Raw genomic sequence first — 55,033 nt, forward strand, 5'->3', positions numbered from 1 at the left:
TCCTAAAAGTTATGCCGCGAGTCCTGCCTTTCCATGCGGCGCTTCGCCGCTGGCGCACCTTGTCGCCGCAATCGCGTCCGGCGTCGAGGCGCTACGCGCCTCGTGCCGCCGGGCCGATTGCGGCGACAAACGTCCGAGCTCCCGCTCGCCAACCCCGCCTCCACCCGCCATCCCAAGCCGGGGACGGGGGGTCCGGGGGGCGCGCTCGCCCCCCGGCGGGGGCTGGGGGGCAGAGCCCCCGCTTCTGCCGGGCCTGGGGCGGCGCCCCAGCCTATCCCCGCCTCACGCCATCGATCACTGCCCGCATCCTTCCCACAAACACGCCCTCGCCAAACGCCCTGGCCCGGGCCTGGCAGGCCGGACGCATGGCCAGGCACCGGGCCGCGTCCAGGGCCGCAATGCCTTGCACCACATCGCTCGGGCCGGGGTCCGGGGGGAGCAGGATGCCGGTCTCGCCGTCGAGAACGGTTTCGGTCAGCCCGCCCTCGCGCACGCCGAGCACGGGTTTGCCGGCGGCCATGGATTCCACCGGGGAAATGCCGAAGTCCTCGTCGCGCGGGATGTAGATCGTGGCCAGACAGGAGCCGACAAGACGTTTCAGGTCGTCGTCGGGCGTCCAGCCGAGGACGTCGATGTTGGGATGGCCGGCGGCCAGGGCGCGCACGCGGGAAAGTTCCGAGCCGCCCGAGACCACCACCAGTCGCTTGTCGGGCATATGGCGAAAGGCTTCGACGATGACGTCCACGCGTTTGAGCACATCCACCCGGGCCGTGGACAGGTAGAAGGGTTCCTGGGCGAGGAACCGGAAGGCGGAGACGTCCACGGGCGGATGCACGACCGTGGCCGGCAGCTTGAGAAAGCGCTCGATGCGGCGGCGCACGGTCTCGGAATTGGCCACGATGGCGTCCATGGCCCGGGCCGCGCGTTCGTAGGCGCGGCGGTAGCGGGCCAGAAGCAGGGCATAAAGCGGCCGGCGCAAGGCGGATTGGCGGGACAGGTAAAATTCGCGGTGGTCGTAGAGAATGCGCGGCGGCGTGTGGCAGTAGAGCACCTGCGGGGCGCGGATGCGGGCGTGGGCCAGCGGGGCCAGGGAACCGCTGTGGACGGCGAAGGGCGCTTGGGTGCGGTGAAAATTCTCGAAGGCCAGGCACATGGCCAGGGTTTTGGAAATGCGCGCGGCCAGGGGATGGCGGCGGTCCGCGTCGAGGTTATGCGGCGCGGCCGGGCCGAAATAGCCGTCGGGGAAGGCGGAGGGGGAATAGGTCCCCGTAAAAAGGCGCGCTTTAAAGGCCCGGGCCAGGGACACAGCCACTTTCTCGCCGCCGCCGGGAAAGGCGAAGGCGTCGTGGAGGACAAGGGGGCTGGCGTCGACGAAATCGGGCATGGGCTTCCTTGATGCGCGTGGCGCGGTCGGGTGGGGATAGCGTGGCCGGCGGCGTCTGGCAATGGGAGAAAATCTCCGGGGCGGCTTGCCAGGGCCGCAAGCGGTGTTACAAGAGACAAAAAGCGCCCTGTGCGCCAAGGAGTTCCGCCATGGCTTACAGTGAAACGGTGATTTTGAGCGGCGTGGAATGCGACTACGATCCCGAGACCCATATCGCCCTGGTCTACTGCTCCAATTGTTCCGAGCGCAATGAAGTGGAAGTCTTTCTCGACGAGAACGGTGAGCCCGAATATGCCGGGTTTGTCTGCGCCAAGTGCGGGACGTTCAACAGTCCGGAAGGCTGAAGCGATATTGCCGCCCGTGCCCGCCTCGGCTACACCTCTCCCCATGGGCGCATGACAACACGCCCGGGAGTTTTACCACCATGGGGAACCTTGCCCATTACCTGGGAATGGTCAATAAAGCCCAAATTTATCAAGACCTTGTTTTTCTGCGCAACCGGATTTTCGACGCTATGGAAGCGGAGTTGACCGAGGACGAAGTGGAGACGGTCAAGCGGACCTGGACCGACCGGGCCAAGGATGAAAGCGTGCCCGTGGTGCCCGCTGGCCAGGTTCGGGAAAGGTGAAGTCCGTGCGAGAGGGGAACCCCTTTTGAAAAAGGGGTTCCCCTCTCGCGCTCTCCCCTCCCTCAAACTTTCAACGGTTACGGGTGATGTAACGGTAGCGCCCCGTAACTATCGAAAGTCTTTGGAAAGGGGGCCCGGGGGGAGAACCTTTCCGCAAGAAAGGTTTCCCCCCGGTTCTTTTCTCCCACCCTCACGAACCCGGGCGGCGCTTCAAGACGAGGTTCAGGGCGGGGCCGGATTTGGGCGTGAAGACGGCGTGGGCCTCGTTGGGCCCGACAACGGTTCCCTTGAGCAGATGGCCGCTGCCGTGCTGGGCGGCGAAATCGTCGCCGAGGACCACCCCGGCCACGTGGTAGGTATTGCTCCCGCCGCTGACGATGTCCGGAATCACGATAACGCCCGAAATCATGTCGCCCTGCCGGGTAAAACTGGCCGTGACTTCCTGGCCCAGCACCGTGGCCGTCCATTGGCCGGCGATTTCCTTCCCCAGGCCGGGGATGTCCTTGCCCGCCCGGGCCGTCCCGGCGGACAGCATCAAGAGGGCCAGCAGGCTCCCCGTCGCCAGGACGGAAACATATCGGAGGGAACCTTTCACAGCAGTCCCTCCCGCCGCATATAGCTGAGGAATTTCGTCCGAATGTTCTTCAATTCCGCCACCGCCGTCTCCAACAGAATGTAATGGCTCGAAAATTTGACCGCCTGTTCCAGCTCGCTCTGGCGCTTGGCCAGGCGCTGGTTGAGGTAATCCAAAAATGCCTGGACCCCGTGAGGCCCCTGATCCATATTTTCCAAAGAGTGCTCCTGATCGCCTCGCAACACGACTGTCATCCGTTTCGCACATTTGCGGCCTGGGGCCGCTGGCCGGCTTTATAAGCCTATAATCAGGAATGGGCCGCTGTTCAAGGATCGCGGGGGGACCTGGCCGGAAAAAAGCGGAAGCCGCCCAGGCCCAGGGAGTGGCCCAGACGGCTTCCTAAAAAGGCCGTGGTGGCGTGTTGGGGGAGGAGGCTAGGGGGTGGCCGCCACGGCCAGGTGATTTGGCGCGGTGTGGTTTCGGCTTTCGCCCACCGCTCTCGAATGACTCGATAGCAAATCCGGGGCCAACATCTTCCAGGGCTGTAATTTCTTTTTATCCACTGAAAAATCGGCCAATTATAAAAAAGCGCCAAAACGCATCGCCCCGGGCGGGCAAAAGAAACCTCGCGCCCCCCTTTTCTTTCGATTAGCTTTATTACAATCTTAACCGCGAAAGGCCGAGGCGGCCACGCCAGGCCGAAACGTCGGGAGGCGCGGAGTTGGTGGATACGGTCAGCATCGATGACATAAAGGACGGCATGGTCACCGCGGAAGACGTGCACGGCCAGCAGGGAGTCCTTATCATCCCCCGGGGGACCGTCCTTGGCGAAGAGCAAATCCGGGCCATGCGGGCCTACGGCGTGCGCGACGTGGCCATGGTCTCCGACGCGGTCCAGCCCGACGACACGGCGGCGCGCATCGCGGCGTCCGAGGCGCGTTGCCGGGAGTTGCTGCGGCCGCGCTTTTCCGGCCTCGACCTCGACGCGCCCTTTGGCCGGGCGGTTTTCGACCTGGCCGCCGAGCGCGCCGCATCCCGGGCCCTCGAGGCCGGCATCGACTGGGACGCCCCCCTTTCCGAGCCCTGCCTGCTCGCGCCGCCGCCGGAAGAGCAGCTTTTTTCCGCCACGGCCGTCGATCCGGCCGGCCTCGTCTCGGACGAGGTGGAGCTGGCCACCCTGCCCGAGGTGCACCTCCGCCTGCTCGACGCCCTGCAATCCGAGACCAGCTCGAGCCAGGAGCTGGCCGCCTGCATCGGCCACGACCCGGGACTCACGACCAAGCTGCTGGGCCTCGTCAACAGCCCCCACTACGGTTCGCGCGCGCCCGTCGACTCCATAAGCTGGGCCGTATCCATGGTCGGGCGCAAGGAGCTGACCACCCTGGCCATGGGCCTGGCGGCGGTCAGCGCCTTCGACGACATCGCCCCCGAACTCTGGGACATGCGGGCCTTCTGGGGGCACGCCGCCGCCTGCGGGGTCTACGCCTCGCTTTTGGCCGAGGATTGTCCCGGCACCGCGCCGCACCGGGTTTTCGTCGGCGGCCTTCTGGCCGACATCGGCCAGCTCGTGATCCTGCGCAAGCTGCCGGCCGCCGCCTGCCGGGCGCTTTTGCTGTCCCGGACGGAGGGATTGCCCATCGCCGTCGCGGAGACGGCCGTGCTCGGGTTCGACCATACGGCCGTGGGCCGGACGCTTCTTGCGCACTGGCATTTCCCGCAGGCGCTCACGGCCATGGTCGCCGACCACCTGCGGCCCGACGGACGGCCCGAAACACGCGAGACCGCCCTTGTCCACGTCGCCGACATCCTGGCCACGGCCTGGGCCTGGCCGGCTTTTTCCAGCGCCCCCGTCCCCGCCCTGTCCGAGGCGGCCTGGGATTCCCTGGGTATCGCCCCGGAAACGCTGGCCCAGGTCGCCGAGGCGGGCGATGTCCGCATTCGGGACATCGAATCCGTCTTTTTCGCGGCCAATCCTTTGCCACGCCATTAACCGCAACGGAGGTTCCGGGATATGAAACCCGACGCCCGTCAATCCGTCTCCCGCCGCAACCTCGTCCGCGCCCTGCTCGGCCGGGACACCCCTCCCGCGCCCCAGGCCGCCGAAGCGGCCGCCGCTCCCGACCGCCATGCCGCCGGGGACGCGGCCTACGCCGCCGGGGACTACCCGGCCGCCGTGGCCGCCTATCGCGCCTCGATCCGGGGCGATCTGTCCAACGCGCCGGTGCGGCTGCGCCTGGGTTACGCCCTGTACGTCCTGGGACAATACATCCAGGCCAGGGTTGAATTCGAACACGTGCTGCGCATCACCGGCGGCGAACCGATGGCCCGGCTGTGCCTGGGGCTGACGCTGCTCGCGCTGGACAAGCAGGAGCGGGCGGCCACCACGCTGGCCGCCTTCACCGCCCCCGAGCAGCCCGATCTGGAAAAAAGAACCGGGGAAGCGGCGCGCCTGCTCGCCACCGGAGAAGCGGCCGATCCGGAAGCGTTGCGGCGCGATATCGAAAGCGCGGCCCGGGCCACGGCCTTTTTACCCGAAATCGGGTTGGCATGACGAAAGAAGGCGCCGAAACGTTGCCATGCTTCCCTGTGCACTGTATGGTGCACAAATCATGGAGTCCCATCCTTTCGGCGAGCGCATCCGCCGCAAGCGACTGGCCTTGCTGGCCGACGACCCTCGCTATTCCCTGCGTCGCCTGGCCGCGCGCCTCGGCATCCAACCGTCGTACCTGAGCCGGTTGGAACGCGGCGCGGTTTCAGGGCTGTCCGAAAAAAACATCCTGGCCCTGGCCGAAGAGCTGGGCGAAAACCCCGACGCGCTGCTCGCCCTGGCCGGCAAGATCGCCCCGGACGTGCGGGAAGTCTTGCTCGCCCGGCCCGAGGCCTTTGCCTCCCTGATCCGGCGTCTGGCCGTGCTCCCGGATGCGGAAAGGGACGTCTGCGGCGACACGGACGCTCTTTTGACGTCGTTTCGCGAAACCCAGCGGCTGGGGCGGGTGGGCAGTTTCAGTCGGAATCTTGTCACCGGCGAGGCCTTTTGGTCCGAGGAATGTCTGCGCATTTTCGGCCTGCCCCCAAACGGCCCCTCTCCGAGCTACGCCGACTTCCTGGCCCTGGTCCATCCCGAAGACCGGGGCAAGGTGGAGGCGGCGCGCAAACAGCTCCAGGCCAAGGGGTGCCAGCTTCACTACAATTACCGCTTCCGGCGCGCCGACGGCCTGTGGCGCCATGCCAAAAGCGTGGCCCGCTCCGAGGCCGACGCGACGGGTCGGGTGGTGCGCTACCACGGGACCGTCCAGGACGTGACCAGCGAACGCCAGGCCCAGGAACATCTGCGTTCCATGGCCCGCTTCCCCGAAAGCAATCCCTTTCCCGTGATGCGCGTGGGCCGCGGCGGGCACCTTTCCTACGCCAACGCCGCCAGCGCGCCGCTTCTCGACAGCCTGGGCATGGCCGTGGGCCGGCCCGTGACGGCGGAACTCGCCGCCAGCGTGGCCAAGGCCCGGGAAACGGGGGTGCGCCAGGACCTCGACGTGTCCGTCGGCGAACGTATTTTCGCCATCGCCATGTCTCCGTCCTCGGTTTGGGGCGAAGTCAACTGCTACGGCCGCGACGTCACGGAGGAACGGCGGGTCGCGGCCGGGGCGGGCAACGACGAGCGCTGTTGCCGGCAACTGTTCGACGCCGCGCCCATCGGCATTTTCCGGGCCACGACCTCGGGCCGGCTGCTCGCCGCCAATCCGGCCATGGCCGCGATGTTCGGCTATGCCTCGCCCGAGGACATGTACGCCCACCTCGGGCACAACGCCGGCCTGGGCTACCGCGACCCGAAACGGCGCGACGAGATCGTGCGCCGGCTGTCCCGTGACGGCACCATAGGCAGTTTCGAAAACCCGTATCTGCGCAAGGACGGGACGGAGTTCATCGGCAACCTGCACGCCCGGCTGGCCGTTTCCGAAGAGGGCGAACCCGTTGTCGAAGGGTTCGTGGAGGACGCCACCGCCCGCAAGCAGGCCCAGAGAGAACTGGCCGCGCGCGAGGAGCGGCTGCAAAACCACCTGCGCAATTTTCCCTTGCCCACCCTGACCTTCCGGCTGCGCGACCGGGAGTTGGTGCTCTTAAGCGCCAACAAGGCGGCCGAGGCGCTTTTCAAGGGACGCATCGGCTCCTGTCTGGAAGCCCCGGCCGGAGCCATTTTCGACGAGGCCCCGGAGGTCTACCTGGCCCTTTGGAGCGCCCTGGAATCGCGCACGACCGAAAGCCGGCAACTCCTTTTCCGGCCGCCGGGCGCGACCGAACCGGGGCTTTTCGCCATGACCTTCGTCGCCGCCGGGCCGGACACGGTCATGCTCCACGCCGAGGAGATCACCGCCCTGGCCCGCACCCGCGAGGCCCTGCGCCGCGTCAACGACCAGTTGCGCGGCCTTTTGGACCATGTGCCGTGCGCCGTTTATTTCAAGGACCCCCAGGGCCGCTGCATCATGGTCAACCGGGCGGTGGAGGAGCTTTTCGGCCGGCCGGCCGAGGACATCGTCGGGCACCCTCCCGGACGCGTGCACGACAGCGAGGTGGCGGCGCGCATCAGCGAGGACGACAGGCAGGTCATGGAAACGGGACAGGCCATCACCGTTGAAGAGGAAATCATCGCCCAGGGCCGGACCAGGACGTTCCTCACCACCAAGGCCCCGCTCCGCGACGCCTCGGGCCAGCCCTGCGGCCTGTGCGGCATGTCCCTCGACATCACCGCGGTCAAGACGCTCGAGCACGACCTCAAGGCCGAGCGCGACACCCTGGCCTCGGTGCTGGCCTACGTGCCCTATGCCGCGAGGCTGGTCGGCGCCGACGGGCGCACGCTTTTTCTCAACCAGCGCTTCATCGACCTGCTGGGCTATGATTTGCAGGATATTCCGGACGCCGACGCCTGGATGCGCAAGGCCTACCCCGATCCGGAGCTGCGGGCAAAAGTGAGGGCCGACTGGCAGCAGTCGCTCGGCACGAACTGCCGGCGGGTCTACCCGGTCCGCTGCGCCGACGGCACCACGCTCTCCCTCGACTTCGATGTCGTGGCCCTGCCGGACGGACGGATGCTTTTGACCATGAGCCAGATCGAGGACGGGGATGATCGGAAAGAGAAACCGGCCTAGGCGATGCGGTTGAGCACATCCGTGGCCGAGGCGAAGGCCGCCCCGGCTTCGCGCATGGCGGCCATGGCCCGGTCGCAATCCCCGGGCTCGCGGTCGACGCCGGCAATGGCGTCGGTGATCACGGTCACGGCGAACCCCCTCTCCAGCGCGCCGAGCACGGCTTCCTTGACGCAGTATTCCGTGGCCACCCCGGCCACGTACAGGCGGCCGCCGTCGGCGACCAGGCCGCGCAGCAACACCTCGGCATGGGTATGCACGAAAAGCGACAGGGAATCCTTGTTGAAGACGATGTCTCCCGGGCCGGGGGTCAGGGCGTCGACCACGCGGGCCCCGGGCGTGCCCATCACGCAATGCGGCGGCCAGGCGGCGAATTCCTCGGAATCCTCGGGATGGGCGTCGTTGTCGTAGACCACGGCCGCGCCGTCGGCCCGAAACGCGTCGCGCAAGGCCACGATGGGCGCGACCACCGTTTTTCCCTTCGGGAAAAAAAGTTTTCCCTCCGGCGAAATGAAATCATTGAGCATGTCGACGATCAGCAGCACGTTGTCCATGACGGCTCCTCCCACCAGAGCGGAATCCAGGGGGAAAAAACGAACTAGTCCGCGCCGGACGCCGCTGGCGCGGGCGCGAGAATGGCCTTTTCCAAAAGCCCGGCCATCTCGGCATTGAGCTTCACGTTGGCGTGGGTGTCCACGCTGTTGACCACCATGTCCCCAGGATCGCGGCCGGCGAGAACCGGCGTCAGGTCCACGGTCTCCACACCCTTGCCCTTGAAATAGGCGGCCACGCGGGCGGTCATGGGCGCGGTGCCGGCCACGTCGGCAAGGCTCGGGATGATCAGCGCGATGAGCCGGACATGGCGCTTTCGGCACCAGTCCACGATGGAATCGAGTTCGCGCGCATGCTCGCCCCAGACCGCCGGGTCGATGTAGGCCGCGCGCAGGCGGTCCCAGAACGTCTTGGCCGCGTCCTCCAGGTTGCCCATGCGCGCCAGACGCCAGTAGACGAAATTGGCCAGGGCGAAATGGTCGACCAGATAGCCGGTGACCGCCCCCTTGGGAAATCGCACGGCAAACGGCAGCGGAAACTTGGCTTTTTCCGCCGCCCGGTAGATGTCGTTGACGAAGTAGGCCAGCACCACCACATCCGGCGTCTGGGGATAGCTCTCCAGGGCCTTGTCCTCGTCCACGGTGTCCCAGCCGATCTTGGAGGCGTTGGCCACGCGCCAGCCCGCGCCGAGCTTGCGCCCCAGCACGTCGCCGAAGCGGTCGGCGACGTTGTCGATGCCGTGCCCGGCGGCAAAGGAATCCCCCACCACCAGCACCAGCTTTTCGCCGGGAGCCTTGGGACGCGGTTCGGCGTCACGATAACCGAGGCTGTTGACCGGATGCCAGTGGCGCGCGAACCAGTTGCGACTGGACATGGTGATGTTGAAGCCGTCGGACTGGGCGAAAAAAAGGGCCATGGCCACTTCGAGGACAAGCAGGACCGCCAGCACGGCGTCCACGGCCACAAGCGCGCCCATGCCGCCGGTGCGGGCCCGGCCGCGCCGCAGGCGCGACAGCCCCCACATGGCGACCAGATTCAGCGCGACAAGCGCGAGTACGACATAAAGAATATGGATCATGGGCGTCCGGCGAGGCTAGCGTCCCTTGCGCCAGGACTTTTCCTGCCCGGCCACGAGGCGGGAGATGTTCTCGCGATGCTTGGCGATGACCAGCACCGCCACGATCAGGGCGGCATAGGTCAAGGCGCAGGGGCCAAGCCAAAAAAGGAGCACGGGCAGGCACACGGCCAACATCAGCGAACCGGCGGAGACGAACCCCGTGGCCCAGATGACCAGCACGCAGGCGGCCACGGACAGCAGCGCCGCAACCGGTGCCGCGCCCAGAAACACGCCGATGGTGGTGGCCACGCCCTTGCCGCCCTTGCCGTACAAAAAGACCGAATACATGTGGCCGACCACGGCCGCGACAACGACAAAGGTCAAAAAGACCGCGCCGCCACCCATGGCCCGAGCCACCAGCACCGGCAGCAAGCCCTTGAGCAGGTCCAGGGCCAGGGTCAGCACGCCGTAGCGCGTGCCGCAAAGCCGCGCCACATTGGTGGCTCCGGTGTTGCGGCTGCCGGCAAGCCTGGGGTCCACGCCGCAGGAGGCCTTGGCCACGGCCAGACCGAAGGGAAAGGCCGCGACAAGGTAGGTCAGCAAGACGAACGCAACAGAGGCAATGCCCATTTTCTACTCCGCATTTCCCCGGGAACGGGGGTTCGGGGGAGTTCCTCACCGGGAGAGTGGTGATGACGCCTTGAAATCCCTTTAAAAGTTCTTGAAGGGGGTCCAGGGGGAAACTTTTTTCAAAAAGTTTCCCCCTGGCCGCCGGAGGCATTTCTTTTTCCCTACCCTTCGGCACCCATGAAAAACGCCTCGGCGCCTTCGGGCAGCCGGGCCGGAATCTCCTCCGCGCCGAACACGCGCAGCTCGTTCGTCAACGGATCGATCCTGCCCAGGCGTAGCGCATAGCGCTGGCCGATGTAAATCGTGTCGCCCAGGGTGTCCTTCGTGGCCCGGACATACATCTGCATATCGGGCAGGGCCAGGGACACGAATCCGCCGCCGCCGAGATCCACCACGATGCCCTCGAAGGTGCGTTCGCGGCAGTGGCGTTGCAGAAACAGCAGTTTCCAGTAGCGGGGCCGAAACCGCTGCACCCGGCCCACGGCCTCGAGGCGCGACGTCAGCTCGGGCAGCCGGGCCTCCAGCTCGCCCCGGCTCCAGCGCGGCGCGCCGGTGCGCAAGAGGCTTTCGAGCTGAGCCAGGTTGACGAGGTCGCCGTACCGCCGCAACGGCGAAGTGACCGGGGCATAGGCCGGCGCGGCCAGGGTGGCGTGGGGCCTGGGATCGGGTTCGGTCAGGGTCGGGGGCAACTCGCGCACCACCCGTTGGATCGACGGCGGATCGCCGTGCACGCCGCGAATCTCCGGGGAAAGGGCCGCGTCCTGGGTGCGAAAAAGCATGGCCGCGCCGCGCGACACCGCATATTCGGCGGCGGCGGTGTTGCCGAGGATCATGAACTCGCTGACCATGAGCTGGGATTTGGGATAGCTCGGACACAGCCCCATCTCCACGGTCGTGTTGTCGGGATAGCCCGAGAGCACGACGTCCGGCTCGGGCCGCTCGATGATGACCGCCCCGCGCTCGAGGCGCTTTTGCCGCAGCATGACCGCCAGGGCGTGCCCCAACGTATAGGACCGCGGCGCATCGCCGGCATCGAGGGCCGCCTCCACGGCGGCGTAGGTGGTGTTTTCGGCCAGACGCACGAAGGTCTTGCGCATGGCGAAGCCGAGGATGTCGCCTTCCCCGGAAAATTCCCACTCCATGACCAGGGACGGCCGCACCTCGCCGGCAAGCAGGCTGTACAGCCCGGTGCCGAGTTCCTCGGGCAGCATGTGGCTGACCCCCTCGGGCAGATAGAGACTCGAGGCCCGATAGGCCACGGCCTTATCGAGGGGGCCGTCGAATTCCCAGTCCAGGGCCGGATCGGCCAGGGCCAGGACCAGCCGCATGCCGCCGTCCGGGCGGGGCTCGGCGTAAAAGGCGTCGTCGATGTCGCGGGTGGTCGGGGAATCGACGCTGACGAAGGGGATGGACTCGGGCTCCTGGCACAGCGCGGCCAGTCCCGCCTTGCGCGCCTCCACCTCGGCGGCCAGCGGCCGCCACCAGTCGTCCCCGGCGGCGTAATCGGCCTGATCGAGCAGATAATTGTAGTGCGGCGGTACGATGCCCCACTGGGTGGCCAGGATGTAGGCCTGGAACGGATGGTCGGGCAGGCCCTTTCGCAGCATGGCCCACAAGGTGGCGGACTCGGGGTCGTCGGCGTCGGCCATGAGCCTGCGCAACAGGTTCTTGAGCTTCTCCGCCGCCTCGGGATCGAGCTTGGCGGCCAAGTTCGCGCCCTTCTTGCGGTCGCCGGAAAGCCAGCCCTGCCAGAGCTCCTTGAAAAACGCCTGGCCGGCGACCACGACCTTCTCCCGCTCCTCGGCGAGCTTGGCCTCGGCCATGCGCCGCTCCACCAGCTCGGCCGGGAACACCTCGAACTTGGGCGGATGAAATTTGAAATGCGTCTTGCAGCTCAAAAGCGCCCGGCCCATGGCCGCCACTGCGTCCACGTCCGGCTCCTCGCCCACAAGCCCGGCAAACCACTCGGCCGATTCCTCGCGCACCTCGCCCTGGGCCAGCTCCCACAACTCCAGCGGGGCAATGGCCTTGGCCGCGGCCTCGCGCCTTACCTGGTGCGCGGCCAGAATCTCCAGCATCTCGCTGCGGTCCCGGGTCCCGTCATAGCGCGGCCCCATCCAGGGCAGCACCCGGGAGGCGGCCAGCTTCTCCTCACGCTTGGTCAACGTGTAAAGCCGCAAACGGCCCGAAGATTCCTCCAACACCCAGGCGACCTGAGGCTGGTTGCCCTGCATGAACTCCACCAGGCACCCCGGCCCGGCATACCGTTCCAACGCCATGTTGTGTGTATATCCTTTTAGAGAAGAGATGCGGAACCGGGGGAGGGAACCCTTTTTTGCAAAAAAGGGTTCCCTCCCCCGGACCCCCACCCTCCCCAAAAACTCTTAATAAACGATGAGACCCTCTCCGCGCGTTTCTTCCATGCGGCGCTTCGCCGCCGGCGTGGTTGTCGCCGCAATCGCGTCCGGCGTCGAGGGGCTTTAGCCCCTCGTGCCGCCGGGCCGATTGCGGCGACAAACGTTCGAGCCTCCGCCAACCTGCCACACGCCCGCTTCGCCAAAGCCGAATCGGGGGGTCCGGGGGGCCCGTGGCCTCCCGGCGGTGGGGTCCAGGGGAGGCAGAGCCTCCCCTGGCCGCCGGAGGCATTCCCCGCCTAGTGCCGAAACGACCGCTGGCCGGTAAAGACCATGGCCACTTGCGGCGTGGCCTCGTTGCAGGCGGCGACGACTTCGGTGTCGCGGATGGAGCCGCCGGGCTGGGCGATGGCGGTCACGCCCGCGCCGATGCACAGGTCCACGCCGTCGCGGAAGGGGAAAAAGCCGTCGGACACCAGCACCGAGCCGATGAGTCCGCCGCCCGCCGCCTCGGTGCGCTTTTCGATATCCTCGAGAAGTTTGGCCGCCTCGGGATCGGTCTTGGCCTTGAGCTTCAGTTCGTAAAGCGACATTTGGCAGGCGGCGAAGGCCAGTCCGTCGGCGTACTTGGTCTTGGCCTTGTGGATGGTGAGCTCCACCACGCCGACGCGGTCCTGCTCGCCGGTGCCGATGCCCACCGTCGCGCCGTTTTTGACGAAGATGACGGAATTGGAGGTCACGCCGGATTCCACGGCCCAGGCGAAGAGCAGGTCCTCGGCCTCGGCCGGGGTCGGAGTCCGGGCGGTGACGGTGGTGCCGGCCTTGTCGGTCGCCGTGGCCGGCAGAAAATCCTCGGCGGAAAGAATGCGGTTGCGGAAGGAGAACTGGAGCACCATGCCGCCGTCGGCCAGGCATTTGACGTCGAGGAACGGCTGGCCCGCGAGCTTTTCCAGCTGGGCCAGGCCGGGCAGCTTGAAGATGCGCAGGTTCTTTTTGGACTTGAGAATTTCCAGGGCCTTGGGCTCATAGTCCGGGGCGGCCACCACCTCGAAATAGACGGCGTTGATCTTTTCCGCCGTGGCCACGTCGAGGGTGCGGTTGACCACGATGGCCCCGCCGAAGGCGGCGATGCGGTCCGCGTGGAAGGCGGCCTCGAAGGCCGGGCAGAGTCCGTCGTCGGACCAGGCCGCGCCGCAGGGATTGTTATGCTTCAAGATGACGGCGGCGGGCTTTCGGGTCAGGTACTGGAGGATGTTGACCCCGTTGTCCACGTCGGTCAGGTTGGTCTTGCCGGGATGCTTGCCCGATTGCAGCAGGTGCTCCTCGGTGGCGGCGCAGACAAGGCCGTCGCCCGGGCCCCGGAAGGTCACGCCGCCAAGGGTCAGCCGCCCCTCGGCCGGGGCGTAGAGAGCGGCCGGCTGGTCGGGATTTTCCCCGTAACGCAAGCCTTTTTCCTGCCCGTCGATGGTCCAGGTCCTTTTGGCGAAAGTCAGTTCGGCATCGCCCAGGCGAATGACCAGTTCGGCCGGAAAGGGGTCTTCCACCATGGTGGTGTACATTTTCTTCAAGTCGCTCATAATCGTGGCGCTCCTTGCGCGTTGTCCGCGAGCGCATGCCTAGCACAGCCGGGAAGCGGCGGCAAATTGCATTTGGAAGGCCCGGCCAATTCTGCTACGAAGGCCTGTCCGCCCGGAAAGGCGGCCGGATTTCGGGGTTAGAGGTACGATCGTGGAACAGGTTCTGTTGAAATTGGCCCGGCAGCTTCGCGCCTTTGACGAGGCGTCGCTGATGGCCCTTTGGGACAAATACGCCGAGGCGGTGAGCCACTTCGAACCGTCGCAGCGCTGGGAAGAGTCGGTCCTTGTCCTGGCCATGATCCAGGGGATGCGTTTCAAAAACCAGCTATTCAACCATCATTGGGCCGAAGGCCGCCAGCCCGGGCACCAGCCCGCGCCGGCCACGGCCGAGACCGCGCCCTCCGTTGCCGCGCCCGGCGCTCCCGCCGCGACGCCGCAGGCGGAAACGACGCCCGCCGCCAAGCCGCGCCGGGGCAAGGTTCTGGAATTTCGACCCAAGGATGCAGGGGAGTCTTAAGGATATGGCCGAGCAGCGCAACCAGCAGGCATCCGGCACCGGCCGGGGCATCGTCATTCACGGCGCGCAGTGGGGCGACGAAGGCAAGGGCAAGATCGTCGACCTGCTCACCGAATCCGCCAAGGCCGTAGTCCGCTTCCAGGGCGGCAACAACGCCGGCCACACTTTGGTCGTGGGCGGCGAAAAAACCATCGTCCACCTCATGCCCTCGGGCATCCTGCACTCCGGCACCGTCTGCCTCATCGGCAACGGCGTGGTGCTCGACCCCGAAGTGCTGTGCCGCGAAATGGACACCCTGGGCGAAAAGGGCGTGAAGGTCACCCCGGAGCGCCTCGTCATCTCCAAAAAGACCCAGATCATCATGCCCTACCACCGGCTGATCGACGGCGCGCGCGAAACGCTTCGCGCCGGCGGCAAGATCGGTACCACCGGGCGCGGCATCGGCCCCTGCTACGAGGACAAGATGGCCCGCATCGGCATCCGCGCCGGCGACTTCGCCGACCCGGAACTGCTGCTCAAAAAGATCACCCACGCCCTGATCGAAAAAAATACGCTTTTCACCAAGCTCTACGACATGCCCGCCCTGGACCCCGGCGTGGTGGCCGAAGGATTGGCTCCGGTGGCCAAGCGCCTGCTCCCCTACCTCGGCGACGTGTCCTCGGTCATCCAGAAGACCCTGGCCGGAGGCGGCGACGTGCTCTTCGAAGGCGCGCAAGGCACCCACCTGGACATCGACCACGGCACCTACCCCTTCGTCACCTCGTCCAATACCGTGGCCGGACAGGCCGCCGCCGGCAGCGGCTGCTCCACCGCCGTCCTCGGCCGTGTCGTGGCCGTGGTCAAAGCCTACACCACCCGCGTGGGCTCCGGGCCCTTCCCCACCGAACTGTTCGGCACCATCGGCGACTACCTCCAGGAAAAAGGCGGCGAATACGGCGCGACCACCGGCCGCAAGCGCCGCTGCGGCTGGCTGGACCTCGTGCTTTTGCGCGAGTCCGCCCGCCTGTCCGGCCCCACCGAGATCGCGCTGACCAAGCTCGACGTCTTAAGCGGCCTCTACGAAGTCAAGCTCTGCATCGGCTACCGCTACAAAGGGCAAATCCACGAGTACCCGCCCCAGGAAGAAGGCGCCCTCGAACATGTGGAGCCGATCTACGAAACCATGCCCGGCTGGGAGGAAGACATCTCCGGCATCACCGCCTATGAGGACCTGCCCCTGGCCGCCCGCGAATACGTGTCGCGCATCGAGCAATCGCTCAAAACCACCTGCTCCATCATCTCCGTCGGCCCCGACCGCCGGCAGACCATGATTCGGGGGTAGCCGGAGCGCTGCCCCGGCGGGCGGGGACGTTGTCACCGCCCGCCATGACGATCATTTCACCATGTCCATTCCCACATCCGCATCCGCCTTCGGGGTCACCGAGCGCCAGACGCACGTGCTGGCCGGAGTGGACGCCTTGGCGCGGGCGGTGCCGCAGGCGCTGATCCTGGAAGGCGGCTCGGCCGGGGAACGCGCGGCCGTGGCGCTCTTTCTGGCGGCGCGGCTCAATTGCGAAGCCGAAACGCCGCCCTGCGGCGTATGCGGCACCTGCCGGCAGATCCTGGACAACGTGTTCTTGGATTTGCAGTATTTCGACGGCGCGGCGGAGACGATCAAGGTGGACGCCATGCGCGAGGTGCGCCGGCTGGTGGGCGAGCCGCCGCGCGGGCCGGGCAAGCGGGTGATCATCCTGGCCGAGGCGCAGGCCCTCACGGAAGAGGCGGCCAATGCGCTTTTAAAGGCCATGGAGGAGCCGCGTCCGGGCAACGTGTTCGTGCTTCTCGCGCCCCAGCGCGAACGGCTTTTTCCGACCCTGGTATCGCGGTCGTTCACGTTGACCCTGGCCTGGCCGGACACGGACGTGCCGCTGCCGGCCGGCGGCGACGATGATCCGTGGCCGCTTCTGGACGCGCTGCACGGCTTCTGGCGCACGGGGCGGGGCTGGTTTCCGGCGAACAAGGGACGGCCGTCGCGGCTTTGCGCCGAGCGGGTGGTGACGGAGCTTTCGCGGGAGCTGGCGGCGTTTCTTGCCGGACGCGGGGGCACGGATCTGGCCGATCTGCTTTCCGGCTGCCGGGACCCGGACATTCCCCGCCGGCTGGACCTGCTGCTCTCGGAGTGCCAGGAAGCGCTGGTGCTCTCCCCCACTCCCGTCAATCCGGCCCTGGTGCTCGATCGGCTGGCGACGCGCGCCTATCTGTGGCTGCGCGGCTGACCGTCTCCGAAGAAGAATCGGCCGGATAGCAGACGACCTCGAAGCGCCGCCACGGGGGATCGAGGGACTCTTTGAATATCCGCGCTTCGTTGCGCAGTTCCAATTTCAGAAACACCACGCGCGCGGGTTTTTCCCGCAAATCGATTTCAGCCAATCGGCTCGTCTCAAAAGATTCAGGCGCGGCCACGTCCTTTTCCGAAGCGAATTGCAGCGTGGTGTAGTCGCTGCCGCCGCGCGACCAGGAAAGCTGGGCGTACCCGTTTACGGGCGGCGCGAATTTTCGGAAAAACGTCACGGAAACCTGGGCCATGGGCTTTTCCGATTCCACCCGCAGTGTCAGCGTGCCAAGCGGGCCGCGCGTGACGTCGGGTCGCAAGCCGCTTATCCGGTTGCGCCCATGTCTGATATCAACGGTCCAGGGCACGAGGTTGTCGCAACGCACGGCGCGAATGCGCACAGGGCCGTTTTGGGCCGGCGCGACGCACCGGGGACCGAATTTCAGGTTCAAACGAACCGGATCGGCATAATCGAACGCCCGCCGCGCCGGAGCGATCGACACGACAGGCCCGCGAACGGATCGCCGCACGTGGATGGCTTCGGCCACGGCAGTGGCCATGACGGTATTGCCCTCGGCGCTCAGGTGCCCGTTTCGCGGCAACAGGTAATAACGATCGACCGCCTCTCCGGACATGGCGCGCAGTTGCCGAGCCAGATCAATGACCGGAATGCCGTTTTCCCGGCAAAACGGCACCAGGGCCAATGCCGGCTGGTTGAAATCCTCCCGGACCTGGGCCGCATCCGGGGCCAGGACGAAAAGAAACCGGGCGCCCGTGGACACGACCGCATCGCGCAGGGCCAGGAGCGCCCGGCGATAGTTGGACCACAGCCGTGAACGGGCAACACCGGGATCGGCCGTAAGCAGGCGTTGGCGATTGCCGAGCAAGGCATGTTCCGCGTCGGTCGGACGCACGTGGTAACCGGCGAGCGGTCCCGTCTCGGCGCGCGAGGGACCGGAGGGAGGAAGCCCGCTTTTGACGAACCGCGTCAATCGCGGGAAGCGCTTTTCGAGCCATTGGTTGAGACGGCGGTCCACGGCCTCGCGGCCGGTGGCCCGCTCCAACGGATTATACCGGCCGCCCTGGCGAGCAAGCAGGTCTTCGCGGAAAAACGTTCCACCCATCGCCTCGAGATCGTTGATGAAAAATTGGACTACCACCACGTCAGGCTTGAGCTTCGCCCCTTTTTCACGGAAATAGGACAGCTCGTCAAAGATATCGTAGAATGGCACTCCGGCGTTTATGACCTGGACGTCGCGGTCGGGCAGGCGTCGCCGCAACAATGTTTCGAGAAGGGCGGGATACGTCGCGTCGTCGTCGACGCCGACGCCGTAGGTAAACGAATCCCCCAGACACAACACGCGCAGGCCGTCGGCCGTCTTCTCGGCCGAGACAGGTTCCTCGCCGCGAAATCCCTGATTGTTTGTGGTCACCGTGTAGGGCAGTCCGTCGATTTCACGCGCCGTCACCCGAAGACGCGGCTCCATGTCGCCAAGGACATTGGCATAGCCGCGCGGCTCGACCCGCACGGCAGGACGGGAACCGGTGAAGGCCCAGTAGAGGCTGATCGCAAGATGGACGCCGAGGCACAGGCAAAAGACGAGAAAGCCGGCCAGGAAGATCAAACGCCTCGCCCCTCTCGGAGCGCTGTCGTTCATCATGCCGCCGCATAGCGGGCTTTCGGCGAAAAGACAAACGCCCGCCGTCGGGAAACCGACGGCGGGCGTTTACGCTCACGATCAGGCTCGCCGCTATTCGGCGGCGGCTTCCTTTTTCTTCTTTTTGGGCACGCCCTGGAGGGAAATCGTCTCGTGCTCGGTGCTCACGGGACGGTGTTCCTTGGTCATGGACAGGCAGTTCGTGGGGCACACGTCCACGCAGATGCCGCAGTAGACGCAGGCCATGGCGTCACAGGTCCAGGTGCCGACCTTGTTGTCCACGGTGATACACTGGGACGGGCATTTGATCATGCAGGACCGGCAGAAGATGCACTCGTCGATGTTGTTGACGAGGGTGCCGCGAAACCCTTCGAAGTGGCCCCGCACGGCGAACGGATACAGTCGCGTGGAGCTTTTGGTCAGCAGGTTGGCGACAACGTTTTTGGTCATGTTGAACATGGAACGCGCTCCTTTTTTACCGTTCGGTGCAGCTGATGCAGGGGTCGATGGACAGCACGAGGACCGGCACGTCGGCCAGCTCGCACCCCGGCAGCATGGCCAGAAGCGGCGGGATGTTGGCGAACGTCGGGGTGCGGATGCGCACGCGGTCCATGTATTTGGAGCCATTGGCCTTGAGATAGTAGAGCAGTTCGCCGCGCGGCTGTTCCACGCGGGTGACGGCCTCGCCGTCGGGCTTACCCTTGACTTTGACGGACACGTGCCCGCTGGGGAGGTCGAGGTTGGGCGGCGGCGCGGCCACGGTGCGGCGGCGTTTGTCGTGCTTGTAGGCCTGCATGATGTCGCCGCGCTCCCCGGTGATGGGCCGCGGCGTATCGTCGCCCAGGGCGCCTTCGATGTTGGTCGCGGTCTCGCCGGCGGGCATGCGGGCGATAGCCAGGCGCACCAGGTCGATGGACTGGAGCGTCTCCCGAAAGCGCACGGCCGAGCGGGCGTAGGAATCGCCGTCGTATTCGACGATGGGATCGAAGCCGAGTTCGCCGAAGGCCGCATAGCCGGTCTGCCGGGCGTCCTGGGCCCAGCCCGAGCCGCGAAGCGTGGGGCCAGCCGCGCCGAGCTGGTAGGCCTGCTCCTTGGTCAGCACGCCCTTGCCCACGGTGCGCTTTTTCACGGTGTAGTCGTTTAAGATGGTGCTCGAAAGCTGCTTGAGCTCCTTTTCGGAGATCGCCAGCTGCTGTTCGATCCACTGGCACTGTTCGGGGGAGAGGTCACGGCGCGTGCCGCCGATGACGTTGACGGAAACGACCACGCGGTTGCCGCAGGTGGCTTCCATGATGTCCATGATGCGCTCGCGAATCCGCCAGAACTGCATGAACAGGCTCTCGAAGCCGAAGGCGTCGGCGAAAAGCCCCAGCCACAGCAGGTGGGAGTGCATGCGGTGCAGCTCGCCCCAGATGGTGCGCAGGTACTTGGCGCGCGGCGGCACTTCGACGCCCATGATCTGCTCGAGGCCCTCGCAGTAGCAAAGCGCGTGCAGACAGGAGCAGATGCCGCAAACACGTTCGACGATCTGGATCATTTGGTTGAAGTCACGGATCTCGCACAGCTTTTCCAGTCCACGGTGAACGTAGCCCAAGGTCGGCAAGGCTTCGATGACAGTCTCGTCCTCGACGGTGAGCTTGAGGTGCAGGGGTTCCGGCAAGACCGGATGCTGCGGTCCGAAAGGCAATATGGTACGGGCCATAGGGTTCCCTCTTTAGCTCTGTTTTTGGGCCACGCTGACCTTGCAGAAAGGCATGGCGCGGACTTCTTCTTCCAGATAGAGCGCTCCACCGAAATCGAGCACGATGTCGCTGAAGCAGATGCCGAACTGGTCTCTGATCTCGTTTTCCACGAGCAAAGCGGCGAAATAGACCGGCGAGATGCTCGGGACCACGGTATCCTTGGGGATGGACAGCCGGTAATGCTTCATTACCAGGTCCTTGTCGTAGTGATAGATGACGTCGAAGGTGTCGTCGCCGGTCTGCACGGCGGACATGGTGATGAGCCGCCAGCCGTCGTCGAAGCATTCCTTGGCGACGGCCCGCACGGCGTCACAGGTAACGGGTATGGTTTCCAGCACGTTCGTATCCTCGGTACGGGGCGATAGGCGCGCCCCGGTTGCATCGTTCGGACAGCGCCCTAGGCGGTCATGCCGAGCAGGGTCTTGACCTTTTCCAACGCGGCCACGACGCCGTCGATGATGGCCTCGGGGCGGGCCGGGCAGCCCGGGACGTAGACGTCCACCGGGATGACCTTGTCCACGCCGCCGACCACGTTGTAGGCCTCGCGGAACACGCCGCCCGTGCAGCCGCAGGCGCCGATGGCGATGACGGCCTTGGGTCCGGGCATCTGGTCGTAGATGTTTTTGAGCACGTGCTTGTTGCGTTGGTTGACGGTGCCGGTCACCAGCAGCACATCGGCGTGCTTGGGATTGCCGACGTTGACGATGCCGAAGCGTTCGATGTCGTACAGGGGCGTGAGGCAGGCCAGGACTTCGATGTCGCAGCCGTTGCAGCTGCCGCAGTCGAAGTGGACCACCCACGGGGACTTGATCCGTCCTTTATTGATCATGTTGGATAACATGTATGCGCTCTCTTTGATGAGGGGTCGTGTTTATTGGGCGTACAGCCACAGCATGTTGATCACGGTCAGGACCACGCCCATGCCCACGGCGGACTTGAGCATGAAGCGCCAAGTCAAGCGGGCCGTGACGTTGTCCACGATGATCTCGGCCAGGTAGGTCAGAACCACCAGGACGATCATGCCGACGACGCTCGTCGACCAGAAGAGCGCGCACAGCCCGAGGATCAGGATCACCTCGTACCAGTGGGCGATTTCGACCATGGCCAGATAGGGGCCGGAGTACTCGGTGTAGACGCCGCGCACCAGTTCCTGGTGGGCGTGCTGGCTGGCCGAGATGTCGAAGGGGGATTTGCGCAGCTTGATGGTGAGCGCGTAGCCCAACACGATGAACATCAACGGGATGTCGTAGAGCAGCGGACGCTCGAGGCCGAAGACGGCGCTGACCTTGAAGCTGCCGGTGACCATGGCGATGGCCGCGAAGACGAGAATCAGCAGCGGCTCGTAGGCCAGCATCTGGAGCAGCTCGCGCTGGCCGCCCACCTGGCTGTAGGGCGAGGGGGAAGCGAGCGCGCCCATGACCAGGAAGACCGCGCCCACGGTCAGGACGAAGAAGATCAGGAGCAGGTCGGAACCCATGAAGAGCAGCATCACGGACAGGGCCGCGCCGGTCACGTAGACATAGGCGCAAATGGCCTGCCAGGTGTTGGTGAGCATGGGCTCCTTGCCGAGCAGCTTGAACACGTCATAGAGCGGCTGGAGGATCGGGGGCCCGTAGCGGGACTGCAGCCAGGCGGTGACGCGGCGGTCCACGCCGGTAATCAACGCTCCGGCTATGGGAGCCAGGACAAGGGCCGCAATAGCGATGATGATTTTGATGATCACAGGGCGCCTCCGAAAAGCATGATCACGAGCACGGCCAGCGCGATCACGTTGATCCACTTGGACAGCACGGCTTCGCCGAAGAACTGGTCGAGGTAGTAGTTGCTGGCGGTGGCGGCCACGGGCAGGCCCAGGGGGCCGAGGAAGCCGGGCTTGCCGTCGACCTTGAGCTGTTCGCCACACATGTAGGGTTCGGCGACCTCGGCAGCGGTCACCTTACGCGCATGCTTGACGGCGAAATAGAGGCCAAGGCCAAGAAGGATGAACAGCGGATAGATGATGAACACACCCGTCGGCGAATCCAGGTTGCCCAGGCGCACAACGTAGGCCGTGCCATGGTAGTACATGGCCACGACCGGGGCCACCAGGCTGGTGTAGATCAGGGGGGAGAAAAAGCTCGCGCCGACGGCCATGGCGGCCAGGATGACGAGCGGCAGACGCACCGAGGGCAGCTGGACCTCGGGCGCGGGCCGTCCGAAAGGCGCGGACAGCATGGTGCCGGCCCAGCGGGCCCAGAAGAGCACGGTGAGCGCCGAGCCCAGGCCCAGCATGATCATGATCAGGAACTGGCCGGTGGCGGACTCGATGGCCATCCACTTGGCCATGAGCATGCCGAAAGGCGGCAGCATCAGGGTGGCGATGGCCAGGATCATGATCAGCGCCGTGCGGGGCATGACGCCGTAAAGCCCGCGCATGTCCTCGATGTCGCGCGACCCGATCTTCTGTTCCACCGTGCCCACGCACAAAAAGAGCAGGGCCTTGGAGATGGCGTGGAAGATGATGAGCAGGATCGCCGCGGTGATGGCCGCCGGAGTGTTGATGCCGGCGCAGGCGATGATCAGCCCCAGGTTGGAGATGGTCGAGTAGGCCAGGATCTTCTTGCCGTTGGACTGCCCGACGGCCAGGGCGGCCGTGCCCAGGAAGACCACCGCGCCGAAAAGCGCGATGAAGTTGCTCAAGTAGGTTCCGACGTAGATCGGGGCCAGGCGCACGATGAGGTACACGCCGGCCTTGACCATGGTGGAGGAGTGGAGCAACGCCGAAACCGGGGTCGGCGCGACCATGGCGCCGGTCAGCCAGCTCTGGAACGGGGCCTGGGCGGCCTTGGTCATGCCGGCGAAGACCAGCAGGAACATGGGCACCAGGATGGCGCCGCCGGCCACGGCCAGTTCCGGCCCGCGGGCCAGGAGGTCCTGGAGCGAGAGCGTGCCGGCGGTATGCTGCAGCACGATGAGCGCGAAGAGGAAGGCCGCGCCGCCGAGCACGTTCATCCACAGGGCGCGCTCGGAATTCTTGCGAGCGATTTCGGTGTCGTCATGGCCGATGAGCATGAACGAACACAGCGTGGTGCATTCCCAGAAGAAATACATCCACAGCAGATTGTTGGCCAGAACCAAGCCGTTCATCGCGCCGAGGAACAGCACGATGAAAAAGAAAAAGCGCGGTTGCCTGGACTTGGCCAGGTGCAGATGCTCCTCGTGCTCCTTCATGTAGCCGATGCCGTAGATGGCGATCAGCGAGCCGATGATGGAGACGATGCACACCATGACCAGGCTCAGGTCGTCGGCGAAAAAGGCCGGCGTTTTTCCATGGCCGTGGACCATGAAGAAGTCGAGCCAGAAAAGGCCGACGATCTGGGCGGAGGTAAGCCAGATGATGATCTGGTTTTTGCGTTTGAAACCCACAAACAGCACCACGAACAGTATGACGAAGTCGCCAAGAGTGACGAGCGAGTCATACAGCGGGGCTGGCGACAGAATGAACGCTCCGCCGCGCAGCATGGCCACGGAAGCGAGGATGAGCACCCCCGCCATGGCCACCAGGATGACCTTGCGCACGTTTTGCTCACGCAAAACGAGCAACACGGCTGCGACCAAAAATGGCAGCAGCACCGTCGCGAACACCAACGTGTCGAGCATAGGCACCTCGGAAAAAAGTTTAGGGACCGCCATGGACTTAACGCTCCGCCCCCGCCGCGAGGCTGAGCTATCCAAAAGCATTTCGGCCGCCTGCTTTGGAAAAGCTCTAGGCCCCATGGGGGAGAGCGTCAAGTTTATGCGTCTTATAAGAAATCACCAGCCGGCGCAATCGCGTGATTCCTTTCACAAGAGGTTCTCCGCAAAAGAAACCGCCCTTTCGCACCGTCAGGCCGGCTTCATTGCAACCGAACGGGCGGCGCGTTCATGCTCCCTGAAATTCTTATAGAATCGCGCGGATGAAAAAGCCCGGGCAACGCATGCCCGGGCCTTTCCATGACAATCCTCCCGCCCCTTGCCCCTTTGGGCCCGGGGGGAGGGCGGCTCACTTCATGTATTTATCCAGAAAATCCAGCACCCGCGCCGTATTCTCCGGGGTCGTAAAGCGTTCGTCCAAATGATCCGCGCCCTTGAGGATGTCGATGACGACGCTGCCCTCCCCGGCTCCTTTGCGCAGCGCATCGGCGAAGTGGATGGATTGGGACACCGAGATGACCCGGTCCGCGTCGCCGTGCTGGATGAGGATGGGCGGAATCCCCGGATGGATATGACTCTCGGGAGACGCTTCCCGGTACAGTTGCGGGGCCTCGAGGGTCGTTTTGCCGATGAGCTTGTTGCCTTTTTCCGCCAGACGCTGCGGATCGCCCATGGTCAAAAAGTCAATGGGGCCGTACCAGTCGACCACGGCGGCGACCTTGCTGGATTGCCCTCCGTTTCCGAGGCTCTTGTCCTCCAGTTCTCCGGTCCCGCCGGTGACGCCGGCCAGGGCCGCGAGATTGCCGCCCGCCGAGTCGCCCCACAAGGCGATCCTGTCCGGGCGCAGGGAATATTTGGCCGCGTTGGCGCGCACCCAGCGGATGGCGGCCTTGACGTCACCTATCTGGGCCGGGAAAAGCGCCTCCCCGGTCAACCTGTAGTTGATCGGCACCACGGCGTAGCCGCGATCCAGGGCCGCCAGCATGGGGGCGACCTGGAAATCCCGCTTGTCGCCGGCGGTGAACGATCCGCCGTGGATGGCGATGACCACGGGGAAGGGGCCGTCGCCCGTTTCCGGCAGGTAGATGTCCAGTTTTTGCGCCGGGGAAAGGGAGGCATAGGGGATATCCAGCCATTTGCGCCGGATACGGTCCGTATCCACCCCTTTGCGCGTCTTGAAGATCTGTTGCAGGTAGGCGTCGACCTCTTTTCCCCTGCCGCTCATCGCCCCCTCCTGCGCCCGGGCCGGACCGGCCGTGACCAGGAGAAACAGCAGCCCCGCAGGCAGTAGGAAAAAAGCCAACCATAATGCTTGCGCCATGCCGGCTCTAAGATGCGCATCCATCCGAAACACCTCTGGATTACAGGTTCAGAGTCTTAAACATTAAGATGCTACTTACATCTAGATGTTTGAGACAGTAATGAGCGGATACCGGGCTGTCAAGAGGCACGCGGGCGCGGCGGGGGAAGGCGTTCGAGGGGAGGGACGGCGAAACGGCCGCGCCGGGTCAGGGTCGGGAGAGTCCGGCGTAGGCCGCGAGGAAATCGCCCAGGATCGCCCGGCGGTTTTCGATCTCGCTTTTCCAGGAATCGAGCCGGTCCCAGCCCTTGGCGGTCATATGGTAGATCTTGCGCGCCGGGCCGGGGGTGGACGCGTCCCAGACGGAGGAAAGCTCGCCGTCGGCTTCCAGGGTCTTGAGCGCGCGGTAGATCGCGCCCGTGTCGATCTTGAGGCCGGGGAGGCGCTTGACCAGGGCATCGTGGATGGCCCCGCCGTGTCGCGGTTCCTGCGCGAGGACGAGCAGGATGAACGCGGGCAGGTGGCGGGTTTGGCGGCGTTTTTTTTCCAACATGGTGCCTTTCGTCGTGTCGAATCGCGGACAGGGAGGATCGAATCCGCCCGCGCTTTGCCAGTCTAATGGGAAAAAGCCCTTTCGGAAAGGGGGGGTACGCTGCGCCTCGCAGGCGGGACGGGCCGCTCGGCGAACGGATGGGGCATCCTCATTTTTTTGCCCCGCATTCCATTTTTTTTCACTTCCGCCCCTTGCCTTTCGCCGTGATGTGGTTAGATAGGTTTCCGCCCGCCGCTAGCACTCGCCTCTCGTGAGTGCCAGCGGCGGTCCAACTTGCCAAATACCACTGGAGGTCACTGTATGAAGCTCAAACCCTTAGGCGATCGCGTGCTTGTCAAACGGCTGGAACAGGAGGAAGTCACCAAGGGGGGCATCATCATCCCCGACTCCGCCAAGGAAAAGCCCATGAAGGGCGAAGTCGTCGCCGTCGGCCCGGGCAAGCTCGACGACAAGGGCGATCACATGAAGATGCACGTCGAAAAGGGCGATCTGGTCCTTTTCAACAAGTACGCCGGCACCGAGATCAAGCTCGACGACGAAGAGCTGCTCGTGATGCGCGAGGACGACATCCTGGCCGTCATCGAGGCCTAAGGCCACCGGTTTCCCCATTCCGAATTTCCACTCTTTATTGAAGGAGAGCATACATGGCTGCCAAAGAGATTCTGTTCGACGCCAAAGCGCGCGAGAAGCTGAAACACGGTGTTGACAAGCTGGCCAACGCCGTCAAGGTCACCCTTGGACCCAAGGGCCGCAACGTGGTCATCGAGAAGTCCTTCGGCTCCCCGATCATCACCAAGGACGGCGTGACCGTGGCCAAGGAAGTCGAGCTCGAGGACAAGTTCGAGAACATGGGCGCCCAGATGGTCAAGGAAGTCGCTTCCAAGACCTCCGACATCGCCGGCGACGGCACCACCACCGCCACCATCCTGGCCCAGGCCATTTTCACCGAGGGCGTCAAGCTCGTGGCCGCCGGCCGCAATCCCATGGCCATCAAGCGCGGCATCGACAAGGCCGTCGAGTCCGTCGTCGCCGAGCTCGAAGCCCTGGCCAAGCCCACCCGCGACCAGAAGGAAATCGCCCAGGTCGGCACGATTTCCGCCAACTCCGACGCCACCATCGGCAACATCATCGCCGAGGCCATGAACAAGGTCGGCAAGGAAGGCGTCATCACCGTCGAGGAAGCCAAGGGCATGGAAACCACCCTTGACGTCGTCGAAGGCATGCAGTTCGACCGCGGCTACCTGTCCCCCTACTTCGTCACCGATCCCGAGCGCATGGTCTGCGAGCTCGACGAGCCGCTGATTCTCATCAACGAGAAGAAGATCTCCTCCATGAAGGACCTGCTGCCGGTCCTCGAGCAGGTCGCCAAGATGTCCCGTCCGCTTTTGATCGTGGCCGAGGACATCGAGGGCGAGGCCCTGGCCACCCTGGTCGTCAACAAGCTGCGCGGCACCCTGCAGGTTTGCGCCGTCAAGGCCCCGGGCTTCGGCGACCGCCGCAAGGCCATGCTGGAAGACATCGCCATCCTGACCGGCGGCCAGGCCGTGTCCGAAGACCTCGGCATCAAGCTGGAAAACATCACCCTGGTCGACCTCGGCAAAGCCAAGCGCGTCCTCGTCGACAAGGAGAACACCACCATCGTCGACGGCTCCGGCGACGCCGACAAGATCAAGGCCCGGGTCAAGCAGATCCGCGCCCAGATCGAGGAGACCACCTCCAGCTACGACAAGGAGAAGCTCCAGGAGCGCCTGGCCAAGATCGTCGGCGGCGTTGCCGTCATCAACGTCGGCGCGGCCACCGAGACCGAGATGAAGGAGAAGAAGGCCCGCGTCGAGGACGCCCTGAACGCCACCCGCGCGGCCGTCGAGGAAGGCATCGTTCCTGGCGGCGGCGTCGCCCTGGTGCGTTGCGTCAAGAACCTGCCCGACCTCAAGCCGGCCGACGACGACGAGCATGCCGGCATCGAGATCGTGCTGCGCGCCATCGAGGAGCCGCTGCGCCAGATTTCCGGCAATGCCGGCTTCGAAGGCTCCATCGTCGTGGCCAAGGTGCGCGACGGCAAGGAAGGCTTCGGCTTCAACGCCGCGACCGGCGAGTACGAGGACCTGATCAAGGCCGGTGTCATCGACCCGAAGAAGGTCACCCGCATCGCCCTGCAGAACTCCTCTTCCGTGGCCGGCCTGCTCCTGACCACCGAGGCGGCCATCTGCGAAAAGCCCGAGCCCAAGAAGGATATGCCCCCGATGCCCGGCGGCGGCATGGGCGGCATGGGCGGCATGTACTAGCCGACCGCTTCCACATCGTTACCGCCAAGGGGGCCGGACATCCGTCCGGCCCCCTTTTTCGTCCGCCCCGGGCCGATCCCCGCGTTGACCGGCCGCCCCGGCCGCGCTATCTGATGGCAGCCTCAAACCAAGGAGACTTCATGCCGGAATCCGCGCCCAAGGCCGACACGGTCCACGACGCCCCGCCCTACGACCTCACCAATCCCCAGGTGCTTCTCGCCTGGCAGCGCAACCACCTGGCCAACGAACGCACCTTCCTGGCCTGGTGCCGCACGGGGCTGGCCCTTTTCGGCTTCAGCTTCGTCATCGAGCGCTTCGACTTCTTCATCCGGCAGATCCAAAACGTGCCCATGTTCGCCGGCATGGCCCAAAAACACTTCCACACCGAGGCCATAACGCTTTCCACCTTCGCCGTGGGCGTGCTGGTCATGGTCGTGGCCACCTGGCGTTTCTGGTACATCCGGCGTTGCATCAACAAGGGAGCCAGGACCTTTTCCGTCACCCCGGACATCATTTTCACCGCCGCCGTGGTCGGCATCATCATCGGCCTTTTTTCCGTGTTCTGGCATCTGATCGTCCAGAAATGACGCGCCCCAAACCGGAGGCCTCGCCATGCGTCCAGCCATGGGTCTTTTCACCGTCTGCGTCCTTGCCGTCCTGCTCGTCGCCCCGCCCGCCCGGGCGGCCGAGACCAACCCCCTGGCCAGGGCCGTGATCCTGGAGGCCGCCGGCCGGCTCGACAGCCAGCTCGCGGCCGTTTCCGGCAGCGCCAGGGCCCTTGGCGCTGCCTATGCCGCCGTATGGCGCGACACCCCGGCCCCGCCCCCGGAAGTGCGGGCCAAATACCTGCAGAGCTACGCCGTCAAGGACGGCGTGGTGGCCTTCCGCGACGCCTCCGGGCCGTGCGGGACCGATCCGCAGGCCATGGCCCCCTGCCAGGCGCTTTTTTTCTACAACGGCGAGAACTTCACCGACGAGACTTTCCGCGCCCTGGCGGCCATGACCAGGCTGGCCCCGGCCATGGCCGCCGCCTACGACGCCATGCCCTTTTCCTGGGTCTACCTGACCACGCCCGGCCAGGAGTTCGCCATCTACCCCTACCTGCCCCTCTCCCGCGCCCTGGACAATTACCAACCCACCCAGAAAGGCTTCTACACGGCGGCCGATTTCGAGAAGAAGGCCTGCGGCTGGGAATCGCCCTACCTCGATCTGGCCGGAGCCGGCATGATGGTCACGGCCTCGTGCCCGGTCTACGACGGGGACAGGCTTCTCGGCGTGGCCTCGCGCGACGTGACCCTGGCCCAGTTGTCCAAGGACGTCATGGCCGATCTGGCCGCCATTCCCGGCGCCCAGGCCATCCTCATGAACCGGCGCGGCAAGGCCATCGCGGCAAGCGACCCGAAGGTGGCGGATTGCATCGTCGCCGAAAACGCCAAGGCCGGCGACGCGGTGGTCTATTTCCGGGCCGACCGGGGACTTGCCGCTCTCGGCCAGGAAAAAAACGTGGACAGTCCCGACGACAGCCTCAACGATGCGGCCGAGACGGTCATCGAACGGTCCGAAACCGAACGGAAATGGCCCATTGTATTTTCCAGGGCCAAGGACACGGTGCTGGCCGCGCGACTCAACACCACAGGCTGGTACCTGGTGCTGGTGTTGCCCCACAAGGTGGCCAGATGAGCGAGTCCTTTCCCCACGGCGGCAATCTCCGCGCCCTGGCGGCAACGGCCGGGCGCGATCCGGCCGACATCCTCGACGCCTCGGCCAGCATCAATCCGCTGGGGCCGCCGCCCTGGCTGCGCCAGGTCTTAAGCGCCGCCACGGGCGAGCTTGTCCATTACCCGGACCCGGACGCGACCGCGCTCATCGCCGCCGCCGCCGAGCGTTACGGCGCGCCGGCCTCCCATTTCGTGGCCGGCGGCGGCACGAGCGAGATCCTCTACGCCCTGCCCCGCGCGACCGGCCTGGCCCGGGCCGTGATCCCCACGCCCTGCTACGCCGACTACGCCACGGCCGCCCACAAGTCCGGCATGGACATCCGCCGGGTGCCGGCCGTGGAGTTCGACGACTTCGCCGTCCACCTCGACCGGATCGAAGGCGTGCTGCGCTCGCCCTCCCTGGTCATGCTCGGCAGCCCCGGCAACCCCACCGGAAAGGTCCTCCCCGCTGACGCCATCGTGGACATGGCCTCGCGCCATCCCCAATGCCTGTTCCTGGTGGACGAGGCCTTCGCCGACTTCGTGCCGGGCTTTGCCTCGCTTGCCGGCGCGGACCGGCCGCACAACGTGGCCGTGCTCCTCTCGCTCACCAAATCCTTCGCCATCCCCGGACTGCGCCTGGGGCTCCTCGCCGCCAGCCCCGACCTGGCCGGTTGGGTGCGCAGCAAGCTCCCGCCCTGGTCGGTCAACACCCTGGCCCAGGCCGTGGGCGCGCGGGGCCTAGCCGACAAAAACTACCTGGAAGCGATCCGGCAAGCCCTGCCCGGATTGCGCCAGCGCCTTGCCGACGGACTCACGCGGCTCGGCTTTACGGTCCTGCCCGGCGCGGCCAATTTCCTTTTGGCCCGGCTTCCGGCCGAAGCCCCCTCTTCGGGCGAGGTCTGCCGCCGGGCGCTCACCGGGCACGGCGTGGCCCTTCGCGACTGCGCCAACTTTCATGCCCTGTCCGACCGCTTCCTCCGGGTGGCCGTGCGAAAAGAGGACGAGACCGACCGCATCCTGGCCGCCCTGGCCGGGGTGCTCGATTCCCCCCTGGCCCCGTCCTTCGCCCCAAAGCGCGGGACGCCGGCGCTCATGGTCCAGGGCACGGCCTCCAATGCCGGCAAATCCGTGCTCTGCGCCGGGCTGTGCCGGGCGCTTGCCCGCCGGGGGCTTCGGGTCGCGCCGTTTAAATCCCAGAACATGTCGCTCAATTCCGGGGTCACGGCCGATGGGCTGGAGATGGGCCGGGCGCAGATCGTCCAGGCCAGGGCCTGCCGCCTCGCCCCGGACGCGCGCATGAACCCGGTGCTTTTAAAACCCACCTCCGACGTCGGCTCCCAGGTCATTGTCCTTGGCAAGCCCGTCGGCGTCATGCGGGTGGGCGAATACATCAAGTATAAGCCCCAGGCCTTCGCCGCGGCCAGGGACGCCTACGACGCGCTTGCCGCGGATGTGGACGTGATGGTGCTGGAGGGAGCCGGCAGCCCGGCCGAGGTCAATTTGCAGGCCCATGACATGGTCAACATGGCCATGGCCGCCCATGCCGGGGCGAAGGTGCTGCTCGCGGCGGACATCGACCGGGGCGGGGCCTACGCGGCGCTGCTCGGCACCATGGAGTGCCTGGCCGAAGCCGACCGAGCCCGGGTGGCCGGCTACCTGCTCAACCGCTTCCGGGGCGACCCGTCGCTGCTCGACCCGGCCAACGCCTTTTTGCGCCGGGCCACGGGCAGGGATGTCGTCGGCGTCGTGCCCTGGATCGACAACCTCGGCCTGCCGGAAGAGGATTCCGTCACCTTCAAGGACGGAGGAACCCTCCCGACCGCGCCCCCGGACGATCCCGACCGCCTCGACATCGCGGTCGTGGATTTGCCGCGCGTGTCCAACTTCACCGACCTGGACGCCCTGGCCGTGGAACCGGACGTCCATCTCCGCAGGGTGCGCGGGGTAAGCGAACTGGGACGGCCGGACGCCGTGATCCTGCCCGGCAGCAAGAACACCCTGGCCGATCTGGCCTGGCTTGGCGAAACCGGGCTGGGCGCGGCGATCACCGCCCTGGCCGGAGAAGGGACAACGGAAGTCGTGGGCATCTGCGCCGGCCTGCAAATGCTCGGCACGGCCGTGGCCGATCCGCTGGGACTTGAATCGGGCCGGAAGCGGGAGGAAGGGCTGGGACTCCTTGGGATCAGCACGGAACTGGCCGCCGCCAAGACCCTGGCCGCCACCCGGGCCGTGCACGCGGATTCAAAGCTGGCGCTTCGCGGTTACGAGATCCACCACGGCCTGACCGTGCCCGACAACGCCACGCCGCCCCACCTCGCCGTGACCCGCGAAGACGGCTCGCCCCTGGGCTATGCCCGGCCGGACGGGCGCGTCTGGGGGGCGTATCTGCACGGCATCTTCGACGCCGACGCCTTCCGACGCCATTTCCTCAACACCCTGCGCAGGCGACGAAACCTTGCCCCCATCGCCCACCGCACGCCCTACGACCTGGAACCGGCCCTCGACCGGCTGGCCGACGTGTTGGAGGCCCACCTCGACCTCCCCGCGTTGCTGCGCAGGGTTGGTCTGTAAGGATCGATGAAAATGGAACCGGGGGGAAACTTTTCTGAAGAAAAGTTTCCCCCCGGACCCCCTTTCCAAAGACTTTCAATAGTTACAGGGTGCTGTCGTTACAACACACATAACCGTTGAAAGTTTTGGGGAGGGGAGAGCGCGAGAGGGGAACCCTTTTTTCAAAAAGGGTTCCCCTCTCGCACCTTCCTCTCATCTCCCCGAAATCGCGCCGCGTCAGGACGCGGCGCTGGCGCTCGAAGAAGTCGAGGAGCAGGAAGAACAGCCGCCGGAAGGCGCTTTGGAACAGGAGGAAGAGGAATCGGACGCGGTGGTCGTGGAAGAGGCGGAAGAATCCTCGGACTTGGCGGCGTGGGCCTTGCCGTTGGCGGCATCGCCGGCGGCGCTGCACCCGCCGTTGCCCTTGTAATCGGTCACATACCAGCCCGTGCCCTTGAGCACGAACGAGGTGTTGGACATGATGCGATGGGCCGGCGCGCCGCACGCCTCGCAGGGCGCTTCGTCCACGTCGAAATGTTTCTGCAAGATTTCGGAAATCTTGCCGCACTTGTCGCATTTGTATTCATAGATGGGCATCGTACACTCCCCTTGAGGCCGCTTTCGGCCCCGTGATCGGCCGCAACAAGTCATCTTTCGGCCCCCGTTTGTCAAGGGCCGTCCGGTTGGCCGCCGCACGGCTCGGCAGCACTCGACCATGTCGAGCGCCAAAAAAATAAACGGTTACGAGAGGCAGTCAAGGGGGGATACGCGAGGAAAATCCGCCGCAGGTCCGTCACGGAGATTCCCGCGACGGTCCAAGGCGAAGCGGAGCATCATGCGGCGACCTCTCCCAGACAAGATCCGGCTTTTCGAGAGAACCCTGCGAAAAGCGTATGCATGGAGACCAAGGACGCGACATTACTCGGTCGGCCGCCGTGTCCATAACTGCATTTCCCGCATCTTCTTGCGCCGTTCCCGTTGCAAGGCCTTGCACACGAGCGGCATCCCTTTTGGATAGCCCCATTTCGCCCGGTATTCTTCCGGTGTAAGCCCGAATTTCGCCAGATGCCGCTTGGTAAGGATCTTGTACGGCTTGCCGGATTCCATACAGGTGATGGTGCGCTCCTTGACAGCCTTCTTCGGATCGAGCGCCGTGTCGCCGGACGCCAGCTCACGAGCCCCGCCACTCGCAAGATCAATGGATTTGATGCTCCCGGCCAGCTTCGACATCATGGCCGTTATTTCCTCTTCCGTCATATTGCGAACCCTGGCCTGGGCCTTCACGATATCCAAAGCAAGAGACAGATACGTATCCATGGGTCACTATCCTCCAATCAGGGATTTCATAACTGTTGCCACAAAATAGACAACACGTCAGGTTGTCAAGTCGTTCTTCACCCGAAAAAGGTTGCACCCCGCGGCAAGAGAAAATATCCCTTGATGAAATCCACCCACAAAGGAATACCCATGACGGGAAAATCTCCCCTGCCCGCCCTGTCCCGACTGCTTGCCGTCGCCGCAATGATTCTGGCCGGTTGCAGCCACGCCTACGTCAATCCCAATATCGCCGATCCGGCCGACGCCAAAAAACAATTCGCCGCCGACTCCGCCATCTGCACCCAGGAAGCCAACCAGGACGTGCCGCCCACCTACGGCATGGACCGCTTCTACTTCGACCCCACGCCGATCGCCGAAACCGAAAAATGGATGGGAAACGTGGTCGAAGACGACGACAACCTCGACGCCTACAGCGCCTGCATGCACCGCCGTGGCTGGCGCTTCAAAAAAAAGAAGTAGACGGCGACTTGGCAGGAGGGGGGCTCTGCCCCCCAGCCCCCGCCGGGAGGCCACGGGCCCCCCGGACCCCCCATCCGGTGCGCTTTGGCCGCGCGGGAGCGGGGTTGGCTGGCGGTCAGGCGGAAGCGGAGAAGATGCAGGCGGAATTTGCCGGGACGCTGCATGTCGCTTCGCGACAAGCTCGTCCCGACAAATTCCGCCTGCACCACGCCGTCGCCCCTTCGGGGCGAAAAAAGAAGAAATTTACGTCAACAGGTTGAAAGAGACGTCGCCCCCCTCCCCCGGGAAAACAACATCCTTCCTAATGCACCGTACCGCTGGTGGGATCGGACGGGTTGCCGGTCGAGGCGAGAGTGGCGCTGAAGCGGAGCACGGCCGGGTCCTTGCGCCATTCGGAGAAGAGGTTGTCCCAGTCCGAGAAGGACATGTTTTCCTGGTCGAGCTGGGCCTCGTGGCCGGACATCCAGACCGAGAAGAGCTGCATGAGCATGGCCAGCGGCTTGCTGTCGAAGGCCTTGGCCACGGTGCCGGGAGGGTAATTGCCGCCCTCCATGGACTTGAACACGAATTCCCCCACCGAGCGGCGGGAGGTTTCCATATCGATGGGCTGGCCGTTGACGCCGGAGATGAAGCTGGCCAGATCCGGGGTTTCGGCCCGCAGAACCGCCAGTTCGTCTTCCGGCACGTCCAGGTGCACCACCCCGTCCTGTTCCACGGCGAAGTAGAAACGGGCCCAGTGTTCGACCATGAAAACGCGGAATATTTCCTCGGCGGCCTTTTCCATAATGTCCATGCGGTATGCTCCTTATGGCGCGACGCGGGGGCAGCGCACGAAATGCCCCGGCACAACCTGGGTCAGTTCGGGTTCGTCGGCGGCGCACTCGGGCACGGCCAGCGCGCAACGGGGATGAAAACGGCAGCCGTGGGGCATCGCGGCCGGGTCCGGCGTATCGCCGCTCAAAGGGGCAGGCAGCCGTCGCGCCGGATCGATGCTTGGAGCCGCCGCCAGAAGCGCCCTTGTATACGGATGCAGCGGCGCGTCGTAAAGCGCCTCGGCCGGGGCCAATTCCACCACGCGGCCGAGGTACATGACAGCCACCCGGTCGCTTAAGTGCCCCACCACGGCCAGGTCGTGGGAAATAAAGAGGTAGGCCAGACCCAGCCGTTCCTTGAGATCAGCCAGCAGGTTTATGACCTGGGCCTGGACCGAGACGTCGAGGGCCGAAACCGGCTCGTCGCACACGAGCAGCCGGGGCGAGAGGGCCAGCCCGCGGGCCACGGCCACCCGCTGGCGCTGGCCGCCGGAAAACTGGTGGGGAAAGCGCTTCGCGTGTTCGGGCAAGAGTCCGACCAGGGAAAGCAACTCCAGCACACGCTCACGGCGCTTGGCCCGGTCCATGCCCGCCGCCCGCAGTCCTTCGGCCACGGACCAGCCGATGGGGAGCCGGGGATTGAGCGAGGCGAACGGGTCCTGGAAGATCATCTGCACCAGTCCCGGGAGTTTTCGGCGCATCTCGCGACCGCCTTCCCAGGGATCGTGCCCGTCCAGGCGCACGCTGCCCGTGTTTGGCGACTCGAGCCCCACAGCCAGCCGGGCCAGGGTCGACTTGCCGCAGCCCGACTCGCCCACAAGCCCCAGCGTCTCGCCCGGGGCCACGGTCAAATCCACCCCGTCCACTGCCCGCACGGTCCGGGTCGCGGCCGAAAAAAAGCCCTGGCGCGACACATAGTGCCGCCGCACGCCGACCATATCCAGTACGGGCGTGCCGTTTTCCGGCTTCGTTTCTTCCCTTCCCAGTGTACCCATAGCGGCTTCTACGGACTCTCTGCCTTATTCACGTTAAAAAGTTGAGGAAGGGGAGAGCACGAGAGGGGCTACTGCCCTTTTCAAAGGGTTTCCCCTCTCGCACCCTCTTCTCCCCTCCCCTATCCATACAACCAGCACCGCGCGCGGCGGCCGTTGTCCAGGGTGAAAAAGGGCGGCGCCTCGTGGGCGCAGGGCGCGAAGGCCCGGGGGCAGCGGGGATGAAAATGGCAACCCGTCGGCAGGGCGGACAGGCTCGGCACGGTGCCGGCGATGGGCGTCAGCCGGCCCCGGTCGGACAGACGCGGCAGCGAAGCCAAAAGCCCCTGGCTGTAGGGATGGGCCGGGCCGTCGAAAAAGGCCCGCACCCCGGCGTATTCCACCACCCGGCCGGAATACATCACGGCCACGGCATCGGCGGTCTGGGCCACCACGCCGAGGTTGTGGGTGATAAGCGCGATGGCCGTGCCCGAATCCCTGGTCAGGCCCAGCATGAGGTCGAGAATCTGGCGCTGCACCGTGACGTCCAGGGCCGTGGTCGGCTCGTCGGCGATGAGCAGCTCCGGGGACAGGATGAGCGCCATGGCGATCATGACCCGCTGGCGCTGGCCGCCGGAAAGTTCGTGGGGATAGGCGGAAAGCCGCTTCGAGACGTCCGGCAGGCCCACCCGGGAAGCCATGGCGGCGGCGGCGTCCATGGCTTCCCGGCGGGAGGCTTTGCGGTGGATGCGCACGGGCTCGGCCACCTGGTCGCCGATGGTGAGCACGGGATTGAGCGAGGTCATGGGCTCCTGAAAGATCATGGAGGCCCGGCTGCCGCGAATGGCCCGGCGTTCCCGCTCGGGCAGGGCCAGGATATCCCGGCCGTCAAAGACCGCCTTTCCAGAGACCACCCGCCCCGGCGGCGGCACGAGCCCCAGTACCGACAGGGACAGCACCGTTTTGCCGCAGCCCGACTCCCCGACAACAGCCACGACTTCTCCGCGCCCGATGGCGAGGTCCACACCGTCGACGGCCGTAAGCGCGCCTCTGGGGGCGTCAAAGACCGTGGTCAGATTTTCCACGGAGAGAAGGGCTTGTTGCATGGTCGCGGCGTTCCTGTCCCTTTCTACCGGCTTTGGAAGCCTCCAGCAAGGCCGGCCTGACGCCGTCGCGTATTTGTTTCTTGGCAATAAAGGACAAAACCGTTAGACACGCGCCATGCCTTCCCCTTCAGCTTTGCCGCATCCCCTTTTCCCCGCCGCTGCCGGTTCCCGTTGCCGTACTGGGACATGGATTCGAACGCCTTGCGCGCGCGGCCTCCTCTACCTGGCCGTGGCGGCCATGCTGGCGATGACAAACTGTATCGAGACGGCTTGCGCCGCCACGCCACAAGCGACTGCGGACAGCGTCACCTACGATGCGCCTATTGTGTCCCTTTGGCGCGATCCAAATGCCTTCTTCGCCATCCAAACCCCATATGGAGAATTCCATTATATAGGCAGCGCCACAGTTTCCTCCGACGACGGCCGACAACTTCTGCGGCTACATGATCCTGACACGGCACTGCTGAAAGCCATCTTTCTCGCCGCCGACGGCAATCCTGTCCGGATTCGCGTCAGCACTGTGGCCAAAGGCGTGCTCGTGGGCATCGACGACGTCTCCGCCACCCTGGAACCACTTTCCCCGGCCGCGCCGGCAAAATCCGCCCCGTGAAAACATCCTCCACTCGCTCCCAAAATACCTTTGCCGACTGGCCGTTATGGCTCGTACTGCTGCTTGCCGCGGCAATCCGCCTGTCGTTTCTCAACGCCATGGAACTGTGGTGGGACGAATTCGTGACGCTCGGCCGGTCGCTGCCCGCCATCCCCGCCCTGCTGTCGGGGCTTATGTACCAAAGCCCCTCGGCGGTCAGCACGGATTGCAGCCCTCCGCTGCATCACCTGCTCGTGCACGCGGCGTTGCAGTTCGGCCGGGAAGGGGCGATCATCCGGCTGCCGAGCGTAATTTTCGGCTGCCTGTCCATCGCGTGTCTGATGGGACTGTGCAAGCGCATGTACGGCCGACGCTGTGCCTTTGCCGGCGGTCTTTTTTGCGCGCTTTCCCTCTTTCACGTCTATTACTCACGGGACATTCGCTGGTACGGCGTCTATTACGGCTGCGCGCTGACCGCGCTTTACGCCCTGTACCGGGCGGTCACCGAAGACAAGACCTGGCAGTGGTGGCTCTTCTCCCTGGCCGGCGCCGCCAGTCTCTACGCTTCCTATGTCGCCGCCCCGTCGCTGGCCGGTGTAGGACTCTTCGTCGCCGGCATCGTGGTCGGGCGATTCGCCCGAGGGGAACGTCGCGAGGCCAAACGCCTCTTGCTGCGGGCCATCGTTGCTTTCGGCCTGATCATCCTGCTGTATGCGCCCTGGCTGCCGGCCCAGTATTACGCCTACCTTTCCTTTCACGGCAACGGCCGGACCAATGCCTTCGTGCTGACGGAATTCATGCGCAATGTGCGCTTTTTCCTGGAATACTTCTATCCGGGACGCTTCAACCGGCTGTACCTCGCCCTGCCCCTGGCGGCCGTGGGCTATCTTTTCGCCTTGCGCCGGGAAGGCAAACCCGGCGCCTGGATGATCCTGGCCTGGGGACTGCCGCCCATTGCCGCGGCCTATGTGGTCAAAACGGATTTCTCCGTCTCGCCCAAATACGTCATGAGCGGATTTTATCTGCTCGCCTTCGGTCTGGCCTTCGGGGCCGAGGCGGTCGCCCGCCTGCTGGACAAGGCCCTGGTCTTCGCGAAGCCGCGCCTCCGGGCCACGGCCTGCTGGGGCGGCGTCCTGGCCCTCATTTTGACGGCCGCCGCTTCCAATTTCCGGTACACCACGTTTTACCAGGGAAAAATGACGACGGACAAAGGGCCGTTACGCCAGGTCGCCTTGGCCCGGAACGACATCAACGCCGTGCTCTACGATAACGAGCACAATTTCGCCTTTGTCGGAAACTGGTATCTGGGAGACGTCTTTCCCCAGGCCAGCGGGCGCTTCGGCCGCGCCTACAAACGGTATTACCTGTTGAGCGTCGGGCATCTTTCGCCCGCCTGGGCCCGGACGCTTTTCAAGACCCAATCCTTCGACGTCCTGGTCGGCGGACTGGTCAACCGCGCCCCCATCCCCGTCATCCCCGACAAGGCCGGCCAATTCCGCTATGCCGACGATTTTCGCGATTTCAAGCTCTTTCACGACGCCTTCGCCACGGACAACGTCACGGCCACTCTCGGCGGCGGCGGACTGGTGCCGGCGGACATGACCCGGCCGGGGACGATCCTGTACGCCTTTTCCCTGGCCGACGCCCCCAACCCCACGGGAGCGAGGGTCGGGCTCACGGCCCAGTGCATGAAGCGCAACGCGTTTTTCCCCGATGCCTCGGCCACGGTCCTGGCCGGAAGCGATCCCGATCACCTGACGCCCATCGGCCGGCTGGACGCCCTGTCCCCGCCCGGGCCGCCGAAAAAAAGCGCCGGCTGGCACGGCACCTACACGCGGACGGCATCCTACGAGATTCCGGCGCGTGTCCTTGACGGCCCCATCGTCTACGTGGCCGTGACCGTTTCCGACGGCACCCGGGAGGGGCAGGTCAAGACCACCGAAGTGGCCATTGAAATCGACTGTCCCGGCCCACCGCCCGACCCGACGACGGTCCCGCGCCGCCAGTGGCGCACGATCCTGGCCAACCTCGCTCCGGGTCAGCGACCAGCGGGCGGCGCGGCCGTGAGCCCGGGTCGGCTCGCCGCCTTTTCCCGCGATCCGGACGTATTCCCCCCGGATACCGCTTCGGGCCTGGGGGGGCCTGACGACCGACAGGCCTTTCTTGCCGCCCATCCCGGGATTTCACCGGTCCATGTCATCCGCGATGCCGCCGGCGCGCCTCTCTTGGAGCTTTACGATCCCTGGCTCGCCGATCCGAACCTGCACCTGGCCGGCGACGCCCGCATGCGCGTTTCCCTGGGAGAACCGCCCCTCGGCTACGCGGCCCCGGGCAACATGCGGCCGACCCTGGCCACGTTTGCCGGCACCCCCTTGCCCCTGTCCTGCGGCCTGCCGTCGCAGGCCACGGCCGTCTACGCACGACAGGGACGAAGCTCCATCATCGCCCGGGAACTTTTCGATGCCGGCCACTTCGCTCCCGGCGACTTTTACGCCATGCGCGACGTGCGGATTCTGCCCGACGCGGCGGCGCTGACCTGCATGGGCAAGAAAGACTGTCAGGCCACCTACCGCCTCACCGCTCCCTACCCCATGAAGCGGCTGGTGGTGACGAGTTACCCTTCCGTGTTCGGCGACGCCGCGCGGCGTAATCGTTGCAGCCTCTCCGTATCGGCAAACGGCCGCCCCTTCGAGACGGTCTTTACCCTGCGCAGCCAAGGCAGCGGCACCTGGGAAAACTCGGGGAACCATCCTTTTGTGGATGCCGTGCCCCTGCCGCAGGGAACGACCGACGTGCGCGTCAGGCTGGGCATGGTCACCGACGGCAGCCAGTGGTACTCCGGCCCGAGGCTGCCCATGACCTTTGAAATCACCCTGGACACCTCCGGCATGCCGCCCATGCCGCGGGCGACCGGGGAACTCGTCAACGCCACCCCGGGCGGGCTTCCCGTCGCCCTCCGCTTTCCCGACACGCCGCCCTCGACGTTCGACCGCCTGCGGCCCGGGCTGACCGTCACGCCCTGGATGCGTCCCTTTTTCAGGTGAACCGACAGCCCTTGCCTCCGGCATTTCCACGCGTTATAAGCCCATAAAGGACCGTTCGTCTTTCCCAAGGAGGAAACCTCATGAGCTATCCGTATCGCTCGATGCAGACGACCCAGTCCCGGGTCGAAGTTTTAAACGCCTTCATGCGCGGCGTATATGGCTGGATGTGCATGGGCCTTCTCGTCACGGCCGCCGCTTCCGCCTTTGTCGTCTCGAGTCCGTCCATCCTGCAGGCCGTCTTCGGCAACCAGCTGATCTACATCGGCCTGATCATCGCCGAGCTGGCCATGGTCGTGGGGCTTGCCGCCGCCATCAATCGCCTGTCCGCCACCGCCGCCACGAGCATGTTCCTGCTCTACAGCGCCCTAAACGGCGTCACGCTCTCGGTCATCTTCGTCATTTACGCCAAGGCGGTCATCATCAACGCCTTTCTGGTCTCGGCCGGCATGTTCGGCGCCATGAGCCTTTACGGCCTGCTCACCAAGCGCGACCTGACCTCGCTCGGCAGCTTCATGTTCATGGGCCTTATCGGCATCATCATCGCGTCCATCGTCAACATCTTCACCAAGAGCGCCATGATGGACTTCATCATCTCGTGCGTGGGCGTGCTGGTGTTTATTGGCCTTACCGCCTACGACACCCAGAAGCTCAAGGTGATGGGCGACATGGCTCCGGCCGACGACGCCACGGCCGTACGCCGGGGAACGATTCTCGGCGCGCTGACCCTCTACCTCGACTTCATCAACCTCTTCCTCATGATGCTGCGTCTTTTCAGCGGCTCCAACCGCAACTAACAGGGGATTCTCCCCGATAGAAACGCCCGCCCCGGCCACCGGCGCCTTTCCTGCGTCGACGGCCGGGGCGGACACGCTTTTTCCCTGTTTCCCGCCAGGCCCGCCATGATCCTTTTCCCCATGCCCGCACCCCACCCCAGCCGTTTTCGCCACGCCCCAAGGGGGGGCCGTCGTGCGCAACGTCCGTAAACGTCCTCAAGGGCACCGGCCCAACACCGCCCTCTCCCGGTTGCCCGGGAAGACCGCTCTGGCCGGCGCGGCCCTGTCCGCCCTGCTCGTGCCGCCCTCGAGACTTTGGGCCCTTGGCCGGCGCGTCAAGGCGAAGCTTCACGCCATGGGCCTGTGCCGGACCTGCCGGCCCAAGGCGCTTTCGGTGGGCGTCGGCGGCATGGCGGCCGAAAGCCGGGGCCGGGTGCTTCTCACGTCGTGGCTCCTCGGCTGGGCCAAGGCCAGGGGGGTGGCCGCGGCCGTGGCCGCCTCTCCAAGCGACGGCCGGCCGCCGGTCGTACCCTATCAGCTCACGCCCGGCGACGCCTGCGACGTCACCGGCATCGAGGCGGCGCTTATTGCCGGCTACGCGCCGGACGCGCGCCTGATTCTCGACACCGATCCCATCCGGGCGGCCAAGACCGCCGAGCGCGCGTTTGCCCCGGAAATGCTGGTGCACCAGGACGCCCTGGCCGATCCGCGCCTGAAAAAGGACATCGAGCTGGCCATCCTCACCGCCGACGACCTGGATTCCGGCTGGGACCGGGTGTTTCCGGCCGGACATTGGCGGCGCGACGCCTCGGCCCTGGCCAAAGCCGACGCCTTTTGCGTCTTTGCCGGCCCCCTGGCCCAGCATGCCGCTCTGGAGGCGGCGGGAGAACGGCTGGCCTCTTTCGACAAGCCCGTCTTCGGCCTGTCCTTCGACATCTGGCGTTGGCACGGTCCGGAAAAAGCCGTGGCCGGGGAGGAACTGGCCGGCGCGCCCTACGTCGCGGTATTGGCCGAATCCGACCGCGAACTGCTGCCTGAGATGCTGCGCCGCCAGATCGGGGTCGCGCCCCGGATCATCTTTTTCGTCCACGACCGGCACCGCTTCACCCGCCAGGATTTCGAGAACCTGCGCGTCGACGCCGCCCGGTTCAAGGCCAGAAACATCCTGACCGCGCCGCGTCTGGCCCTGAAACTGGCCCAGCACGGCGGCATCCTGGACGGATACGCCATCTGGACCTATGATCCGGAGGTCGTCTTCGGGCCGTCCCTGACGGACGGCACCCCGTTTCTCACCTGGTGGGAGGCGGCGTTCGAGCAGGCCGCCCGCAAACGAAAAACGCCGTAGAATCTCAAGCGGGAGGGATATTCCTGTGACGCCCGCACGAGTAAAAAGTTTAGGAAAGGGAGAGCGCGAGAGGGGAGAACCCTTTGCAAAGGGTTTCCCCTCTCGCATCGCCTTCCTCCCCTTTCTCCTCCTCCTACCCCTTCTCCTCACCATTGCCTGCGGCCGGGAAAAAGGGCCCGAGGTACGCCTGGGCTTTATCGCCAGCTTCAGCGGCGACGATTTCCGCACCGGCCGCGACACCCTGGAGGCGGCCCGCTTCGCGGTGGAACAGGCCAACAAGGGCGGCTTCCCGACCATCGACGGCAAGCCCTGCCGCGTGACCCTGTTCGTGGCCGACGACAAGGCCGCGCCCGGACAGGCGGCGCGGGCCGTGCGCGATCTGGTCGAGAAAGACCACGTCATGGCCATCATCGGCCCCTACGCCAGCGAAACGGCCAATGCCGCCGCCCTGGCCGCCGACGCCGCCGGCGTGCCCCTGATCGCGCCCTCGGCCACGGCCGCCGTGGTCACGGCCGGCCGGCCCCACATCTTTCGCATCGCCTTCACCGACGCCTTCCAGGGACAGGTCCTCGGCCGGCTGGCCCGCAACAGCCTTGGCCTCGCCAGCGTCTCGGTCATCGCCAACCACAACAACCTGTCGAGCATGTCCCTGACCGGCGCGTTCCTGAAAGCCTTTGCCGCCTGCGGCGGCACGGCGCGCGTCTTTTACTACGAGGACCGCACCCGGGACTTCGGCGGCATCGTGAAACAGGCCCTGGCCGACGCGCCCCAAGGAGTATTCCTGCCCAATTCCAGCAAGGACGCGGTGCTGACCGCCCTGGCCCTGCGCCGTGCCGGCTTTACCGGCACCCTTTTCGGCGGCGACGCCTGGAACGGGCCGGAGGTGTCGGGCCTCGCCGCCTTCGACGGCTCCTTTTTCGTGGACCACTGGCGCGAAGACTGCCCGCGCCCGGCCTCCAAAACCTACGCCGAGGCCTTTCGCCGCGAACGCCGCCACCCGCCCACGGAGATGGGAGCCCTGACCCAGGACGCCGTGGATGTCGTGCTGGCCGCCGTGGGAAAGGCCCGCTCCGTGGCCCCCGAAGCCGTGACCAAGGCCCTCATGGCCCTGCCGCCCCACAAGGGCGTCACCGGCACTTTCGACTTCGTGGACGACGGCAATCCGTCCAAATCCCTGCTCATCACCAAAGTCATCGGCAACGGCCAGACCAAAACCCAGGATCTCCCGCCGCCCGGACCATGCCCCAGGCAGTAAGACAGGACAGGAAAGACGCCGCCGGCGGCCAGGGGGAAACTTTTTGAAAAAAGTTTCCCCCTGGACCCCCTTCAAAAACTTTCAACGGTGCGGGAGGACGGCCGGGTCGTCCGGACCGTGGTCCAGCTCGATATCCCCCGCCTCGCCCATGGCCAAAAGCAGGGCCATGCCTCCGCATTGGCGGCTGACCGCCGTCGGCGACCAGACATGGTCGGCCACGTACTTCCCGGAGGTGTAGGCCGTGGTGAAGCTCCACAGGTAGGGGCTCGGCACGCTTGGCCGCCGCAGCCGGTAGCCGAAGCCGTTGTAGCGTTCAAGAACGTAGGCCGTGCCCGGTACGGACCAATCGTCCCAGGCATCGAGATGCTGCAGGCAAAGCGCATCAATGGCGCTTTCCTCCCAGGTGAAAGGCGGTTCCCCGTCCACTGGGCGTCCACGCGGCACGCGCGCCGTGCGCGCGGTCAGCGGATCGCCGTTGTGCAGATGGCGGGTGAAGTCCTGGCCGGATTCCAGGCTGTGCAGGATGCCGACCACGTGGGCGGGCACGCCGGTCGCCGTCGACACGGCCCGGTAGCGGGCCATGGGGGCCTCGGCCCAGATGCGCGCCGCCAGCCGGGAAACCAGGGCCGCCCGTTCGGGACGGATGGCGGCCTTTGTGAAGATTGCCCGATATTCCCGAGACAATTGGTCGGTGAGAGCCAGACGCGACATGGAAACCTCTCCGGTTGCGGGTTGCATGCTGCCGCAACCTTATGAGTCCATGCGGGGGACGCGGCGTCAAGAGGGGACAAGGGGAACGGGTCCGCAAAACGGGCGGTCAAAAGCGGACAAACGGCAAAAGAGGCGCGGGAGCGCGCGAAGAGCTACACCGCCCAGGCGGTGCTGGCCCGGCGGCCGGCGGAAAAGCGCATGGCCATCTCGTAGGCCACGTTGACGTCTTTCATGGCCTCCTCGTCGCCGCCGAGATCGGGATGGTAGAGGCGGGCCATGTGGCGGTAAGCCACTTTGATCTCGTCCACGGAGCAGGGGTAATCCAGGCACAGGATGTCGTAGGCGCACTTGAGGTTCATGCCGCCCCGGCGGGCCAGCGCCCTGGCCCGGGACTGCCTGTCCTCGTCCAGGCGAAACCCCTGCTGGTTCGCCCGCCGCGACGTGGTGGCGCGGTCGGCCCGCGCCCGGCTCGAGCCGGCCTGGGCGGACGCGCCCGAGGCCCCGAAGCGGGTTTCGCGCCGTTCGCCGCCGCCCGAGGAGGTGGTCCGGGAGGTGTTCTCGGTCCGGGAGCGTTCCCGGGAGGATGCCCCGGCCGCGCCCTGGGACCGCGAGGAGGCGGAACCGTTGCGCGAGGACCAGCGGTTCTCGCCGGCCCGCTCCTTGTCGCCCGAAGCGGCGGAAGCGCGAAAACGGGAGTTGGACGCCCCGGCCTCGTTGCCGGCGCTCGAACGGAAGGAGCGCCCCTGGCCGGCCTCGGCCCGCGTGTCGCCGGCCCCGGCGCGGGACCAGGAGTGGAACCGCTCGGAACCGGCCGATGTCGCGCCGGCATGGGAACTCCCCGATGCGCCCGAGGGCCTGGACGCCCCGGCCTGCCCGGAACCGCCCGTCGCGCCCGAGGCATGGGTGCGGCCGGCTCCGGTCGCGGTCTTGTGGAAGCCGCCGGAAGCCCCGTGCGCGGCGCGACCGGCGGAAGCGCCGGCCGATGCGCCCTGGCCGCGAAAGGTCTGCTGCTGCCCCGACGCGGATTGCGCCCTGGACCGAAAATCGTGGCGCCCGTCAGCGCCGGTCGCGCCGCTGTGGGATCGGCCGCCGTTACGGGCCATTTTCAGGTTACGCAGGACTTCCTGGAGATGGACGAGAATTTCCTGAAGGATGGTGCGGGTGCGGTTGAGCTGGAGTTCCAGGGCCTGCCAATCCGTGCCGCCCGATGCGGGCCCGGCCCCGTAACTTGTCCGACCTTGCGCCTGTCTGTACATGATTGCCGCCCGCGCCCCTTCGCAAATACCGCCAACGCGCTCCGAACACCCGCAAAAGGAACACGCAACGACTTGGTATCTCAGACATTCTTGAATAAAAACAACAAGGTTCCCTAGTATTTCTACGCAATAGCCGCTTGCAGCGCAAGGCGTATTTCCCGGGCCGATCGGCCGCCCTGACCGCTAGTGACAGGCGACTTGGTTTTGATGTAAGCCTATGCGCGATACGACATAAGCCTTCTCGCCGGCCCCAGGCCTCGCGAGCAATTCGAGGAAGCCCATGAAACCGACCGATGCCGAAGTCGCCAAGCCCTTCGTCGACGCCACCAAGCACGTCCTCACCATGATGGCCCAGCTCGATCCCAAGGCCGGCAAACCCTATGTCAAGAAAGTCGATGCGGCGACCGGCGACGTCTCCGCCGTGGTCGGCCTGACAGGCGACCGTAACGGCAGCATTTCCATCAGCTTTTCTAAAAAATGCGCCATCGCCGTGGTCAAGAACATGCTTGGCGACGACATCGCCGACATCATCCAGGACGCCAAGGACGCCGTGGGCGAAATCACCAATATGATCTCGGGACAGGCCCGGGCGGGCTTAAGCCAGCTCGGCCTCAACCTGTCCTCGTCCACGCCGACCGTCATTTTCGGCGACAACCACACCATCAGCCACATCACCTCCGGAACGGTGGTGGCCATTCCGTTCACGACGGAACACGGGGATTTCACCCTGGAGTTCTGTTTCGAGTGATCAAGCCCGGCCGCCGCGCCCGTCCGCCCGCCCGGCCGCCTCGCGCGTCCCGGCAGGCCTGGCGGCGGCCGAAAGTCGACGCCATGGTCGTCCCCGCAGCCGTATCGCCCAGGACGCGGACCACGCGTCCCCACTTCCCCACCATCATGCGTGCAACCAAAATTCAGACCCTTTTCCTCGTACTTCTTCTGCTCTCCTGGCTGCCGATCACGGCGGCGACAAGCCGGGCCGCTCTGCCGGAAGCGGCCAAGCCCACGGAGGAGCTGCTCCCGGCCAGCCTTGAAACCGCATTGTACCGCCTTCCCGAAGGCGATCCTTCCGGCAAGGTGCTGGCTGTCCTGACCCTTGTTTCCGCTCCGGGCTGGCATGCCTACGCCGTGGGCCCGGCGGCCTCCGGCCAGTCGGCCCAGGCTTCGCTCCGGGCCGGGGACGCCACGGCCGTGGCGCTTTTTCCGCCCGGCACGCCTCAGCCCGATACCTTGCAGCCGGATAAGAACGTGTTGGTCTACGAGGGCAAGACCACCATTTTCGTGCCGATTTCCGAGACCATGTTCCATGCCCCGGCCTTAACCGGCACCATGCGGGTCTTTTCCTGTTCGGCCACGAGCTGCTGGCCGTCCACGCTGCCGGTTTCCATCCCGCTTTCCGGCCGTGACGCGCAATCCCTGCCCCCGGCCGAATCCGCGCCCTGGTGGCCGCTTTTCTCGGCGCTTCGCAGCGCCGCCCTGGCCATGCCCTCGGCCGCCTGCCCCGAACCGACCCATCCGGGCGTTCCCCGGCACGACGCCCGCCAGGACGCCGCCGGAAAGGCCGCCCCATCGTCGGACATCCCGGACTTGACGCCGCGCTTTTTCACCCCGGCCCTGGAAGTGTCGGGATTGCTCAAGGCCGCTCTGCTCGCCTTTTTGGCCGGGCTCATTCTCAATTTCATGCCCTGCGTGCTGCCCGTGGTCAGCCTCAAGCTCTCGGGGCTGCTGGCCATAAGCGGCGAGGAAGGCAAGGCCGAGCGCCGCCGCATCCTGCGCGAGCACAATTTCTTTTTCGCGCTCGGCATCGTGCTCTACTTCCTGCTTTTAAGTCTGGTGCTCGGCGCGTTCGGCCTGGCCTGGGGCGAGATGTTCCAGTCCTCGGCCCTGGCCGTGGTGGTTGCGACGGTGCTGTTCGCCTTGTCCCTAAGCCTGTTCGGGGTGTTCCACCTGCCGGTGGTGGATTTGAAGATTTCCTCGGGCGGCCGGGGCCATACCCGTCGCGGCGCGTTTCTCACCGGCATGCTGACCACGCTTTTGGCCACGCCGTGCAGCGGTCCCTTTCTGGGCGGCGTTTTGGCCTGGACCCTGCTCCAGCCGCTGCCCGTGGTCATGACCGTCTTTGCCGCCATCGGGCTCGGCATGGCCTCCCCGTACGGCGTGCTGGCGATGTGGCCCCGGCTGGTGCGCTTCCTGCCCCGGCCCGGGGCCTGGATGCAGGGGCTGGAAAAGGCCATGGCCTTCCTCCTGGCCGCGACCTGCCTCTATTTCCTGGCCCTGCTGCCCTCGCACCGCGTTCTGCCGGCCCTGCTCGCGCTTTGGGCCACGGGCCTTGGCGCGTTCATCTTCGGCAAAAGCGGCCATCTGGCCCGGGGACGCCTGCAACGGCTCGGCATGATCGCCGCCGCCCTGGTCATCACCGGCGGCGGGCTGGCCTTCGCCCTGACCTACGCCCCGGCCGCACAAGCCCAGTGGGTGGAATACACGCCCGAGGCCTTTGCCGAACGCCTGGGCAAGGACAACCTGGTTCTGGATTTCACCGCCGACTGGTGCCCGACCTGCAAGCTCCTGGAGCGCACGGTGCTGACCCCGGACCGGCTCACCTCATGGTCGGGCCAGGGCAAGGTGGTGTTCATGAAGGTGGACCTCACCCGCCAGACCCCGCCGGCCATGGCCCTGCTGCGGGCGCTCGGCAGCCAGTCCATCCCGGTGGCCGCCTTTTTCCCGGCCGGCAGCGAGGCCAAATCGCCGCTGGTCCTGCGCGACCTCTACACCGCCCGGCAGTTCGAGCAGGCGCTTGACGAGGCCTTCGGCAAGCTGACGGGCAAGCGACTCGAAGCGAAAAATCCCTGACGCCGACGCGCCCCGGCGCATTTCGTCCTGGGAAAAAACCTTTCCCTAGCCTCCTCCCCCCCCCTCGTTCCCCGAACCACCCTACAGGCGTTTTTTGAAGCCGGCGGATTTGAAATATCCCTGGGCCGTGTAAAACGCCTGGGCATCCTCCCGGCCGGGGCCGGACACGAGCATGAGGTAGAAGCAATCCCGAGCCCTGGCCCGGCGCTCGATTTCCGCCAGCAACCGCCGCCCCACGCCCCGCCGCCTGTGCCGCGCGGCCACGATCACGTTTTCCACCACCATGAACGGCCGGCACGGGCCGACCACGTCCAGGCAGACCACGCCCATGAGCGCGCCCACCAGTTCGCCCTCCCCGGAGACGGCTCCGAGCAGATGGTAGTCGGGGCTCGCGTCCATGCGGGAAAAAACGGCGGCCATATGCGCCGTATCCTGCGGCAGCCGCGACAGGGTTTCATAAAGCCCGGCCAAAGCCGGCAGTTGCTCGACCGTGATGTCCGCCACGCGCATGACAGGCCTCCGCAAGGTTTGCCCAAGCAAACCACAGAGCCGGCCGAAAAAAAAGGGAACGCCCGAAGCGTTCCCCAAAATCATCCGACACGTAACCGAAATGCCTACGGCAGCGCCGGCGTGACGGGAGGCGGCGGGGGGGTGGCGGCCAGCACCTTGTTGTCCTTGGCGGATTTCTGGGCGGCCACGATCTTGAAGCCTTTGTCCAGGAGCTTGGACGTCTCGCGCAGGCGCACGCCGGCGCTGCGCGAACCGAGGACCACCCCGATCAACCGGGTATCGCCGCGCTTGGCCGTGGCGATGATGTTGTAGCCCGAGGCGCAGACGAAGCCGGTCTTGAGGCCGTCCGCGCCCTCGTAGCGGCCGAGCAGCGCGTTGGCGTTGTGGCGCTGGCGGTTGTTGTGGGTGAAAAACTGCATGGAGTGGATGGTCAGCGCCTTGGGGAACTGCTCCAGATAGGCGCTGGCCAGGCGCAGCATGTCCCGGGCCGTGGTGACCTGCCCGTCGGCCGGCAGGCCGTTGGGGTTCATGAACCGGGAACGGGTCATGCCCAGGCGCTGGGCCGTATCGTTCATGACGTTGACGAAGGCGTCGGGATTGCCGTTTTCCAGGTACTCGGCCATGGCCATGCAGGCGTCATTGGCCGAGGCCACGGCGATGCCCTTGATCAGTTCCGTGACCTTGACGGATTCGCCGGCGCGCAGGCGCATGTTCGAACCGCCCTGGCTGGCGGCGCGCTGCGACACCTCGACCACGTCCCAGGGGTGCAGCTTTCCCTGACGGATGGCGTCGAAAATGATATAGAGGGTGAGGATCTTGGTCAGGGACGCCGGGGGGATCTGGACGTCGGGGTTCTGCTCGTAGAGCAGTCCGCCGGTGTTCATGTCCCACAGCATGGCCGATTTGACGGTCAGCCGCGGCACCGTGCACACGCCGATATCGCCTTCCTCGTTCTCGGACTCGCGCAGGGCGGGAGCGGCGGCCTTTTTGGCCCGGCGGGGCTTCTTGGATTTCTTGCGGGACGTCTTGGACGATTTGGCGGACTTGGCCGCCTTGCCGTCCTTGTCGTGCGCGGCATGGGAGGACCGCTTGGCCAGGGCCAGGCCCTCGCCGCAAAGCGGCGCGGCCACCAGCGAAAAAACGGCCGCGAGGATTACCAGGAAGACGCGAAAGGAATGCTGCATGCGACGCAAGTCCCCTTGATACGCCTCGGCCCGGCCGACCCGCCCGGGCGCTGGGCGACGCGGCAAAAGCGGCGAACATGGCGTTCGCGCCTTCTACCCGCGCCGGTTTGGAATGTCAAAAGCCCGGAGCGCGGCCGTTGCGCCCAGGGCGACCTTGCCGTAGTATCAATGGATGGCGGGAGCGAGGTCCTGGCCGCGATCCGCAACCACCTGGAGCCCCGACATGGTTCGTTCGACAATTCTCCTGATCCTTTGCGCCCTTTGCCTCCTCGCCTCGTGCAGCGGGACGCGGACGGCCTCCAACCTGGAAGTGCGCACCACAGGCGATGCCCGCGTCTATGGAGTCTACACGAGTGGTTCTTACGGCGGCGGCCGGCGCTAAGCGCGAAAACATGACCGATCATTTCGACTTTCCCGATATCCAGGAACGCCTGCAAAAGCTCGAAGAGGCTTTTGCCGACCACAATTCCTACCAGTTCCGCAAGACCGTGGCCGAATTGCGCCGGGCGATCAAGATGCGGGCCAATGCCGAGGCGCTGTCCCGGGCCGAACTGCTCGACGCCCGCAAGGAAAACGAGCGCAACCGCAAGCAAAGCCTGGATCTGCAAACCAAGCTCAAGACCGTGGTCGACCGCTTCGAAGGCAGCTTCACCGCCTTCGAGAAGTTCCGCAAGGCCATCCGCGTGGTGGAACTCATGCGCGGCCACGAGGACCTGCCCGCCATCCTGGACCGCATCCAGGACCTCTTCGGCCTGCGCACGGTCAGCCTCATCCTCGACGCGGCCGAGTTCGCCTCCTTCGACCCGCCCGGAGCCCGGCTGGCCGACCTGGACGCCATGCGCAAGGCCCTGTCCGAACTCATGCCCGGGGTCGCCACGCCCGGCTCCTTCATGTGCCCCATACGCGACGTGCCGGACCCGGAATTCTTCTTCGGCCGGGGCTTTTGCGCCGAGCGCAAGGTGCTTCTGCTCGGGTCCTGCTTCATCTCGCCCCTGCGCGACAAGTTCGGCCCCCAGCGCCTGATCGGCATCCTGAGCTTCTTCGATTCCAACCCCGACCGCTACACCCGCGAGAAGGGCTCGGAATTCGCCTCCCATTTCGCCGACATCCTCGGCTACACCATCGTCGACATCACGGACCGCAAAAAGGCCGAACGCCTGCGCGAGGACGTGGAGCGCATGACCCGCCACGACCTCAAGTCGCCGCTGACCGCCGTGCTCACCCTGCCCCAGCTTCTGCGCCGCGACGGCAACCTGACCGAGCGCCAGACCGACATGCTGAGCCTCATGCAGCACGCCGGCTACCGCATGCTCAACATGATCAACCAGTCCCTGGACCTCTACCGCATGGAGCGCGGCGTCTACGAACTGACGCCGCAAAAGGTGGACCTGCTCCCCATCCTCGACAACATCGCCGGGGAACTCCACAGCGTCATCGAGGAGCACGGCCTGACCCTGGACATCCTGGTGCGCGGCGAGGCGCGCGCCGCCGGGGACACGTTCGTCGTGCGCGGCGAGGAAATGCTCCTTTACACCATGCTCTCGAACCTGGTGAAAAACGCCTTGGAAGCCTCCCCGCCCGGGGAACGCGTGACCGTGGAGCTGGCCGAAGGCAAGACCCTCGCCATGGCGATCAAGAACGCCGGCGCGGTGCCGCAGCAGATCCGGGCCACCTTTTTCGAAAAATACGCCACGGCCGGGAAAAAGGACGGCACCGGGCTCGGCACCTACGGCGCGAAGCTCATCGCCGAAACCCACGGCGGCAAAATCGCCATGCACACCTCCGAGGCCGCCGGCACCGCCGTCACCGTCTTCTTCCCCAAACCCCGCGCCGCCAAGGCCCAGGCCGCGCCGGAACCCCGCACCGCCGTCAACGCCGGCGATTAGGGGAGTATTTTGTAAGATGGAACCGGGGGGAAACCTTTCTTGCGGAAAGGTTCTCCCCCCGGGCCCCCTTTCCAAAGACTTTCAATAGTTACAGGATGCTGGCGTCACATCACCCCTAGCCGTTAAAAGTTTTGGGGAGGGGAGAGCGCGAGAGGGGAACCCTTTTTTCAAAAAGGGTTACCCTCTCGCGCTTTTCGCGCTTTCCCTTCCCCAAGAGCCTCACGCCTGGGCGGTGAGCATGGGGGCGGAGCGGGAGGCGGTTGCTTCGCCGTTTCGGGCGTAGGCGCGCAGGCCGCGATTGCGGGCGGCGTCGGATGTCGTCTGGCCGGAGGCGGACGTTGTGGTGGCGGTGGAGCCCGTTTCGGAAGCGGTGACGCTCACGGCCACAGCCGCCTGGCGGGCCAGGGCCTGTCCCTGGCCGGCGAAATCGCGTCCGGGGGTGGACGCGCCGTCCCGCGAGGATTCGCCGGCCGGCACCGGTTCGCTGCCCACGGCGGCGGCTTCCTGGACGGGAGGCACGGCCGCGACGGCCTGCGGAGTGTTCATGCCTGTAGCGGCGGAGGCCGCCCGAACCGGCGGATCGGGCACGACCGGAGCCTGGGCCGCGTAGAGCCCCAACACCCCGTAACCGCCGCTGTCCACCGCATCGATCATGGCTGTCTCCGCAAGAGGTCCACATTACGGACGGACCATTCCTTATCCAAGAGCCTTATCGGCCGCCCCCGCAATCTTCTTTAGCCCCGCCGCAAAAAAGCGTATGAGCCTCCCATGCCGCAATCACGACCGGCCGTGTACGCCGTCACCCGCAAAGGAGCCGACCTCGGCCGCCGGCTGGCCGAAACGCTGGAAGCCGACCTTTTCGTTCCCGACCGTCTGGCCACGGAAACCGGAGCCAGGGGCTATGCCGCCCTGGGCGAACTTGTCGCCGCGACGTTTCAGGCGCGCCCGGCCCATGTGTTCGTGTGCGCCTGCGGCATCGCCGTGCGGGCCATCGCCCCGCATCTTCAGGACAAATACAGCGATCCGGCGGTGATCTGCCTGGACGACGCCGGCACTTTCGCCATAAGCCTGCTGTCCGGGCATTGCGGCGGAGCCAACGCCCTGGCCCGGGAGGCCGCCGCCTGCGTCGGCGCCGTGCCGGTGGTCACCACGGCCACGGACGCCGCCGGCGCGCCGGCCGTGGAGCTGCTGGCCCGGGAACGCGGCCTTGCGCTGGACAATCCGCAGGCCACCCGCCGCATAAACGCCGTGCTGGCGGCCGGGGGGCCGGTGGCCGTGTTCGATCCGCTGGGGCTTTTCCCTGTGGACGATCCGGCGAAGGCCCGGTTTTTCGTCTGGGTGGCCGCGCCCGAACCGCCCGAGCCGGATATGCCGCTGGTGGTGGTGGACTGGCGGCAGGGCCGGCCGGCCCCGGACAGGCTTTATTTGCGCCCCAAGGCGCTTGCGGTCGGAGTGGGCTGTCGGCGGGGAGCCCCGGCGGCCGAGATCCTGGGACTCATCGAACGGGTGTGCCGGGAACGCGGCATTTCCCCGGCCAGCATCGGGGCGATCGCCTCCATCGCGGCCAAGCGCGACGAGGCGGGCATCCTCCAGGCCGCCGCCAGGCTCGGGGCGCGGACGATTTTCTACGAAGCGGACGAACTGGCCGCCGTGGCTGTTCCCCATCCGTCGGCCACGGTGCAACAACACATGGGAACGGGAAGCGTATGCGAAGCGGCGGCGATACTGGCATCGAGCGGGGGCAGGCTGCTGGTCCCCAAAACGGCGACGAAACGCGCCACGGCGGCCGTGGCCGTCTGACGGTGGTCGGGCTTGGCCCGGGCGATGCGGCCCTGCTCGCGCCCATGGCGGCCGAAGCACTCGGGAGGGCCGAAATGGTGGCCGGATACGCCACCTACATCGACCTCGTGCCGCCGGAGCTGCTCGCCGGCAAGGACGTGACCGCGACGGGCATGACCGGCGAGGTGGCCCGCTGCCGGGCGGCCCTGGAAGCGGCGGCGGCGGGAAAGCGCGTGGCCCTGGTCTCGAGCGGCGACGCCGGGGTCTACGGCATGGCCGGGCTGGCACTCGAAATGCTCGAAGCCATGGCGCTTGCCGACCGGGTGGATTTCGACGTCGTGCCGGGCATTCCGGCCGTGTGCGCGGCGGCGGCCCTGCTCGGCGCGCCGCTCACCCACGATTTCGCCGTGGTCAGCCTGTCGGACCTGCTCACGCCCATGGAGGCCATCCGCCGCCGGCTGGACGCGGCCCTGGCCGCCGATTTCGTGCTGGCCCTTTACAACCCCCGCTCCCGGCGGCGCGCCGGCTACCTGGAGGAGGCGCTGGCCCTGGCGGGGCGGCACCGCGACGCGCAATCGCCCGTCGGCATGGTCAAAAACGCCTTTCGCCCGGGCCAGGAAATCCGGGTCACCCCCCTGGCCGAGGCCGACCCGGCCTTTGCCGACATGCTGACCCTGGTCGTGATCGGCAACGCCGCGACGCGCATGGCCGCCGGGCGCATGCTCACCCCGCGCGGCTATGCCGCGAAATACACCCTGGACGGCTGATTTCCCTACTCTTTCGGACTGAAATCTTCCGTCTTTTCCGGGCGATGCACCTTGACAGGCTGTTGGGGCTGGTCGTACACACCCTATGTGAAAAATTATTCTTGGAAGGAGGTGTGAGGGATGAGAAAGGCGTTGTTTACGATTCTCGCTTGCATGGCATTGGTCGGCTTCGTGGGCCTGCCCATGCTGCAAGCCGTGGAAGCTCCGGCGGACATGAAG

Annotated in this window: 52 protein-coding genes (1 of these 52 cut by a window edge); 25 read left to right on the top strand and 27 right to left on the bottom strand. The window is 65.9% G+C overall.

From position 1 onward, the window contains the following. Nucleotides 1-271: 271 nt before the first annotated feature. Nucleotides 272-1,384: a glycosyltransferase gene (locus tag DESFRDRAFT_RS14190; protein ID WP_005995008.1), complete on the bottom strand. Its 1,113-nt coding sequence runs from the start codon at nucleotides 1,382-1,384 to the stop codon at nucleotides 272-274. 149 nt (nucleotides 1,385-1,533) lie between these two features. Between DESFRDRAFT_RS14190 and DESFRDRAFT_RS14195 the strand changes: the two genes are divergently transcribed. Next, entirely contained in the window at nucleotides 1,534-1,728 is a 195-nt protein-coding gene (locus DESFRDRAFT_RS14195) for a hypothetical protein (RefSeq protein WP_005995010.1), read from the top strand. Between the two features lie 80 nt (nucleotides 1,729-1,808). Next, on the top strand, nucleotides 1,809-2,012 hold the full coding sequence (locus DESFRDRAFT_RS14200) for a hypothetical protein (protein ID WP_005995011.1): 204 nt from the start codon (nucleotides 1,809-1,811) through the stop codon (nucleotides 2,010-2,012). Nucleotides 2,013-2,202: 190 nt separating this feature from the next. Here DESFRDRAFT_RS14200 and DESFRDRAFT_RS14205 read toward each other — a convergent pair whose 3' ends face one another. Both DESFRDRAFT_RS14205 and DESFRDRAFT_RS14210 read right to left on the bottom strand, forming a co-directional pair. After that, on the bottom strand, nucleotides 2,203-2,607 hold the full coding sequence (locus DESFRDRAFT_RS14205; protein WP_005995012.1) for a hypothetical protein: 405 nt from the start codon (nucleotides 2,605-2,607) through the stop codon (nucleotides 2,203-2,205). Continuing rightward, complete coding sequence (locus tag DESFRDRAFT_RS14210; protein ID WP_005995013.1) at nucleotides 2,604-2,795, bottom strand: hypothetical protein; 192 nt, start codon at nucleotides 2,793-2,795, stop codon at nucleotides 2,604-2,606. The genes DESFRDRAFT_RS14205 and DESFRDRAFT_RS14210 overlap by 4 nt, the downstream gene beginning before the upstream one ends. Nucleotides 2,796-3,310: 515 nt before the next feature. On the opposite strand from DESFRDRAFT_RS14210, the gene DESFRDRAFT_RS14215 reads away from it, so the two are divergent. Genes DESFRDRAFT_RS14215 through DESFRDRAFT_RS14225 form a run of 3 tightly spaced genes read left to right on the top strand, consistent with a single transcriptional unit; the run spans nucleotide 3,311 to nucleotide 7,727 of the window. Then, nucleotides 3,311-4,576, top strand: coding sequence for an HDOD domain-containing protein (locus DESFRDRAFT_RS14215; protein ID WP_005995014.1), 1,266 nt, complete (start codon nucleotides 3,311-3,313; stop codon nucleotides 4,574-4,576). 21 nt (nucleotides 4,577-4,597) lie between these two features. Beyond that, nucleotides 4,598-5,137, top strand: a complete 540-nt coding sequence (locus DESFRDRAFT_RS14220; protein WP_005995015.1) for a hypothetical protein — start codon at nucleotides 4,598-4,600, stop codon at nucleotides 5,135-5,137. A 58-nt stretch (nucleotides 5,138-5,195) separates the two neighbouring features. Continuing rightward, the gene (locus tag DESFRDRAFT_RS14225; protein WP_005995017.1) at nucleotides 5,196-7,727 is read left to right on the top strand and encodes a PAS domain S-box protein; all 2,532 of its coding nucleotides are present in this window, start codon (nucleotides 5,196-5,198) and stop codon (nucleotides 7,725-7,727) included. Here the strand turns inward: DESFRDRAFT_RS14225 and DESFRDRAFT_RS14230 are convergent. The 5 genes from DESFRDRAFT_RS14230 to DESFRDRAFT_RS14250 form a co-directional block, all read right to left on the bottom strand. After that, nucleotides 7,724-8,278 carry a cysteine hydrolase family protein gene (locus tag DESFRDRAFT_RS14230; RefSeq protein WP_005995019.1) on the bottom strand — a complete coding sequence of 185 codons (555 nt, stop codon included), beginning with the start codon at nucleotides 8,276-8,278 and terminating at the stop codon, nucleotides 7,724-7,726. The genes DESFRDRAFT_RS14225 and DESFRDRAFT_RS14230 overlap by 4 nt on opposite strands. Before the next feature lie 44 nt (nucleotides 8,279-8,322). Further along, nucleotides 8,323-9,354, bottom strand: a complete 1,032-nt coding sequence (locus DESFRDRAFT_RS14235) for an SGNH/GDSL hydrolase family protein (protein WP_005995021.1) — start codon at nucleotides 9,352-9,354, stop codon at nucleotides 8,323-8,325. Between the two features lie 15 nt (nucleotides 9,355-9,369). Beyond that, complete coding sequence (plsY, locus tag DESFRDRAFT_RS14240; protein ID WP_005995023.1) at nucleotides 9,370-9,963, bottom strand: glycerol-3-phosphate 1-O-acyltransferase PlsY; 594 nt, start codon at nucleotides 9,961-9,963, stop codon at nucleotides 9,370-9,372. Nucleotides 9,964-10,124: 161 nt separating this feature from the next. Beyond that, the gene (locus DESFRDRAFT_RS14245; protein WP_005995024.1) at nucleotides 10,125-12,242 is read right to left on the bottom strand and encodes a ribonuclease catalytic domain-containing protein; all 2,118 of its coding nucleotides are present in this window, start codon (nucleotides 12,240-12,242) and stop codon (nucleotides 10,125-10,127) included. A gap of 374 nt (nucleotides 12,243-12,616) precedes the next feature. Further along, nucleotides 12,617-13,894 carry an IMP cyclohydrolase gene (locus DESFRDRAFT_RS14250; RefSeq protein WP_005995025.1) on the bottom strand — a complete coding sequence of 426 codons (1,278 nt, stop codon included), beginning with the start codon at nucleotides 13,892-13,894 and terminating at the stop codon, nucleotides 12,617-12,619. Nucleotides 13,895-14,045: 151 nt separating this feature from the next. Here DESFRDRAFT_RS14250 and DESFRDRAFT_RS14255 point away from each other — a divergent pair, with 151 nt between their 5' ends. The 3 genes from DESFRDRAFT_RS14255 (at nucleotide 14,046) to DESFRDRAFT_RS14265 (ending at nucleotide 16,666) form a co-directional block, all read left to right on the top strand. Continuing rightward, nucleotides 14,046-14,411, top strand: coding sequence for a hypothetical protein (locus DESFRDRAFT_RS14255; RefSeq protein WP_005995027.1), 366 nt, complete (start codon nucleotides 14,046-14,048; stop codon nucleotides 14,409-14,411). Nucleotides 14,412-14,415: 4 nt separating this feature from the next. Further along, nucleotides 14,416-15,732 (top strand): adenylosuccinate synthase, encoded by a 1,317-nt coding sequence (locus tag DESFRDRAFT_RS14260; RefSeq protein WP_005995028.1) that lies wholly within the window; start codon nucleotides 14,416-14,418, stop codon nucleotides 15,730-15,732. 61 nt (nucleotides 15,733-15,793) lie between these two features. Next, nucleotides 15,794-16,666, top strand: a complete 873-nt coding sequence (locus DESFRDRAFT_RS14265; RefSeq protein WP_005995029.1) for a DNA polymerase III subunit delta' — start codon at nucleotides 15,794-15,796, stop codon at nucleotides 16,664-16,666. Here the strand turns inward: DESFRDRAFT_RS14265 and DESFRDRAFT_RS14270 are convergent. The 9 genes from DESFRDRAFT_RS14270 to DESFRDRAFT_RS14310 form a co-directional block, all read right to left on the bottom strand. Next, a complete protein-coding gene (locus DESFRDRAFT_RS14270) occupies nucleotides 16,605-18,380 on the bottom strand; it encodes an SGNH/GDSL hydrolase family protein (protein WP_005995030.1) in 1,776 nt (591 codons plus the stop codon). The genes DESFRDRAFT_RS14265 and DESFRDRAFT_RS14270 overlap by 62 nt on opposite strands. A 93-nt stretch (nucleotides 18,381-18,473) precedes the next feature. After that, nucleotides 18,474-18,839: a 4Fe-4S dicluster domain-containing protein gene (locus DESFRDRAFT_RS14275; RefSeq protein ID WP_005995031.1), complete on the bottom strand. Its 366-nt coding sequence runs from the start codon at nucleotides 18,837-18,839 to the stop codon at nucleotides 18,474-18,476. Nucleotides 18,840-18,855: 16 nt separating this feature from the next. After that, nucleotides 18,856-20,082 (bottom strand): hydrogenase large subunit, encoded by a 1,227-nt coding sequence (locus DESFRDRAFT_RS14280; protein ID WP_005995038.1) that lies wholly within the window; start codon nucleotides 20,080-20,082, stop codon nucleotides 18,856-18,858. Nucleotides 20,083-20,094: 12 nt separating this feature from the next. Further along, complete coding sequence (locus DESFRDRAFT_RS14285; RefSeq protein WP_005995040.1) at nucleotides 20,095-20,460, bottom strand: NADH-quinone oxidoreductase subunit C; 366 nt, start codon at nucleotides 20,458-20,460, stop codon at nucleotides 20,095-20,097. 59 nt (nucleotides 20,461-20,519) lie between these two features. Continuing rightward, nucleotides 20,520-20,963 (bottom strand): NADH-quinone oxidoreductase subunit B family protein, encoded by a 444-nt coding sequence (locus DESFRDRAFT_RS14290; protein WP_005995041.1) that lies wholly within the window; start codon nucleotides 20,961-20,963, stop codon nucleotides 20,520-20,522. Nucleotides 20,964-20,993: 30 nt separating this feature from the next. Next, a complete protein-coding gene (locus DESFRDRAFT_RS14295; RefSeq protein WP_005995043.1) occupies nucleotides 20,994-21,845 on the bottom strand; it encodes a respiratory chain complex I subunit 1 family protein in 852 nt (283 codons plus the stop codon). After that, nucleotides 21,842-23,761 (bottom strand): NADH-quinone oxidoreductase subunit 5 family protein, encoded by a 1,920-nt coding sequence (locus DESFRDRAFT_RS14300; protein ID WP_043794964.1) that lies wholly within the window; start codon nucleotides 23,759-23,761, stop codon nucleotides 21,842-21,844. The genes DESFRDRAFT_RS14295 and DESFRDRAFT_RS14300 overlap by 4 nt, the downstream gene beginning before the upstream one ends. 382 nt (nucleotides 23,762-24,143) lie before the next feature. Continuing rightward, complete coding sequence (locus tag DESFRDRAFT_RS14305; protein ID WP_005995046.1) at nucleotides 24,144-25,019, bottom strand: alpha/beta hydrolase; 876 nt, start codon at nucleotides 25,017-25,019, stop codon at nucleotides 24,144-24,146. A 283-nt stretch (nucleotides 25,020-25,302) separates the two neighbouring features. After that, nucleotides 25,303-25,647, bottom strand: coding sequence for a PadR family transcriptional regulator (locus DESFRDRAFT_RS14310; RefSeq protein ID WP_005995048.1), 345 nt, complete (start codon nucleotides 25,645-25,647; stop codon nucleotides 25,303-25,305). Between the two features lie 300 nt (nucleotides 25,648-25,947). Here DESFRDRAFT_RS14310 and groES point away from each other — a divergent pair, with 300 nt between their 5' ends. The 5 genes from groES to DESFRDRAFT_RS14335 all read left to right on the top strand — a co-directional run bounded on the left by groES (nucleotide 25,948) and on the right by DESFRDRAFT_RS14335 (nucleotide 32,203). Then, nucleotides 25,948-26,238, top strand: coding sequence for a co-chaperone GroES (gene groES / locus DESFRDRAFT_RS14315; RefSeq protein WP_005995050.1), 291 nt, complete (start codon nucleotides 25,948-25,950; stop codon nucleotides 26,236-26,238). Nucleotides 26,239-26,291: 53 nt separating this feature from the next. Beyond that, nucleotides 26,292-27,932: a chaperonin GroEL gene (gene groL, locus DESFRDRAFT_RS14320; RefSeq protein WP_005995052.1), complete on the top strand. Its 1,641-nt coding sequence runs from the start codon at nucleotides 26,292-26,294 to the stop codon at nucleotides 27,930-27,932. A gap of 140 nt (nucleotides 27,933-28,072) precedes the next feature. Then, nucleotides 28,073-28,519 carry a YidH family protein gene (locus tag DESFRDRAFT_RS14325; RefSeq protein ID WP_005995054.1) on the top strand — a complete coding sequence of 149 codons (447 nt, stop codon included), beginning with the start codon at nucleotides 28,073-28,075 and terminating at the stop codon, nucleotides 28,517-28,519. 25 nt (nucleotides 28,520-28,544) lie between these two features. Further along, nucleotides 28,545-29,612, top strand: coding sequence for a PDC sensor domain-containing protein (locus tag DESFRDRAFT_RS21645; protein ID WP_005995056.1), 1,068 nt, complete (start codon nucleotides 28,545-28,547; stop codon nucleotides 29,610-29,612). Further along, a complete protein-coding gene (locus DESFRDRAFT_RS14335) occupies nucleotides 29,609-32,203 on the top strand; it encodes a cobyric acid synthase (RefSeq protein ID WP_005995058.1) in 2,595 nt (864 codons plus the stop codon). Before DESFRDRAFT_RS21645 ends, DESFRDRAFT_RS14335 begins: the two co-directional genes overlap by 4 nt. Nucleotides 32,204-32,419: 216 nt before the next feature. Here DESFRDRAFT_RS14335 and DESFRDRAFT_RS14340 read toward each other — a convergent pair whose 3' ends face one another. Together DESFRDRAFT_RS14340 and DESFRDRAFT_RS14345 are read right to left on the bottom strand one after the other, a co-directional pair. After that, a complete protein-coding gene (locus tag DESFRDRAFT_RS14340) occupies nucleotides 32,420-32,779 on the bottom strand; it encodes an FmdB family zinc ribbon protein (RefSeq protein ID WP_005995060.1) in 360 nt (119 codons plus the stop codon). 321 nt (nucleotides 32,780-33,100) lie between these two features. Further along, complete coding sequence (locus DESFRDRAFT_RS14345; RefSeq protein WP_005995062.1) at nucleotides 33,101-33,499, bottom strand: MucR family transcriptional regulator; 399 nt, start codon at nucleotides 33,497-33,499, stop codon at nucleotides 33,101-33,103. Between the two features lie 150 nt (nucleotides 33,500-33,649). Here DESFRDRAFT_RS14345 and DESFRDRAFT_RS14350 point away from each other — a divergent pair, with 150 nt between their 5' ends. Then, entirely contained in the window at nucleotides 33,650-33,979 is a 330-nt protein-coding gene (locus DESFRDRAFT_RS14350; RefSeq protein WP_005995064.1) for a hypothetical protein, read from the top strand. 301 nt (nucleotides 33,980-34,280) lie between these two features. On the opposite strand, the gene DESFRDRAFT_RS14355 is transcribed toward DESFRDRAFT_RS14350, so the two are convergent. From DESFRDRAFT_RS14355 to DESFRDRAFT_RS14365, 3 genes are all read right to left on the bottom strand, one after another. Then, nucleotides 34,281-34,772, bottom strand: coding sequence for a hypothetical protein (locus tag DESFRDRAFT_RS14355; protein WP_005995066.1), 492 nt, complete (start codon nucleotides 34,770-34,772; stop codon nucleotides 34,281-34,283). A gap of 12 nt (nucleotides 34,773-34,784) precedes the next feature. Further along, a complete protein-coding gene (locus DESFRDRAFT_RS14360; protein ID WP_005995068.1) occupies nucleotides 34,785-35,786 on the bottom strand; it encodes an ABC transporter ATP-binding protein in 1,002 nt (333 codons plus the stop codon). Nucleotides 35,787-35,905: 119 nt separating this feature from the next. Then, nucleotides 35,906-36,868: an ABC transporter ATP-binding protein gene (locus tag DESFRDRAFT_RS14365; RefSeq protein ID WP_005995070.1), complete on the bottom strand. Its 963-nt coding sequence runs from the start codon at nucleotides 36,866-36,868 to the stop codon at nucleotides 35,906-35,908. A gap of 238 nt (nucleotides 36,869-37,106) precedes the next feature. On the opposite strand from DESFRDRAFT_RS14365, the gene DESFRDRAFT_RS14370 reads away from it, so the two are divergent. From DESFRDRAFT_RS14370 to DESFRDRAFT_RS14390, 5 genes are all read left to right on the top strand, one after another. Further along, entirely contained in the window at nucleotides 37,107-37,478 is a 372-nt protein-coding gene (locus DESFRDRAFT_RS14370; RefSeq protein WP_005995072.1) for a hypothetical protein, read from the top strand. Next, complete coding sequence (locus DESFRDRAFT_RS14375; RefSeq protein ID WP_005995074.1) at nucleotides 37,475-40,501, top strand: glycosyltransferase family 39 protein; 3,027 nt, start codon at nucleotides 37,475-37,477, stop codon at nucleotides 40,499-40,501. The genes DESFRDRAFT_RS14370 and DESFRDRAFT_RS14375 overlap by 4 nt, the downstream gene beginning before the upstream one ends. 80 nt (nucleotides 40,502-40,581) lie before the next feature. Then, nucleotides 40,582-41,295, top strand: a complete 714-nt coding sequence (locus DESFRDRAFT_RS14380) for a Bax inhibitor-1/YccA family protein (protein ID WP_005995077.1) — start codon at nucleotides 40,582-40,584, stop codon at nucleotides 41,293-41,295. Nucleotides 41,296-41,467: 172 nt separating this feature from the next. Then, nucleotides 41,468-42,619, top strand: a complete 1,152-nt coding sequence (locus DESFRDRAFT_RS14385; RefSeq protein ID WP_005995079.1) for a tetraacyldisaccharide 4'-kinase — start codon at nucleotides 41,468-41,470, stop codon at nucleotides 42,617-42,619. 25 nt (nucleotides 42,620-42,644) lie between these two features. After that, entirely contained in the window at nucleotides 42,645-43,874 is a 1,230-nt protein-coding gene (locus tag DESFRDRAFT_RS14390) for an ABC transporter substrate-binding protein (protein WP_005995081.1), read from the top strand. Between the two features lie 81 nt (nucleotides 43,875-43,955). Here the strand turns inward: DESFRDRAFT_RS14390 and DESFRDRAFT_RS14395 are convergent, their stop codons facing one another. Further along, nucleotides 43,956-44,585 (bottom strand): hypothetical protein, encoded by a 630-nt coding sequence (locus DESFRDRAFT_RS14395; protein WP_005995083.1) that lies wholly within the window; start codon nucleotides 44,583-44,585, stop codon nucleotides 43,956-43,958. Between the two features lie 152 nt (nucleotides 44,586-44,737). Then, nucleotides 44,738-45,841 carry a DnaJ domain-containing protein gene (locus DESFRDRAFT_RS14400; RefSeq protein WP_005995085.1) on the bottom strand — a complete coding sequence of 368 codons (1,104 nt, stop codon included), beginning with the start codon at nucleotides 45,839-45,841 and terminating at the stop codon, nucleotides 44,738-44,740. A 280-nt stretch (nucleotides 45,842-46,121) separates the two neighbouring features. Here DESFRDRAFT_RS14400 and DESFRDRAFT_RS14405 point away from each other — a divergent pair, with 280 nt between their 5' ends. Further along, complete coding sequence (locus tag DESFRDRAFT_RS14405) at nucleotides 46,122-46,589, top strand: chemotaxis protein CheX (protein WP_005995087.1); 468 nt, start codon at nucleotides 46,122-46,124, stop codon at nucleotides 46,587-46,589. Nucleotides 46,590-46,735: 146 nt separating this feature from the next. After that, nucleotides 46,736-48,688, top strand: a complete 1,953-nt coding sequence (locus DESFRDRAFT_RS14410) for a protein-disulfide reductase DsbD family protein (protein WP_005995089.1) — start codon at nucleotides 46,736-46,738, stop codon at nucleotides 48,686-48,688. Between the two features lie 81 nt (nucleotides 48,689-48,769). Here DESFRDRAFT_RS14410 and DESFRDRAFT_RS14415 read toward each other — a convergent pair whose 3' ends face one another. Both DESFRDRAFT_RS14415 and DESFRDRAFT_RS14420 read right to left on the bottom strand, forming a co-directional pair. Then, entirely contained in the window at nucleotides 48,770-49,198 is a 429-nt protein-coding gene (locus DESFRDRAFT_RS14415) for a GNAT family N-acetyltransferase (RefSeq protein WP_005995090.1), read from the bottom strand. Between the two features lie 104 nt (nucleotides 49,199-49,302). Further along, nucleotides 49,303-50,382 carry a D-alanyl-D-alanine carboxypeptidase family protein gene (locus tag DESFRDRAFT_RS14420; RefSeq protein WP_005995091.1) on the bottom strand — a complete coding sequence of 360 codons (1,080 nt, stop codon included), beginning with the start codon at nucleotides 50,380-50,382 and terminating at the stop codon, nucleotides 49,303-49,305. Between the two features lie 338 nt (nucleotides 50,383-50,720). Between DESFRDRAFT_RS14420 and DESFRDRAFT_RS14425 the strand changes: the two genes are divergently transcribed. Beyond that, entirely contained in the window at nucleotides 50,721-52,268 is a 1,548-nt protein-coding gene (locus DESFRDRAFT_RS14425) for a sensor histidine kinase (protein ID WP_233489618.1), read from the top strand. 219 nt (nucleotides 52,269-52,487) lie between these two features. On the opposite strand, the gene DESFRDRAFT_RS14430 is transcribed toward DESFRDRAFT_RS14425, so the two are convergent. Next, nucleotides 52,488-52,922, bottom strand: coding sequence for a hypothetical protein (locus DESFRDRAFT_RS14430; RefSeq protein ID WP_005995094.1), 435 nt, complete (start codon nucleotides 52,920-52,922; stop codon nucleotides 52,488-52,490). Between the two features lie 114 nt (nucleotides 52,923-53,036). Between DESFRDRAFT_RS14430 and DESFRDRAFT_RS14435 the strand changes: the two genes are divergently transcribed. From DESFRDRAFT_RS14435 to DESFRDRAFT_RS14445, 3 genes are all read left to right on the top strand, one after another. Further along, entirely contained in the window at nucleotides 53,037-54,068 is a 1,032-nt protein-coding gene (locus DESFRDRAFT_RS14435) for a cobalt-precorrin 5A hydrolase (RefSeq protein ID WP_005995095.1), read from the top strand. Next, the gene (cobJ, locus tag DESFRDRAFT_RS14440; RefSeq protein WP_043794959.1) at nucleotides 53,975-54,814 is read left to right on the top strand and encodes a precorrin-3B C(17)-methyltransferase; all 840 of its coding nucleotides are present in this window, start codon (nucleotides 53,975-53,977) and stop codon (nucleotides 54,812-54,814) included. The genes DESFRDRAFT_RS14435 and cobJ overlap by 94 nt, the downstream gene beginning before the upstream one ends. A 120-nt stretch (nucleotides 54,815-54,934) precedes the next feature. Next, nucleotides 54,935-55,033, top strand: partial view of a cytochrome c3 family protein gene (locus tag DESFRDRAFT_RS14445; RefSeq protein WP_005995097.1) — the start only. The gene runs 285 nt beyond the window's last position; 99 of the gene's 384 nt are visible here — the first part of the coding sequence; the start codon lies at nucleotides 54,935-54,937; its stop codon lies beyond the right edge, outside the window.

The sequence above is a fragment of the Solidesulfovibrio fructosivorans JJ] genome, from assembly GCF_000179555.1.
Taxonomy (GTDB): domain Bacteria; phylum Desulfobacterota; class Desulfovibrionia; order Desulfovibrionales; family Desulfovibrionaceae; genus Solidesulfovibrio; species Solidesulfovibrio fructosivorans.

What these genes read in the sequence shown, in the direction of transcription:
- DESFRDRAFT_RS14190 (WP_005995008.1), bottom strand. Translation starts at nt 1,384, where the DNA reads ATGCCCGATTTCGTCGACGCCAGCCCCCTTGTCCTCCACGACGCCTTC.
- DESFRDRAFT_RS14195 (WP_005995010.1), top strand. Translation starts at nt 1,534, where the DNA reads ATGGCTTACAGTGAAACGGTGATTTTGAGCGGCGTGGAATGCGACTAC.
- DESFRDRAFT_RS14200 (WP_005995011.1), top strand. Translation starts at nt 1,809, where the DNA reads ATGGGGAACCTTGCCCATTACCTGGGAATGGTCAATAAAGCCCAAATT.
- DESFRDRAFT_RS14210 (WP_005995013.1), bottom strand. Translation starts at nt 2,795, where the DNA reads ATGGATCAGGGGCCTCACGGGGTCCAGGCATTTTTGGATTACCTCAAC.
- DESFRDRAFT_RS14220 (WP_005995015.1), top strand. Translation starts at nt 4,598, where the DNA reads ATGAAACCCGACGCCCGTCAATCCGTCTCCCGCCGCAACCTCGTCCGC.
- DESFRDRAFT_RS14225 (WP_005995017.1), top strand. Translation starts at nt 5,196, where the DNA reads ATGGAGTCCCATCCTTTCGGCGAGCGCATCCGCCGCAAGCGACTGGCC.
- DESFRDRAFT_RS14230 (WP_005995019.1), bottom strand. Translation starts at nt 8,278, where the DNA reads ATGGACAACGTGCTGCTGATCGTCGACATGCTCAATGATTTCATTTCG.
- DESFRDRAFT_RS14235 (WP_005995021.1), bottom strand. Translation starts at nt 9,354, where the DNA reads ATGATCCATATTCTTTATGTCGTACTCGCGCTTGTCGCGCTGAATCTG.
- plsY (WP_005995023.1), bottom strand. Translation starts at nt 9,963, where the DNA reads ATGGGCATTGCCTCTGTTGCGTTCGTCTTGCTGACCTACCTTGTCGCG.
- DESFRDRAFT_RS14245 (WP_005995024.1), bottom strand. Translation starts at nt 12,242, where the DNA reads ATGGCGTTGGAACGGTATGCCGGGCCGGGGTGCCTGGTGGAGTTCATG.
- DESFRDRAFT_RS14250 (WP_005995025.1), bottom strand. Translation starts at nt 13,894, where the DNA reads ATGAGCGACTTGAAGAAAATGTACACCACCATGGTGGAAGACCCCTTT.
- DESFRDRAFT_RS14260 (WP_005995028.1), top strand. Translation starts at nt 14,416, where the DNA reads ATGGCCGAGCAGCGCAACCAGCAGGCATCCGGCACCGGCCGGGGCATC.
- DESFRDRAFT_RS14265 (WP_005995029.1), top strand. Translation starts at nt 15,794, where the DNA reads ATGTCCATTCCCACATCCGCATCCGCCTTCGGGGTCACCGAGCGCCAG.
- DESFRDRAFT_RS14270 (WP_005995030.1), bottom strand. Translation starts at nt 18,380, where the DNA reads ATGAACGACAGCGCTCCGAGAGGGGCGAGGCGTTTGATCTTCCTGGCC.
- DESFRDRAFT_RS14275 (WP_005995031.1), bottom strand. Translation starts at nt 18,839, where the DNA reads ATGTTCAACATGACCAAAAACGTTGTCGCCAACCTGCTGACCAAAAGC.
- DESFRDRAFT_RS14280 (WP_005995038.1), bottom strand. Translation starts at nt 20,082, where the DNA reads ATGGCCCGTACCATATTGCCTTTCGGACCGCAGCATCCGGTCTTGCCG.
- DESFRDRAFT_RS14290 (WP_005995041.1), bottom strand. Translation starts at nt 20,963, where the DNA reads ATGTTATCCAACATGATCAATAAAGGACGGATCAAGTCCCCGTGGGTG.
- DESFRDRAFT_RS14300 (WP_043794964.1), bottom strand. Translation starts at nt 23,761, where the DNA reads ATGCTCGACACGTTGGTGTTCGCGACGGTGCTGCTGCCATTTTTGGTC.
- DESFRDRAFT_RS14305 (WP_005995046.1), bottom strand. Translation starts at nt 25,019, where the DNA reads ATGAGCGGCAGGGGAAAAGAGGTCGACGCCTACCTGCAACAGATCTTC.
- DESFRDRAFT_RS14310 (WP_005995048.1), bottom strand. Translation starts at nt 25,647, where the DNA reads ATGTTGGAAAAAAAACGCCGCCAAACCCGCCACCTGCCCGCGTTCATC.
- groES (WP_005995050.1), top strand. Translation starts at nt 25,948, where the DNA reads ATGAAGCTCAAACCCTTAGGCGATCGCGTGCTTGTCAAACGGCTGGAA.
- groL (WP_005995052.1), top strand. Translation starts at nt 26,292, where the DNA reads ATGGCTGCCAAAGAGATTCTGTTCGACGCCAAAGCGCGCGAGAAGCTG.
- DESFRDRAFT_RS14325 (WP_005995054.1), top strand. Translation starts at nt 28,073, where the DNA reads ATGCCGGAATCCGCGCCCAAGGCCGACACGGTCCACGACGCCCCGCCC.
- DESFRDRAFT_RS21645 (WP_005995056.1), top strand. Translation starts at nt 28,545, where the DNA reads ATGCGTCCAGCCATGGGTCTTTTCACCGTCTGCGTCCTTGCCGTCCTG.
- DESFRDRAFT_RS14335 (WP_005995058.1), top strand. Translation starts at nt 29,609, where the DNA reads ATGAGCGAGTCCTTTCCCCACGGCGGCAATCTCCGCGCCCTGGCGGCA.
- DESFRDRAFT_RS14340 (WP_005995060.1), bottom strand. Translation starts at nt 32,779, where the DNA reads ATGCCCATCTATGAATACAAATGCGACAAGTGCGGCAAGATTTCCGAA.
- DESFRDRAFT_RS14345 (WP_005995062.1), bottom strand. Translation starts at nt 33,499, where the DNA reads ATGGATACGTATCTGTCTCTTGCTTTGGATATCGTGAAGGCCCAGGCC.
- DESFRDRAFT_RS14350 (WP_005995064.1), top strand. Translation starts at nt 33,650, where the DNA reads ATGACGGGAAAATCTCCCCTGCCCGCCCTGTCCCGACTGCTTGCCGTC.
- DESFRDRAFT_RS14355 (WP_005995066.1), bottom strand. Translation starts at nt 34,772, where the DNA reads ATGGACATTATGGAAAAGGCCGCCGAGGAAATATTCCGCGTTTTCATG.
- DESFRDRAFT_RS14360 (WP_005995068.1), bottom strand. Translation starts at nt 35,786, where the DNA reads ATGGGTACACTGGGAAGGGAAGAAACGAAGCCGGAAAACGGCACGCCC.
- DESFRDRAFT_RS14365 (WP_005995070.1), bottom strand. Translation starts at nt 36,868, where the DNA reads ATGCAACAAGCCCTTCTCTCCGTGGAAAATCTGACCACGGTCTTTGAC.
- DESFRDRAFT_RS14370 (WP_005995072.1), top strand. Translation starts at nt 37,107, where the DNA reads ATGCTGGCGATGACAAACTGTATCGAGACGGCTTGCGCCGCCACGCCA.
- DESFRDRAFT_RS14380 (WP_005995077.1), top strand. Translation starts at nt 40,582, where the DNA reads ATGAGCTATCCGTATCGCTCGATGCAGACGACCCAGTCCCGGGTCGAA.
- DESFRDRAFT_RS14395 (WP_005995083.1), bottom strand. Translation starts at nt 44,585, where the DNA reads ATGTCGCGTCTGGCTCTCACCGACCAATTGTCTCGGGAATATCGGGCA.
- DESFRDRAFT_RS14400 (WP_005995085.1), bottom strand. Translation starts at nt 45,841, where the DNA reads ATGTACAGACAGGCGCAAGGTCGGACAAGTTACGGGGCCGGGCCCGCA.
- DESFRDRAFT_RS14405 (WP_005995087.1), top strand. Translation starts at nt 46,122, where the DNA reads ATGAAACCGACCGATGCCGAAGTCGCCAAGCCCTTCGTCGACGCCACC.
- DESFRDRAFT_RS14410 (WP_005995089.1), top strand. Translation starts at nt 46,736, where the DNA reads ATGCGTGCAACCAAAATTCAGACCCTTTTCCTCGTACTTCTTCTGCTC.
- DESFRDRAFT_RS14415 (WP_005995090.1), bottom strand. Translation starts at nt 49,198, where the DNA reads ATGCGCGTGGCGGACATCACGGTCGAGCAACTGCCGGCTTTGGCCGGG.
- DESFRDRAFT_RS14420 (WP_005995091.1), bottom strand. Translation starts at nt 50,382, where the DNA reads ATGCAGCATTCCTTTCGCGTCTTCCTGGTAATCCTCGCGGCCGTTTTT.
- DESFRDRAFT_RS14425 (WP_233489618.1), top strand. Translation starts at nt 50,721, where the DNA reads ATGGAGTCTACACGAGTGGTTCTTACGGCGGCGGCCGGCGCTAAGCGC.
- DESFRDRAFT_RS14430 (WP_005995094.1), bottom strand. Translation starts at nt 52,922, where the DNA reads ATGATCGATGCGGTGGACAGCGGCGGTTACGGGGTGTTGGGGCTCTAC.
- DESFRDRAFT_RS14435 (WP_005995095.1), top strand. Translation starts at nt 53,037, where the DNA reads ATGCCGCAATCACGACCGGCCGTGTACGCCGTCACCCGCAAAGGAGCC.
- cobJ (WP_043794959.1), top strand. Translation starts at nt 53,975, where the DNA reads ATGCGAAGCGGCGGCGATACTGGCATCGAGCGGGGGCAGGCTGCTGGT.